A 57,671-nucleotide genomic window follows, 5' to 3' on the forward strand; every position below is an offset into this window, starting at 1 on the left:
TTCTTGCGGCGTTATTAGCGGTGATGGCTGCCGCCCCGCCGAGTTCTTCGCCGCTTCAGGCGCAGGGATGGTTTGGGATCAAAAAGATACTTCCGGTCACGGCGATTATCGACGGACAGCCAGACAAGGCAACAACCAATTTGAATTACCTGCACCACTTCGCTCCGACGTTGTACGACGCACCGGTTAACAATTACCGGATGCTGCTATCCCGTTACTATCCAGATTCGGATGGAGAACAGTGGGTAAATGTCTCGTTAGTTCGGTTAAATGCTTGGGCGGGAGGTCAATATTCTGCCGGAGACTTCGACACGCTCTACCTCAAGAAAGCTCGTGCGTTGTGTGGCGCATTGAATCATTGGGGACCTGGTGTGCTTGTCCTGACCCACGATCCGCAATTGGGCAAGCGGGTCGACAGTGCTTGCCCACGGGCCGACGGGATTGTGCAGGTTCGCCCATGAGGAGCAGCCACGATCTACGTCGGCCTCTGGCGAGCATCCTGTTGCTGGCCTTTGTGACACTTCTGGTGTGGGGGGTTACGTCAGGTCCGAAAATACCCAATGGTTTCATCCAGCATGACGAGGCATCAACCGACGCAGGCCTCTACAAGGCGATTGTCGAGCGGATGGACGATGGCCAGACTTATTACGCCGCTGTTGCAGCTGAGCAGCCGGTGCGCGGCTATCCGACTTCGCCGGTCGTGACGGTGCGTGAGCCGGTATTGGCATGGTCAATTGCAACGCTTGGCACTCGAGCGATGTATTACCTCTTGATCGGGCTCGCGGCGCTCTCGGTCCTTCTGGCAATTGCTAGGTTTGAACGCATTGCCGGGTCCCGTCTCGAATGGTATTTAGCCAGCCTTCTAACTGGATTGGGAATGGTGACTTCGGTCAGTGTTGAGAGTCTTTGGTCCCATGAAGCCTGGGCGGGCACGTTGGTGTTCGTCGGGTTAATCGGCCGGACTTCGCGTCATTACTTGCCGACTGCTGTTGCACTTACTGCGGCAGCGATCATCCGTGAACTGGCCGCGCCCGTGCTTGTAGTCATGCTGGTGATGTCGCTGTGGAAACGTCGGTATAGAGAGGCAATTGTCTATTCGGTCGGGCTCAGCGCTTTTTTGATCTTCTACGGATGGCACGTCGTCGAGGTGAACAGGAACGTCGGCGCTGTGGGCGGGCAATCGCCCGGATGGCTTGAGTTCGGTGGCTGGCCGTTCATTGTCAATGCGACCTGGTTCAGCACAGTCCTGACGGCCATGCCATTTGTCGTAGCGACAATTGTCGCACCTTGCGCGCTTCTTGGATGGCTCGTCCGCCGTGATGATCTGTCCCGAACCATCACAGCGACGCTGCTGGTCTACGTCTTGTGTTTTTCCATTTTTGGAAGGTTCAACAACCTCTACTGGGGTGCTTTATTCGCGCCATTGTTGCTGCCGGGGCTTGCATTTGCGCCTAGGGCGCTTCGCGATCTGCTTCGAAGGGTGTGTCTATCGCGGAGCAACGCCAAAAGCGATCTAGTCCTTTAGAACTATTTCTCTCAGATTCTTGTAAAACTGCTGTACGAACGCATAAAAGGCAGTATTTTACTGGCAGGGAGAGTCGCTATCTGGCGGCTGTACGAGATTAGAGGGAGAATATTATGTTCGTTCTTGCAACTATGATGTCGTTTGTCACTGGGCTGACGGAACGCCGTGATGAGCGCGGTGCCACCGCGGTTGAATATGGTCTGCTTGTTGCACTGATTGCTGCTGTGATCATCGCTGTGGTTGCCACCTTGGGCACAGACATCAAAGCTGCGTTTACTTCGATTAGCGACAAGTTCTAACCAGCGTTTACAAATTCAGTAACAATTGACTTGTCAGGCTTGGGCCAGTTCAGATTTATTGACGGCTCCAAGCTTGACAAGTTCATTTCGGCCTCGAGTGAATATGCCCTCGATGGTCTTGTGCACCACTTTCACATCTAAGGGAGAAGATAGTGAAAAGACAACTCATTGCATTGGGCGTCGCCGCGCTTCTGGCGCTCGTCGGCATAGTCATTCTTGTAAGCTATGCGAATCGCGCCAATGATCGGGCCTTTGATGGCACCAAACTGGTCAGCGTACTTCGGGCGACATCAGAAGCACCGGCAAAGACGCCTGCGAGTGAACTCGACAGCAAAGTCGAGATCGTAAAGATCCCGCAAGCCGCGGTCGTGCCGGGTGCATTGACGTCGTTGGACGGACTTGACGGGCTGGTCACCAAGTCGATCCTGGTGCCCGGCGATCAGCTGACCAAAGCTAAGTTCGCCAGCCCCGATTCGGTCAAGGGCGACACCGCCGTGCCGAAGGGTATGCAGGAACTGACGATCCCGGTATCGGGAGCGCGGCTTGTTGGCGGAACTGTCGTTGCCGGCGACAAAGTGGGCGTGTTCTCCAGCTATGACGGCTCAACTGCCAATCCGATCAACGACTTGTTGGTGCTTCGTGTCGACACACCACCTACCGACAACGGCAACTCGGCCGGAACGCTTGTCACCGTTGCCGTGGACACACTCAAGGCCGAAAAGCTCGTTCACATCATGGAATTCGGCAAGATCTGGATGACAAAACAGAATCCAGACACCGACACTAGCGGCGGGAAGACCATCACGAGCAAGGATGTGGCGCCGTGAGCATCACGCTGATCGTCGGTGGGAATGATGAGGCGGAGTCGCGCCTGAGCGCGGCGACCGGGCATCCAACGGTGTCTTTGACGCCGGAGTCAGTGAGCTCAGAGTCAGCTAGTTTGTTGCGCGGCCTTGATCCAAAGGATCTTCCGGAGGCCATTGTATTCGCGTCAACTCTGCCGCTGACGCGGTCTTTGGCCATGGCCGCTGAAGTCCATGCCGTGCGTCCGGACATCGACATGGTTCTAATCGCGGCGGCTGAGAAGCACATCATTCTGGATGCAATGCGAGCAGGCATCCGCGACATCGCACCGAGTCTTGAGGATGCATCTTTCCTAAATGGGCTACGAGCGACTCTTGATGCGAGAGCCGATCGGAGCAGACTCCAGGTTTCGTCGGCGCAGTTGTCGCCGTTGGTTGATTTCACCTCGCGCACCGTGACGGTGGTGTCGCCGAAGGGCGGTGTTGGCAAAACCAGCATCTCCAGCAATCTGGCGGTTGCCTTCGCGCAACGCTCGCCGATGGAGGTCGTCCTGGTCGACCTTGACCTCCAATTCGGTGACCTCTCCACTGTTCTCGACCTCAAACCAACTCATACGCTCGCCGATGTGTTTGCCTCAACCACCCGCGACAATCTGATGCTCAAGACCTATCTGACGCCGCACAGCGCCGGGTTCTACGTCCTGTGCGGGGCAGATTCGCCCGCGGCCAATGACAAGGTCACCGGCGCGCTGGTCACTCAGCTGATCCGGCAATTGCAGTCGCAGTTCCGCTACATCATTATCGACACCGCTGCGGGTCTTGACGATGCGGCACTTGCCGCGCTCGAATGTTCCGACGATGCAGTCGTTGTCTCCACGATGGATGTCGCCTGTCTGCGGGGTGTTCGCAAGGAAATTGAGCTGCTCAGCGAGTTGGGAATTCTGCCAGCTTCGCGACATGTCGTGCTCAACTTTGCCGACAAACAGTCCGGCCTCAAGGTCAAAGACGTCGAAGCATTGCTCGGCACACCAGTTGACTTCGCGCTGCCACGAAATCGGGATGTGACCGTTGCCGCGAATCGCGGCGTGCCGTTGTTGATTGACACCAAGGGCGGCGCCTTTGCCAAATCGCTGCGCGCATTGGCCAAGCGGATTTTCGACCGTGCGCGTGAGGCCGAGGAGAAGACTGGCCACCGACGTCTGGAAGTCGCATGAGACTCAGTGACCGCTTGGATGCAGCCCGCGATGCCCAACTGACCACGGCTACGGCGATTGCATCGGAGTCGGTTCCCGATCAGGACGAAGACTCGGTGGGGGCTGGCGATGCCTTCCGCGAAATCAAGGCCAGATGTATGGACTTGCTCTTCGAGCGGCTTGGCGCGCGAATCAATGACTCGACGCTCACCGAAGATCAGTTGCATCGCTTCGTTCGAGAAGAACTCACCTCAATCATCGGTTCTGAGCAGCAGTTGCTCTCGACTGAGGAACGCCAACGGCTTATCCGCGATCTTGAGGACGATGCCATCGGGCTTGGCCCGTTGGAGCGGATGCTGGACGATGACTCGATCACCGAAATCATGGTTAATCGTTTTGATCAGGTGTATGTCGAGCGTGCTGGTCGGCTCACACGGTCATCAGCACGGTTCCTTTCGGAGCAGCACTTGCGCCGTATCATCGAACGAATTGTTTCGAAGGTCGGCCGGCGCATCGATGAATCATCGCCATTGGTCGATGCGCGTCTCGCCGATGGGTCTCGTGTCAATGCGGTCATTCCGCCACTTGCCGTTGATGGCTCGTCGCTTACTATCCGTAAGTTCTCGCGTACGCCGCTTGGCATCACCGACTTGGTGAATCTGGGGACAGTAACTGAGCAGATGGCGGAACTTCTTAATGCCTGCGTCCAGGCTCGGCTCAACATCCTCATCAGCGGCGGCACGGGAACCGGTAAAACGACGCTCTTAAACGTATTGTCGGGCTTCATTCCGGCGACCGAACGCATTGTGACCATTGAAGACGCGGTTGAGCTGAATCTTCAGCAGCCGCACGTCGTCCGGCTGGAGAGTCGCCCGCCGAACATCGAAGGCAGCGGAGAGGTCCGCATCCGCGATCTGGTGCGCAACTCGCTTCGTATGCGGCCCGATCGCATCGTGGTCGGCGAGTGCCGTGGCGGCGAAGCGCTCGACATGCTGCAGGCAATGAACACCGGCCACGACGGTTCGCTGTCCACACTGCACGCCAACTCACCGCGCGATGCTATGTCGCGACTGGAAACATTAGTGCTCATGGCTGGCATGGATCTACCCTTGCGGGCGATCCGTGAACAGGCCGCTTCTGCAATTGACGTGGTCGTGCAGATCTCGCGAATGCGAGACGGCAGCCGCAAGATCACCCACGTCACCGAAGTGCTGGGTCTCGAAGGCGACACGATTGTCATGCAGGATGTGTTCTCCTTCAATTACGGCGAAGGTGTCGACAATTATGGACGTGTTCTCGGCTCCGCACAGCCGACCGGCATCAGGCCGCATTTTAGTGAACGTTTCCACGACATGGGCGTCACCTTCGATCTGGACAATCTGATTGCCCAGGGACGGAGGAACTGATCGTGGGACTTCTACTGCTTGGCTTGGTAAGTGTCCTTGCGGCATTTGGTGCGGTCGCATTCGCATTGGCGGGTGCTCCTGGTGCACGGGTTTCGAAGGAGCGACTGTCAGCTTTCCGAGTGGTCGAAGAAAAGTCGATCCTGACACGAACTGCTGATTCGCTGGTTGGACAGATTGACCAGTTGTTGAGCAAGCGTGGCTGGCGACCGTTCAGCGCAGCTGCATTGGAGTTGGCGGGGGTCAGAACGCCGATCGCGTCGCTCGTCCTGCTGGTCCTCTGCCTGTCCTTTGGTGGGTTTGCAGTTGGCTTCGTGTTATTTCAGAGCGCCGTTCTGGGCATCCTTATTGCCTTGGTTGTTCCTTTCTTTTTCAAGGCCTGGATCAGGCTCAAGGCGACCCGACGATGCAAAAAATTCGCCGATCAATTGCCAAGCATGCTGCAAATGACAGCTGCATCGTTGCGTGCCGGTCACAGCCTGGCTCGAGCCTTTGATGCAGTGTCCACAGAAGCAGATCCGCCGATGTCCGAAGAGTTGGCGCGGGCAGTTAATGAAAATCGTCTAGGTCGTGATTTCCCTGAAGCACTGGAGCGGGTCTCAGAGCGGATGAAATCCAAGGATTTCTATTGGGTTGCCGGCGCGATCAGCGCCCAGCGGGAGACGGGCGGCAATCTGAACGAGATCCTAGATCAGGTTGCTGAGACGATCCGCGAGCGCAACCACATCCGGCAACAGGTGTTCTCGCTCTCGGCCGAGGGGCGCATCTCGGCCTACATCCTGATGGCGCTGCCAGTCACTATCGGTGGCTACTATGCGTTGGTCAATCCCACTTTGATGGGTGCTTTCATCGACTCGGGCATCGGCAAACTGTTGCTCCTGGGCAGCCTGGTCATGTATGTGCTCGGCGGATTCTGGATGCGTTCAATCGTCCGGATCGAATTCTAGGAGATTGACATGATTTATCTCGCCGTCATTGTCCTCATCGGAGCGTTCATCGCCCTCGCGGCAGCACTGGGACTGATCTTCCTGCCCAGTAGAACAATTCGTCGAAGAGTGAAGCGGATCGCCGGCAGCGCGGAAGAGCCGGAGCAGAAGACTATTTCTGTGGACGATTTGTCGGCCAGTTGGTTAAGCCGACTCACTCCACTTGGTCTGATGACCCGGATCGAACGAAACATGGTGCTTGCCGGGCGACCAGATGGCTGGTCACGAGACCGCGTCATCGTCGCAAAGCCCCTGGGGCTGGCCTTCGGCCTGTTCTTTGCCGTTGTGATCATTGCGAAGACCAGTTCGCCCGTGTTGATGCTGTTTGCGATCGGCATGATCATCCTTGGCTACTTTGTCCCGGACCTGCTGATCTATAACCAGGCGATCAAACGCCAAGAGCAGATTCAGCGTGACCTTCCCGACACGCTCGACCAGATCGTGATCTCGATTGAGGCTGGTGTTGGATTTGAAGCCGCGTTGGCCCGGGCAGGGGATAAGGGCACTGGTCCGCTTGCTGACGAAATTGTCCGCTTGATTCAGGACATTGCCCTTGGGATGAGCCGCCGTGAAGCCTATTTCGCTCTGGCCGACCGGACTTCGGTCGAGGGACTGAAGACCTTCGCGAAGGCCATCGTCCAAGCCGAGGAGTTCGGCGTCTCGATCTCCTCGGTCGTACGAACGCAGGCGCAGGAGATGCGAATCGGTCGACGGGCTCGCGCCGAAGCCAAAGCGCAGCAAGTCCCGGTCAAGATTTTGTTGCCCTTGATGTCATGCATCCTGCCGGTGTTGTTCATCGTCGTGCTCGGACCGCCGGTGACGAACGCTTTCCGGATCAACTGACTCGGCACCATAGACGCCCGGCCGTTGGCGCTTTCTCCCGATTCGCGCCGACGGTCGGGTCTTTCACGCCGAAATGAATGTACACAACCCACCCTCTTGTCAGATCAGTGTACAAATAGTACCTTTATGTAAACCCCACCTCCCGGGGCAGACATGAGGAGCCGATATGGCATTTCAAGCAACAGTGGACGGACAGCCAGTCGTCTGGCGCGATTCGAAACGTTATCTGTGGATCATCGGCGCGATTGTGCCGCTCGTCCCGTTCGCCGGTTACGCACTTGTCCTGTGGACTGGCTGGACCGTCATGTGGTTCTTCGGACTGTTCTTCGTTTTCGTATTTATCCCACTCGTGGACATCCTCGTGGGCCTCGATCGGGAGAATCCGCCGGACGCGGTCCTCGATTCGCTGGAGAACGACAAGTACTACCGCTGGGTGACCTACGCATTCATCCCGCTGCAGATGCTGTCGTTCGTGTGGGCGGCCTATCTGCTCGGTGGCGGCACCATGTTTGGTCAAGCGCCACTGGACTGGGTCGACAAGATCGGCCTTGCCACGGGCATCGGCCTGGTCGCGGGCATCGGCATCAACACGGCGCACGAGCTTGGTCATAAAAAAGTCGAGTATGAGCGTTGGTTCGCTCGCATCGTGTTGGCGCAGACCTTCTACGGTCACTTCTTCATCGAGCACAATCGTGGCCACCACGTACGCGTTGCAACCCCGGAGGATCCGGCCAGTTCGCGACTTGGCGAAAACGTCTGGGAGTTCATGCCGCGCACGATGAGCGGCAGCCTCAAAAGCGCATGGGGCCTTGAGAAGAAGCGTTTCGCGCGCCTGAACAAGAGCCACTGGACGCTCAAAAACGATGTACTGAATGCTTGGGCGTTCTCGATCCTGCTCTGGGGCGCGCTGATGATCGCCTTCGGTTGGCAGATCTTCCCTTACCTCGTGCTCCAAGCCATCGTCGGCATCTGGCTGCTGGAGTCGGTCAACTACCTCGAGCACTACGGCATGCTGCGCGCCAAGTTGGCGTCGGGCCGCTTCGAGCGGGTTAATCCGGGTCACAGCTGGAACAGCAACAACATCGGCACCAACGTCCTGCTTTATCACCTGCAGCGACACAGCGATCACCACGCCAATCCGACCCGCCGCTATCAGGCGCTCCGTGACTTCAAGGAATCCCCGGTCCTACCGACGGGCTACGCGGGCATGATCGTCCTGAGTTGGGTCCCTGCAATCTGGCGCCGGGTGATGGATCGGAAAGTGATCGCGCATTACGACGGTGATGTCACACTGACTAACCTGCATCCGCGCAATCGGGACAAGTGGATCAAGAAGTATGGCGCGGGGGTTCGGAGCAGCACCGCTTACCAAGAAGAGGAGGTCGCATGAGCACGTATGTGTGCCCCAATTGTGAGTATGTCTATGACGAGACGGTTGGCGACCCGCGTGAGGGCTGGCCGGCCGGCACCAAATTCGAGGACATCGACGCTGACTGGTGCTGCCCCGACTGTGGAGTACGCGAACGACAAGATTTCACGGTGTCGGGCGAGACTGGGCTCGATGCCGACGGCAATCGCAGCGACAGCGACAGCGACAAGGCGGCCGAGGTCGCCAGGCAGGAGAATCATTCATGAAGGTCTGGAAATGCGAACAGTGTGGCTTTGAATACGACGAAGCCGAGGGCTGGGAAGAAGAAGGCTTCGCGGCGGGCACCAAGTGGGAAGACATCCCCGATGACTGGACCTGCCCCGACTGTGGTGCCTCCAAGGCTGACTTCACGATGGTGGAAGTGGCTGCCTGATGACTAGCTCGCGTGCGGTGATTGTTGGCGCCGGTATCGCCGGTGTCAGCGCCGCCGCGGGTATGCGCGCTGCTGGCTGGGACGGCGAGATCGTCCTGCTCGGCAGCGAACACGAGTTGCCCTATCGCCGCCCGCCGGTCTCCAAGGAGATTATCCGTGGCGAAAAGAGCGCTGATCAGATCCGCATCAAAGCCGAGGGCTGGTATGTGGACAACCAGATCACGCTACGCACCGGCAGCACCGTCAGCAGCATCGACAGTGCTGCCCGCACGGTCACCCTCGATGGGGGAGAGGTCATTGATTTTGACCTGCTCCTGTTAGCTACCGGCGGCACTGCGCGGACCCTGGGCGATGCCACCGGGATACGTACCCTTCGCTCGCTCGCCGATGTGCCAAGCCTGCAATCCGAACTGGGCGATGGCCAGCACGTAATTGTGGTGGGCGCCGGGCTGATCGGTTCCGAGATCGCGGCCAGTGCCTGCGGTCTGGGCTGCAAGGTCACCTTGCTGGAGACCGCAGCGCTGCCGTTGCCGCGCCTCTTGCCGCCGCTATTGGGGCAGATGTATTCCGAGCTGCACAAAGCTCACGGCACTGATCTGCATACCGACGTCACCGTCGAGAGCATCAATGACGAAGACGGGCAGACAGTCGTCCGTGCGTCCGACGGACGGTCTTGGACGGCGCCGATCGTTGTCGTCGCGGTCGGCATGTTGCCGGCAACCGCGCTGGCTGCCGCCGCAGGAATCGCGATCGCCTCACCCGCAGATGGCGACGGCATCGTCGTCGACAACCGTGGCCAAACCTCAGTACCAGGAATTTATGCCGCCGGTGATGTCGCCAACCAACCCAATACGATCCGCGGCGGCCGGCACCGTGTCGAGCATTGGCAGGGCGCGCAGAATCACGGCACCGCAGTTGGCAAATTTATGGCCGGCACCGAAGGCGAATTCGTCGAAGTGCCGTGGTGCTGGTCCGATCAATACGGCATCAACCTCCAAGTTGCTGGCTGGCCCCAAGCCGCCAACGACGTCCACATCCGCGGGTCAATCGACGAGCGTGACTTCTCTGCGTTCTTCCTCGACAACGCTGTGATCGTCGGCGCTGTCACCATCGGTCGGGCCAAAGACATCCGACTCGCCCGCAAATGGATCGCAACTCAGGAACGCCCCGACCCCCAGATCCTCACCGACGAAGCAGCTGCACTCGCCGATAGCGTGACGGTATGACTGCGACCAGCTTTCGCTCCGATGTGCGGTCGTTGCTTCGCGATCGGTTGTTGGATGCGGCGCAGGAAATCATGGTCTCCAAGAGCTGGAGCGACGTAACCATGGCGCGGATCGCGGAGCTTGGCGGGGTCAGCCGGCAGACGGTCTACAACGAGTTTGGCTCCAAACCCGAGCTTGCTGGGGAACTCGTTATGCGCGAGTTGGGTCGTTTCCTGGAAGCCGTACGTCTGCAGATCTTCACCCAAGACGATGTCATTGAGGGCATCCGAGGTGCTTGCACAGACGCGTTGACGATGGCCGAGACCAACCCGTTGCTGCGCGCGGTGATTTCGTCGGTTCATCAGCGCGAGAATGACCTGGTTCCGCTCCTGACAACCGAATCCCAGGGTGTCATAGACGCGGCCAAGCTGATCGTGTCCGGCGCGCTGCGCGAAAAACACCCTGATCTGACTATCCCCGATGAGCAGCTCGAATATGCAGTCGAAGCAGTCGTCCGGCTAGTACTCAGCCACGTCATGCGGCCGTCCTACACCCCGGCTGAGGCTGCCGACCAAATCACCTGGATCGCTAAGCACGTCCTGAACGGTTAAGGCCTTCCCCGCGCTTCGGACAGACGAACGATGAGGGATTCGGACCGCCTGACGACGTTTAACCCTCATCGTTCGTCTTCGCGGTCACGGGACGATGTTTGCTTTGCCGCTTGGCGTGGTCGGTTGATCGGGTGCCTCGGATCGGTCGTCGTCAACGCGTGAGGTTTGGTTGCGACCGAGTTGTTTCGCTCGATATAGTGCTGCGTCGACGGCGGAGATCGTCGCCGCCAGATCGGCGCCATGTGGCAGCCGGCCGATTCCGTAGCTGACGGTGGGAAACTGGATCCCGGTGGAACCGGACGCCGCCCGAAGCCGCACGTTTATCTCCGCAGTGATCTGCTCGGCGCGGTCGAGGTTGGTGCCGTGCAGCAACACGATGAATTCCTCGCCCCCATATCGTGCGACCAGATCGGTTGACCGGACTGTCCCGACGCATGCAGCGGCGAATTCCCGGAGCACCCGATCGCCGGTGGCATGACCGTAGCTGTCGTTGATGTTCTTGAAGTGGTCGAGGTCGGCAAGAATGAGTGCGGCGTCGGTGGAGGGTCGTTTTGGAGCGCGGGTCTCGAGGGCGGCGAGGCGGAGGAATTCGGTGCGATTGAGTAGTCCGGTCAGGCCGTCGCGAGTGGCGCGGGTCGTGAGTTCTTTGGTGGTTTGTTCGTGGCTGAGCTCGGACATGCTGTAGGACACCACGGTCAGAATTACCAAGTTCAGCAGGGTTGTCGTTACGGTCCCGAAATAGGTAGTGAATATTTCTCCCTTGGAACCTTCGACCACATACAGGATCCAGCGAGCGAAGTAGTAGCAGCTGACGAAACCTGCCGCGACAGCAAGCATCATCTGGACCTGGGTATGGGTGCGCTCCATCTGCCACAACTCGAATGCGGAGAGGCCAAACAGCACGCATACTGACAACAAAAACACGAATCCGCCGGACCAAGCATTGGCGTCTGGGTTGCCCTGAGCTGACGCGACGAGCGTGAGAGTCGGGGCCAGCAGTATCCGCCACATTTTTGGTCGTGGTGCGCGTAGAGTCCTAGCGCCCGCCCAGATGGCTGCCGCACCGAGGCTGATCATGAAATTGCCGCAGGGAATCGCCCAGTATTGTTGGGCCGTCCCTTCGAGCGTGTAGACGCTCGTTCCGGCCATGAACGCGGCGAGCGAGATGCACCACCAGCCACAATATGCTGAGCGGGTGGCACGGTATGTGACCCCATAAAACTGGATCAGCATCGCGAGCGCGAGGACGCCAAACGCTGCAAGCAAACTATTCGTGTCAAGTGTCATTTGACGTTGCCGCGCTGTTCGTCGAGCAGCGCGGATTCGCCATTGCGATCGGAGTGGGCGACGACGTCGCCCACCCGTGCGACACGATTGCGTCCGCGTTGTTTTGCTTGATACAGAGCGGCATCGACTGCTGCGATTGTCTCATCCAGTGGGGTTCCGACGGATGTGCTCCCCAACCCATAACTAACCGTCGGGGGCGGGGCGCCGTCGATTTCGGGCCTGTTCCGCAGCCGGCCGCTTATCGCTTCGGCCGTCTGCTCAGCGCGGTCGAGCGTCATGCCCGGAAGCAGCAGAATGAACTCTTCGCCGCCATACCGTCCGACCAGATCGGTCGAACGGACCGATTTCATGCATGCCGCCGCGAATGCTTGCAGCACATGGTCACCCGTGGAGTGGCCGTAGCTGTCGTTGATGTTCTTGAAATGGTCGAGGTCGGCGAGGATGAGCGCTGCGCCACGCGGTGAGCGTTTCGGACTCTCGGTCGCCAGGGTGGCGAGGCGGAGGAACTCTGCGCGATTGAATAGTCCGGTCAGCCCGTCGCGAGTGGCCCGCGTCGTGAGTTCAATGGTGGATTGTTCGTGACTCAGTTCCGCCATGCTGTAGGAAACAACGGCCAGCAGGATCAGATTCAACAGTGTTGTCGTCACCGATCCGAAATAGGTGGTGAATATTTCTCCTTTGGGGCCTTCAATCAGATAGACGATCCAGCGGACGAAGTAATAACCGCTGGTCAGGCCAGCGGTGATTGCGAGTATGAGTTGAACCCGCGTCTCGTTTCGTTCCATCCGCCACAATTCGACCGCAGACAAGCCGATTGTCACGCTCATCGCGAGCAGAAAGATATAGCCCCCGGACCAAATGTTCGAACCAGGATTGTCTAGACAGGACAAGATGAAGGTTAAAATCGGGGCAAAGCCCAGTTGCCATAGCGGCGGGCGAGCGGCTCGCAGCGTTGTGGCGCCTGCCCAGGTTGCGGCCCCACCCAACACCAGCAAAGCGTTGCCGGCTGGATTTGCCCAATACTGTTGCGTTGTTCCGTCCAGAAGAAAAGCGGCAGAACCACTCAGAAATAGTGCGAGTGCCACACACCACCACCCGCAAAAGGGTGCGCGCGTAGGACGGTAGGTCGCACAGTAGAACAGCACCAGCATGGTGAACGCTACGACGCCAAACGCCACACGAAGCGTCGCAGTGTCGAGCATCATGGGCGGTACCGGTTCCTTCGAGGTCTATTTGGCCGCGGCGGCGGCCTTCCGTAATTGGGCGTCGGTGAGCTGTATCCACGGGCTGGGGTCGGACCGGCTCGAGCGGGCTGCAGGAATATCGCCTTGCGTCCACCATTTTGCAATGAAAGCTGTTCCGTCGAACAGGACACGTTGGCCTTTGGTATAGACCGTGCTGTCCTTCCATTTAGGGTAGGTGTCAACTGGCAATTTTATTGCGGTTTCGGGCTTTTCACCGGGAAGGACTGGACCAACGAGCTCCCAAGGCGAAGAGGATTGATCGATGGTTGGGTCGTCGGGCACATCGCCCTGCGTCCACCATTTAGCCACATAGACGTTGTGGTGTTGGACAATCCGGGTGCCCGCGACGTATGTCTGGTCGCTCTGCCAGATTGGATAGGGGCTCGACGCAGGAGCGTCCGGGGCGAAGCTTGGTGGTATCGACGCGGTTGGCGCATCGGCTGGGCTGCCCTTGGGGATCTGGTTTCGCTGGTTGAATCCTTTGCGCAGAACGGTGGCAAATGTCAGACGGCCCTGATCGACGCCGCTGCACGAGTTGGAAACGACGCGGACATCGGGATAGTTGGCGCCACACGTGCGGTCCCGGTTGAGCGACCACATTGAAAGTCTCGCCAGCCCCTTAGCGCGGGCGAAATCATTGAGCGCGCGAGCATCGTTGAGGCTGAATATCTCGCCGGCCACGTCATTCTGTCCGATCATCGGGGTTGCCCCCAACTGCTTCCACATCCTGGCAGGGCCCGATGGCTTCCCGGCGGCCGAGTAGATATCACCCAACTGACTGTGGGTGGCCTTGAGCGCCGCTATCGAGGCGTCGGCCATTGATTGTCGTTTGGCTTTGCTCGCGCCGTAGTCCATCGTCATCACGTTGACGCCGCTCAGTTTCACTCCGCCTTTGAGCGTCGCCGCCACGGTCGAGCGGGCTTCTTCAGTGAGCCCACTGGGTGCCACCGGCAGCGTGAGCCAGATCTTTAGACTTTGATGCTTCGCGGCACGCTCCTGCTGCAGTGTTTTGAGTACACGAGCGCGTCGGGCGTCGGCGGCCGGATTGTTCAGCGCGGCGCCCTCGAGGTCGAAATCTATCGTCCGCACGTCGTAGCGGGTTACGACAGCACGGTAGGCGTTGAGCAGCGCAGTCTCGTCGCTGCACACCGTGGCGAGTTCGCTGTTGGCAGCTCCGCCGAAGGACACCGATATGTCACCCTTGTTCTGGCGCAACCTAGCGATACGGCGGTCTAAATCGAGATCTCTGGATGCATTATCGAGTGAGTAGTCCCGACCCCATGATGGCTTGCAAGCCGAGTCCGGCGTCGCGACGACGAAGGATAGAATGACATTGCGGGCTGCAACCGACACAGGCTTCTCAAATGCCAGCCGGGGAGTGACTGCCACATCCGCATAGGCGCTGAATGCTTCGGGGCTGTCGTCCGCCGCGCGCGCATCCTCGAACCAACGCCACCCCGACAGGCCGGTGAATACCACTGCGCACACCGCAGCCGCGAGAACAACGAGGCGCAACCACGACAGTCGTCGTCCCTCGAAACGTGACACCGAAACCCTCCCTGGTCACCGGACCTGATGTCAGGATAGCGCGCTGTCAGGTCAATTCGGTCAAATCGCCAACTCTGCTTCCAGTACGCTGAATTGACGATCCAGCACGATACCTAGGGAGTGGGTACGGAAATCCATGGCTACCACCAAAATCGTTGACGCGACGCCGCGACGCCAGTGGGGAGCCGAACGACGCTCTGAACCGATGTCGATAATGCATCCCCGACCGTCCAAGACCAAGATCACGTGGGGTCGTATCGGACTAACGGTCACGGTGCTTTCGTGGATCGGCTACGTCGTCGCCACGACCTTTCGACAATTTATCAACGTGCACACCACGTTCCGTTTTGCCACGGAGGCAATCTCCTACCTCGTTGTTGTCACCTTCCTGACGTTCTCTGCGCTGATGTATCTGTTAGCCAGGCAAGGTGCGTTGCACCGCTTCCGAAACCATGAGCGGATTCCCAGAGGACTCATCGATCGTCACTTCGCCGATGCGGTGAGCGAATCCTTAACAGTACTGATTCCCTCCTATGCCGAAGAACCCGAAGTTGTCCGACTTACGATGTGGAGTGCAGCGCTTCAGGAGTACCCGGACTTGCGCCTCGTGTTGTTGATCGACGATCCGCCGGCTCCCACCGATCCTGAAACACTGGCCACGTTGACCGCGACACGGAACCTCGCGGGTGATATTGCCACTGCTTTGAAAGAGCCAGCAGAACGGTTTGAGCAATCTTTTGAACGCGCTGCCTACGGCCACGAATCATCGGAACCAACCGCGAAACAGGTCCGTTATTTAGCTGCTGAGTATCGCGCAGCAGCAGATTGGCTCACCACGATGGCCGAGCATGAAGCGATCGTCGACCATGTGAGCGAATTCTTCGTCGACCAAGTCTTGATGGGGCTTGCAAGCGAATTGCGACTGACAATTTTAGCGCTGGAAGGCTCCCTCGATCAGCAGGCCTACCCCGATGCCGTGCGGCTGCGAGAACTCCATCGACGATTGGTGTGGATCTTCCGTGCCCGGCTGGAGAGTTTCGAGCGGAAAGCCTTCGCCTCGCTCTCGCACGAGGCCAACAAGGCGATGAACATCAACGCATACCTGGGCCTGATGGGACACACGTGGCGCGAAACTGCGACACCGGACGGGCCGATTCTCGACCGGGTCGATGTCGCGCAGCCCGGCGATCGGGTGTTTGAGGACTCGGGGTACGTGCTCACCCTCGACGCTGACTCCCAACTGCTGCGTGACTATTGCATCCGGCTCGTCTACTACCTTGAGCAGTCCGACAACAGCCACGTCGCGATCATTCAAACGCCGTATTCATCATTCCGTGGAGCGCCCACTCGGATTGAGCGCATCGCGGGCGCCACAACCGATCTGCAGCACATCCTCCACCAGGGCATGACCTACTACAACGCGACATTCTGGGTGGGCGCGAATGCGGTCATCCGCAAGCGGGCATTGGAGGATATCGTCGAGGTCGAGAACGTGGGCGGCTTCGATGTGTATACCTACATCCAGGATCGAACGGTCATTGAGGACACCGAGTCGAGTATCGACATCGGCACTGCTGGTTGGTCGCTGGTCAACTACCCCGAACGGCTCAGTTACAGCGCGACGCCGCCTGATTTTGGATCGTTGATCGTGCAGCGCCGCCGCTGGGCAAATGGCGGCCTGCTGATCTTGCCGAAACTATGGGGTCAGATCCGTTTGCGTCGACTGAAACGGGAGCGGATCTATTTTCGCGAAATCGCACTTCGGGTGAATTACATGGCCTCGATCGCTTGGGCCAGCGTTGGCTTGCTATTCCTGTTGTTCTATCCCTACGACAGTCGACTCTTGAGTCCGCTTGTGCTTGGCGCGGCGCTGCCTTACTTCATCGCAATGGGCAGCGACCTTCGTAGCTGTGGTCACCGGTTCAGCGATATTTTCCGCGTCTACGGCTTCAATCTAGTGCTCTTACCAGTCAACCTCGCCGGCGTGCTCAAATCTGTTCAGCAGGCATTCACCGGCGAGAAGATTCCGTTCGCCCGCACGCCGAAGGTGCGCAACCGGACTGCGGCACCCGGCTGGCATGTGTTCGTCCCGTTCCTGATTGTCGGATTTTCGCTGCTGACTGCCTGGCGAGACTACAACAATCAGAACTGGGGTAATTTCGCGTTCGCGGCCTTCAATGCGACCCTGGCCGCCGGTGCGATCCGCGCCTATATCGGTTTGAACGCTGCCACCCTCGACATGGGACTTGGCGTGCTCAACTGGCTGTATGTCGACAAACGCAAAGCCAAGGTGGCCGCAGCGCCAGCGCCAATCGACCAAGAAGTCAACTGGTCGGCGATCCTCTACCACGGTGATCGGCGGCTGGCACGCGATCTACGTATGCGCGACGACCGACGCCGCAGAATTGGTCGAAAGTCACGCTGATTTATCGAGCGGGCAGCAGACCCGTCCATGGATCATTATGTACTGTAATATTCCAGTCTATTCGCACCTTGTGATCTTGACGGACGAGAACCGCGATGCTGATATCGGCAACTTGGAACTTCCTGCGCAGCGGAAGTTTGCATCATCTGCACGCACCGAATTCGAGTAATTTCGTCCTATGACCCAGGAAGCGGAGCAACCTGTGAACGGTAACTCTCGTGCTTCGCGGTTCTATTCGGCCGCGATTATTTTGGTCGCGATGCTCGGCATCATTCGGCAACTGAATCACTGGCAATTCAGCGCGCCTGACCTCACGTGGCTATCAATTGCCGCGCTTCTGGCGACCCCTTTTGCGGCCCGTTATCAGGTGACAATCTCTGCTTCCCGGCCGGATCTCAGGCTTGGCATTTTGCCCGCGCTGCTGTTCTCCGCCAACCCTGCCCTCGATTCAACGATCCTTCCGATCTGGGCGATTCTGGTCGCGGTCGGCTACGGATTTGCGCAGCGTGACGGGATTAGCGTCTGGCTGCTTACTGCGTACCAAATCCTTGCGGGCTCCGCGTTGCTGGCGGTGAGTCGCCACATCGACCTTGGCTACCGTCCCTATGACCGTACTTTCTTAGCGTTAGCGACCTATTTTTTGGTGTTGGCGTCGTTGGAAGCAGTTAGGCGTTTCATCGCCGAGCCGATTGGCTCGCGGGGACTGCGGCTGAGGTGGACCTGGTGCCTGTTGATCATGCTGGGCGTTTTCTACGCATCGGCGACGGTATCGGTGCTGCGGCACATTGAACGTGGCATGGGGATTCCGGTGTACGCGACGGTGTTCGTCGCGATGGCAGGGGCTTTGCTTTTGGTAGTGGGTCTCCTGTTACGACAGTTCGAGTTGGTTCGGAGTCTGAAGTCCTTGACGGCCGGGGCAACTGAGATGCCTTGGGCTCGTGATCAAATCAGTAGCAACCTTCAACGCTGGATGACCGTCGGGCTCCGTGCGCGGCATGTCGACACGAGGGTGGCCGCTGACGAGCTGCCAGCGACCGGGCTGTCGGCATCGCTGGCCGACGGGAATTTCGTGGTTGCCAGCCGAGATCGCGGTGATCTGCCATTTTCGGAAATCGACCGGGAGACTTTTGCAGGCCTTGCGTCCATGGCGGTGATCTCACTTCATCGGGCCGATCAGCAAGAGCATCTCGAGCGTCAACTGATGACTGATTCGTTGACCAGATTGGCAACCTATTCATATTTTCGCGATCAACTGGACATACTCAATGTCGAGCGAGATCCCGGTGAGATGTTGGGGTTGATTTTTCTTGACCTCGATGAGTTCAAGGCGGTCAACGAAACCTTTGGCCACGGCGGCGGCGATCGCGTTATCCGCGAGATTGGGCTGCGATTGCGCGCTTTGGGCGACGGCGCGCTTATCGCCAGACACGCCGGCGACGAGTTTGCGTTCGCGCTGCGCCACGTCGAGGATCTGGCCGGTTTGCAGCGTATGGCCGCACGCATTGTGCGCCTCATCGGTGAACCCATCCAGTTTGAGTCAGGAGTGGCTCGCATACAGACCAGCGTTGGTCTGGCACTGTCGGCGGGGGTGGAAGCTTCGGTCGATGATTGGGTACGTGAGGCCGATCGCCAGCTGTATCGCCGCAAGCGCAGTTTGCACTCGAATGACGCTGACCCCGAAGTCAATCTTGATGATGTAGTGCGCCGCGCCATCATCGAAGAACGAATCAGAACGGCGTTTCAGCCGGTGGTGGACCCAGCGCTCGGAAAGATCGTCATGGTGGAAGCCTTGGTGCGACTGAACGATCCCGAGTTTGGCGCAATTGCTCCCGAAACGTTGGTATCGATCGCCATGCGGCTCAACTTGCTCGATGAGATGACGAGACAGCTGGCCGTCCAAACCTTCGAAACGATCGCGGCCGCCGAACGGTTGGGTAGCAAGCTCAACGGCGTGACGATAAATTTGGAGTTAGTGCAACTTGATGCGTGGTCACCGCTTCTTGACGATTTGGTGGAACTTGCCAGTCACAGCGCAGCCCATCTCATTTTGGAAATTTCCGAACGGTCCTTTATCACCTGGGACGATGCAAGACGCGGCGTTATTGAGCGCCTGATTGCGGCGGGTATTGGACTGGCAATAGATGATTTCGGCGTCGGGTATGCCTCGTTAGGTACCTTGCATGCCGCACCTGTGACCCTGGTCAAAATCGATAAGTCACTGGTCGACGACATCGGACTGGCGCGTCAGCAGACCGTCTTGGCGGGGATGCTGTCGCTGCTTCGCGAGCTCCACTTCGATGTCATCGTTGAAGGCATCGAGACCCGTGAATCAGCGGAAATCCTCCAGAGTATGGGCGTGCGGTGGGTCCAGGGCTGGTTATTCGGCAAGCCGCTCTTACAACAGGAATTTCTCGATCGACTTTCTGTCCATGGGGTTGCGGCAGTCATCGACTAAGTTTCGTGTCACGATTCCGCCTTAGCAACCCGACCCGCGCAAGATCGGCTCATCGCACTAGTCTCGGGACTGTGACCACCGATCGGCGCGATGTTCCCGAGAAGGATCGACAGGAGCGCATACTCGACGCGGTCATTAGCTTGCTCGCGCAGCACGGTATCTCCGGTGTGAGCATTCGTGCCGTGGCGAAAGAGGCCGGAGTCGCCTTGGGGCTGGTCAACTACTACTACGACGACAAGATTGGTCTCATCCGCGCGGCCCTTATCCAGATCGAGGGACAAGACCTTGCGTTGGTCGAACCGGATCCGGCTTTATCCCCCGAAGATCAATTACGTGCAGTTCTGCGTCGGATTGTTGCCCCGGAGTTTCTGACCACTCAGTACTTATCGCTGCGGCTTCAACTTTGGGCGCTCGCGCAGGCGCACGATGATTTCGCCGAGATCAATACGACCGCGCAGAAGCGGTATCGGGCAGGACTGGCCGGGTTGGTCCAGGCAGCCCGGCCGGACCTCATACCTGCGGAATGCAAGCGGCGAGCAGCCGATATTGACGTGGTTCAGAACGGGCTGTGGCTCACCGCTCTACTTGGGTTGGACCGGGCATCACTTCAACGGGCCGTTGTCCGCTGCGAGGAGATCGCGCTAGCGCCGTAAACGACGCGCTTTCGTCGTGCACCCATCAGCGAATGATGTTTGCGCACAATATGGGTTGAACGGATGTCCAGCAGCGGTCTATGGTTCCGCTATGACACAGACCAATCAGCAGCCGGGCTATCAATCGGTCAATCCGGTAAGTGGCGAGGTTCTCGTTCAGTACGATTTTGCCTCGAGCGAGATGGTTGAGGACAGTTTGAGCGCGGGTGCTGCCGCCTACGAGCAGTGGTCGGAAGTTTCGATTGAGCAGCGTGCTGAGATTGCACTCAAAGTTGCTGAACTGTTCGGCCAGCGTGCTGATGAACTCGCGCGCATCGCGACCACGGAGATGGGCAAACCACTGCACGAGGCGGTGGAAGAGGTGGAATTTTGCGAGTCGATCTTCCGCTACTACGGCGAGCGCGGCCCGGCGCTGGCCGCAGACCAGCCAATTGACACCTCTGCCGGCGACCAGGCGGTCATACAGAAGCGGCCGATCGGGCTCCTGCTCGGTGTCATGCCGTGGAACTACCCCTACTACCAAGTCGCCCGTTTTGTCGCGCCGAATCTGGTTCTCGGGAACACCATGTTGCTCAAGCATGCCGAGTCTGTGCCGCAGTGTGCCGAGGGTTTGGAAGAGCTCCTGCGCGACGCCGGCGTTCCCGCGGGGGTCTACCAGAATATATTTGCGACCCACGCGCAGATTGCGCAGATCATCGGCGATCAGCGTGTTCAGGGAGTGTCGCTGACCGGGTCCGAGCGGGCTGGCGCGGCGGTTGCTGAAGTCGCCGGGCGAAACCTCAAGAAGTGCGTATTGGAGCTTGGCGGCTCGGATGCATACATCGTGCTGGACAGCGACGATATTGCGAAGGAGGCCGAACAGGCATGGCAGACGAGGCTCTACACGACTGGCCAAGCCTGCACGTCTAATAAACGCATGATCGTCATGGACGACATCTATGATCGGTTCGTCGACGAGTTGACTCGGCTCGCCGGAACGATGAGACCGGGGGACCCGATGGATCTGGCGGCAGGCAGCTACCCACCGATGTCTTCGCGAGCAGCAGCCGAGAATCTTGCGGTCCTTGTCGACGATGCAGTGGCCAAAGGTGCGCGGCTGCATGCCGGCGGTGAATTGGGCCAATCACCTGGTGCGTACTACGCGCCAGGCGTTCTCACCGGCGTCACCCCGCAGATGCGTGCCTACCGCGAGGAACTGTTTGGTCCGGTGGCGGTGGTCTATGCGGTCTCCTCTGAGGACGAAGCGCTCCGTCTGGCCAACGACAGCGACTATGGCCTGGGCGGCGCGGTGTTCAGCACCGATCCGAAGCGTGCGCTGCGGGTGGCCTCCGCGTTGGAGGTCGGGATGGCCAACGTCAACACGCCTGCTGGCGAGGGCCCCGAGATCCCCTTCGGTGGGGTCAAGCGTAGTGGCTTTGGGCGTGAACTTGGACCGCTGGGGATGGATGAGTTCGTCAACAAGCGGTTGATGTATGTCAAACAGCTCGGTCCCGGAGCATGAGGCGCTGACCCATGGCCCGGAAAATCGCCATCGTGACCGGCGGAAGCCGCGGAATCGGACGGGCAATTGTCGACCGGCTCAGCGCGGATGGTGCTGACGTCCTAACGTGTGGGCGTAGTGCTCGGCCGGCGGGATTGCCTGCGGCCGTTGTATGGGTTCAGGCTGACGTAGCCGATCCGATCCAAGCGGCAGGGTTGGTGGATCGGGCGAATGAGACCTTCGGCGACGTGTCACTGCTGGTGAATAATGCCGGGGTGCAGGTGGAACACACGGTCGTCGACAGTTCCGATGCCGACTGGGATCTGGTGATGGGTATCAACTGTCGCGGGCTGTTCAACCTATGCCGTGTGGTCCTGCCACAGATGAGCGAACACGGTGGGGTCATCATCAACATCGGCTCAACTTCGGGAGTTGTCGCCGATCCTTCCATGGCTCTTTACAACGCTTCGAAAGCTTTTGTGCACGGGCTGACCCGCTCGATCGCGGTCGATCATGGCCCGAACGTCAGATGCAATGCGATCAGCCCCGGTTGGGTCGAGACCGCGATGGCGGCGGATGCGTTCGCGCTCGCACACGATGCTGGAAAGGCTGAGCGCGACGCGGTTGCGCGGCACCCGCTGGCGCGTCTCGGTGCGCCAGCCGACATCGCCAATGCCGTGGCATGGCTGGCCTCGCAGGAAGCTTCGTTTGTGACTGGACAGTGCATCGCGGTCGACGGCGGAATGACCGCTGCGTCGCCGCTGCGCCCGGACCTATTCTGAACCGCTCCAACGGCACGTCGGCGACGCCCAATTCGGGCGCCAGAAACTGCCGTCCGCGAAAGATTGAACGATCGTACAAAAATGAGTAGTCTGACGATTATGAACCAGATCACAGTTGAGGATGCACGGAATATTGCCGCCGGCTACGACGTCGAGCCGGGACGCTCGATGTCGCTTCGTTCCGAGGCGTATGTGGACCCCAAGTGGCTCGACGCCGAACTCAAAGGTGTCTTCGGACGTACCTGGCAGTGGGTTTGTCACGTCGAAAAATTGACCAAGCCGGGCAGTTATGTCGCGGCCACGGTTGCGGGCATGCCGATCGCGGTCGTGCGCGACCGCGCGGGAACCCTGCGCGCCTTTTATAACGTCTGCAAACATCGTGCCCACGAACTGCTCTCGGGTTCTGGGACCGTACGCAATATCGTCTGCCCGTATCACGCTTGGACCTATGACTTGAGCGGTGGGCTGAAGGCTGCCCGACGCTCCGACAATATGGAGTCGTTCGACAAGTCGGAGATCTGCCTTGACCAAATCCAGGTGGAAGAGTTCGGTGGCTTCGTATACGTCAACCTTGATCCTGCCGCGCAACCCTTGGCTGAACAGGCGCCAGATCTTGCTCAAGAGATCGCCCAATGGGCACCCGATATCACCGAACTCACGCACGCGAAACGGTTGACGTACGAGGTGAACACCAACTGGAAGAACGTCATTGACAACTTCTTGGAGTGCTACCACTGCCACATTGCACACAAGGAGTTCGTCGACCTGGTGGACATGGACACCTACGAAGTTCAGACCCACGGCATCTGGTCGAGCCATTTCGCTGAAGCCGGCAAACATGAGAACGCTGCCTACGACGTTTCGGGCGCAACGGTCAATCAACACGCGGTGTGGTGGCTGTGGCCCAACACCTGCCTTCTGCGCTACCCCGGGCGAAGCAACTTCATGGTGTTCCAGGTCTTGCCCGTGGGGCCCGATCGAACTTTGGAGACGTGGGATTTCTTCCTCGAGACGACCGACCTAACTGAGGCGGAAATGGAGTCCGTGCGTTATATCGACGAAGTACTTCAGCAGCAGGACATCGCAATTGTCGAGAGCGTTCAACGTGGGATGAATACCCCAGCGTTCAACCAGGGCCGCATCGTCTTCGATTCCGAGCGGTCCGGATCAGGACTGTCCGAGCACGGGGTGCACCATTTCCATGGTCTTCTCATCGAGGCCTATCAGCGGCTGGTCGGCCTGGAGAGCACCGTCCGCACGCCCGCCGAACCGATCAACAGCTAGAGCCAATCAACAGTTAGAAGAAGCCAGCATGCCCAAACCCATTATCGTGACCTGCGCGCCAACCGGCGGAATCCATACCCCGACGATGTCCGATCATCTGCCCATCACCCCCGCCGAAATTGTGGCCGCATCGGTTGAGGCTGCTGAGGCGGGCGCGGCAATCATCCACTTGCATGCGCGCAATCCGCAGACCGGCCAACCGGACCCGCGGCCAGAACTCTTTCAGGAGTTCATGCCGCAGATCGCAAACGGTTGCGATGCCGTGCTGAATGTTTCCACTGGCGGTGGCTTGGGCATGTCGCGCGAAGATCGGCTGCGCGCGGCTGTCGCCACGTCCCCGGAGATGGCTTCGCTTAACGTTGGATCGTTGAACTTCGGCATCTTCCCCATGCTGGAGAAATACTCCGAATGGAAGCACGACTGGGAACCAGAATTTTTGGAAATGACGCGGGATTTCGTCTTCAAGAACACCTTTGCCGATCTCGAGTACGTCGTGAAGGAACTCGGGCGCGGCCACGGTACGAAGTTCGAATTCGAATGCTACGACCTCGGCCATCTCTACAATTTGGCGTGGCTCATCGAACAGGGGTGGGTCGAGCCGCCGTTCTTCGTGCAGATGGTTTTCGGTGTGCTGGGCGGCGTAGGTGCAGACCTCGACAATCTGGTCCACATGCATACCATCGCCGAAAAACTTTTCGGCGGCAGCTACGAATGGTCGGTGCTGGCAGCGGGCAGACATCAAATGTCATTTGCCACTCAGGCCGCGATGCTTGGCGGCAATCTGCGCGTAGGCATGGAAGACAGCCTGTTTATCGGGCCGGGGGAGCTCACCCCATCCAATGCGGCCCAGGTCGGCAAAATCCGTGGCATCGTCGAGGCGCTCGGCTATGACGTAGCCACTCCCGCTCAGGCCCGTGAACGATTGGGTCTGAAGGGAGCCGAGAATGTCTCCTTCTAATAACGCTGGCGGTCGGGTAGCCGCGCTAGGTGGCGGTCTGATTGGCCGCAGCTGGACGGCGTTATTTCTTGCTGCCGGCAAATCTGTTGCCGTGTATGACCCAGATCCGGCGGCCCGTGATCGTGTCCAGCAGACGGTGGAAGAAGCCTGGCCGGTGCTCACCGAACTTGGCTTGGCAAAGATCGACGTGTCCGAGAAAGATCTGGTTATTTGTCACGACCCTCGCGAGGCGGTCGAAGCGGCCGACTTCGTTCAGGAGAGCATTCCTGAACAGGTGCGGCTCAAACATGAGCTCTATCGGATGATCGAGCCGGTTCTCGCCACCGATGCCATTGTCGCTTCGTCCGCATCCGGTCTCACTCTCAGCGAGATGCAAGGTGGTTGGTCGGACCCTGCCCGATTCGTACTTGGCCACCCGTTCAACCCGCCACACCTCATTCCGTTGGTCGAGGTCATGGGCAACGAGCGCACGACTGACGGCGTTGTTGCCGACGCGCGACGATTCTACGAATCGGTCGGCAAGGTGACGATTGAGGTCAAGCGGGAAGTCCCCGGCCACGTCGCCAACCGTCTGCAGGCCGCTCTCTGGCGTGAAGCCATTCATCTGGTCAACGAGGGGGTAGCGACCGTCAATGACATCGATACCGCGGTGTCATCTGGACCTGGGCTGCGGTGGGCCGTTATGGGGCCCACCATGTTGTTCCACCTTGGCGGCGATGCCGGCGGACTCAGCGCGTTCTACGAGCGATACGCCGACAGTTTCAATCGTTGGTGGGATGATTTGGGAACACCCCATCTGGACGACGTCACTGCGGCGCGCCTGGTCGAGGGACTCTCCTCATCGAGCGACGCGGAGAGTATCCAACAACTGGCGGCCAAACGCGACGAAATGCTGACCGCAGTCGTTGCGGCGACTCACCGTGACCGCCGCAATCCGGCCAAGGTCACGGCAGAGGAGACCAACGTATGACCGTCGAATTCGATATTGATCACACCTCATTCGCCGTTCACGATGCCTTAAGTTGGGCGGCGCGGTTGCGTCGAGAACTCGGCGCTGTGCCGATCGCCGGTGAAACGCTTGGCGAGTTCCGCTACCTGTTGCTCTACGTCGGTGACGCCGATAAGGGTGGCCGGCTGGAACTGTTGGAACCAACCGGTCCTGGCTTCCTCGAAAAGTTCCTTGCGACCCACGGAGAGGGTGCCCATCACCTCACGTTCACGGTGCCAGATCTGCGTGAGACTGTGCGTCGCGTCCGTGCGTTGGGCCTGACTGTGGTTGGTGAAAATTATGACAACAGTTCATGGCGCGAGGCTTTCATCCTGCCCGATTCCCTGCACCGGACGGTTATCCAACTCGCCCAGTCCGATCAGGTCTATCCAGAGCCCCGTGACCTGATTTCGACCGAAGTGCGCGATGTGCCGAACTTCCCGAGTTCCGAAGGCGCCACTGATCCGCTGTGGTGGACCAACATCTGGACGACGTCTGCAGAAGGTCAGGCACAGATGATTACAACGCGCTTGATCTCCACTGACCTGACGATGTCGCGGTGCTTGTTTGTAGACACACTGGGTGCCCAAGCCGATGGCAGCGACGGACCGTTGGATTTCAGCTGGCCAAGCGGATCCTTGCGGGTGCTGCCGGGCGACGCACCGGGCATCACCGCGGTGGACCTGATCGGTGGCCCGATCGAGGGCTTGACCATCGGCACCTGCGATTTGGGCCCCGCCGAGCGGCATTAGATCCAGCGGTTGAACCACATACGGTCGCGCCACTGGTCGTAGCTGATCAGCGTGTTGGTGTAGATCGGATGGAAGAACCAGAAGCAGATCACCACCGCTACTAAGAATGCCCCGACGATCAATCCCACGAGATAGCGAGATCTGGCGGTGTCCGCCGAGCGCCACACCCCGTCGATCACGAGGCAGATGGCGATGATGGTGAACGGCAGAATCGCCACGGCATAGAACAGAAAGATCGGCCGGTCGTCATACCTGAACCACGGCAGCCACGTTGCTGCGACGCCGAGGAGTGGGATGCTCCAACGCCAATCGCGGGTTCGCAGCCAGGCCACGATGCCGGCAAGCAGAGCTAATGCGCCGCTCCACCAGATGACTGGATTGCCCAGCAGGAGGACTTGCCGCATACAGGTTGAGGTTGCTGCGGCACCGCAGGATGTCGCCGGTAAATCATTCACGGACTCGACTGCGACGGGTCGCTCAAGCACCAGCCAACCAGCGGGGTTGGATTCATACGGATGAGTCTTGCCGGCCAGATAACTGCCGGTGTGGAAGTCATAAGTCATGACCTGGTAATGCCACAACGATCGAAATGCGTCGATAGTTTCGCCGAAAAAGCCGTGCGCCGGACGATCGACATATGAGCCCCAGGGCGCATTATCGCCGTATCCGTGGCCGAAGCGGGCTTCATACACTCCGTGATGGAGCAGGAAGCCGGTCCAGGTCGCGACGTAGACAAGCCCAGCGAGTCCGACAATCGTGATGAAGGCCGGGATACCCACGACGAGCAACGTTGTGATCCAACCCGGTTTGCGCCCCAGTTTAGGTTCGATCGTCTTCCAGCGCTTGCGGCGGGCGAACACCTCAAGGATCACGACGGTTAACCCGAACACCGCGAGCACGAACACACCGCTCCATTTGGTGCCGCAGGCCATACCAAAACAAATTCCGGCACCGATCTGCCACGGTCGGAACCAGCGAATGCGATCAAGTCGTGCGCTGATCCAATCGTGATCAGCGACCAGACAGGCCACCGCGCAGACCAGCCAGAAGGTCAAGAACACGTCGAGGAGCGCGAGCCGCGACAGGAGGAAATGCAATCCGTCGAAGCACAACAACAAGCCCGCGATGCAGCCGATGACTGTCGATCCGGTGAGTCGGCGGACAAGACGGGCAAGGATGAGCACGGTCAGCGCGCCGATGACCGCCGCCGAAATTCGCCAGCCGAAGGAATCGAGGCCGAACAACCACTCGCCGATCGCGATGATCCACTTGCCGCCGTCAGGATGGGCAATTTGGCTGGGCAGCCCGGTATGCAGATGGGCCAAATGGCCGCTGGCGATCATTGTGTTGGCGTTGTCGACGTAGTCCTGCGCATAACCGAATTTCGTTAGCGACCACGCATCTTTCGCGTAGTAGGTCTCGTCGAACAGGAGTTTGTCTGGATAACCCAGATTCCATACCCGAAGGGTGAAAGCAATTAATGCGACTGCCGTCGGCCAGATCCAGCCGTGCGCCTTCTCGCTCACCCTCACCCGATTAGCCTAGGCGACCTGTGATGATGAACCTATGCTGATCCTCGCTGGAACACCCATCGGTCAGGTCGGTGACGCGTCCCCTAGGCTCGCCGCGGCCCTTGCGAATGCCGATGTCGTGGCTGCGGAAGACACACGCCGGCTCAAACGGCTCGTTAGTGAACTCGGGATTGAGATCTCCGGCCGGATCGTGTCTTATTTCGAGGGCAACGAGGAGCACCGGACCACCGAATTGATCGAAGTGCTCAAGGGCGGTGGCACCGTTGTGGTTGCCACCGATGCCGGCATGCCGAGCGTGTCTGATCCGGGTTATCGACTGGTCCGTGCCGCGATCGACGCCGACATTCGGGTGACATCGGTCCCAGGGCCCTCCGCGGTGCTCACGGCATTGGCGGTTTCGGGGCTGCCGGTCGACCGATTCTGCTTTGAGGGCTTCTTGCCTCGCAAAGCGGGCGAACGTACCCGTCGACTTACCGAGACTTTGCACGAATCCCGGACGATGGTGTTCTTCGAGTCGCCACACCGTACCGAAGCATCGCTCCGTGCCATGGCTGATGTTTGGGGCCCGGATCGGGCGGCCGCGGTATGCCGCGAATTGACCAAGACGTACGAAGAGATCAAACGTGCGGGGCTGCTCGAACTCGCGGAATGGGCAGCCGCTCAGGAGCATGGCGTCCGCGGCGAAGTGACCATCGTCGTGGCCGGCGCTACTGAAGAACGACGGTCATACACCGCCGAAGAACTCAGGGCCTTTGTCGTGGAGCAGGAAGCCGACGGTGCATCCCGCCGCGATGCGATCGCGATGGTGGTCGATCTGACCGGCGCGAGAAAGAAGGACGTCTACGCCGCCGCCCATGGCAGCCGCGCATGAATCGACAACCCCAAGTGTCGCCCTTCGCCGAGTGGCGCAAAGATGACTTCCAGTGGCGCAGCGATGACCAATTTTCGACGGTAATCGGTCATCCTTGCGCCACTCGCGGGGGTTGGGTTCGGGCACCATAGGATTGGGCTCATGTCCGACTCAACGTTTTACGTCACAACGCCGATTTATTATGTGACGGCCGCGCCCTCGATCGGCTCGGCATATACGACTGTTGCGGCGGACGTGCTCGCCCGGTGGCATCGCCAGCGTGGCGAGAAGACTTGGTTCCTGACTGGCACCGACGAGCACGGTCAGAAAGTCATGCAGGCCGCCGAGGCAGCAGGTGCCACGCCCCAAGACTTCACCGATCGACTTGTCGCCGAGGAGTGGAAGCCGGTACTTGACGTCATCGATGCCTCCAACGATGATTTCATCCGTACGACCGATGCCAAGCACATCGAGCGGGTCCAGAAGTTCTGGCAGACCTTGCACGAATCGGGCGATGTCTACGAGGGCGACTTCGAGGGCCCTTACTGTGTCGCGTGCGAAGAGTTCAAGCTCGACAGCGAACTTCTCAATGGCGAAGACGGCGCCAAGCTCTGCCCGGTCCACAAGCGGCCGGTCGACACCGTCGCTGAACGCAACTATTTCTTCCCGTTATCGAAATACAAAGACAAACTTCTCGCGTTCTATGCGGCCAATCCAACCTTCGTGCAGCCCGAAAGCGCCCGCAACGAAGTCATTTCGTTTGTCTCTTCGGACCTGCACGATCTGTCCATTTCGCGTTCAACCTTTGACTGGGGGATCGAAGTCCCGTGGGACAAGGAGCAGGTCCTGTATGTCTGGATCGACGCGCTACTTAACTATGTGACGGCGGCCGGCTATGGCGCCGAACCCGGCTCCGAGGACGCCAAAACGTTCCAGGACCGTTGGCCCGCGAGTCTGCATCTGGTCGGTCGCGACATTCTGCGCTTCCATGCCGTCATTTGGCCAGCGATGCTGATGGCCGCTGGCGTTGCGCCGCCGCAGCAGGTGTTCGCGCACGGTTGGTTGTTGGTCGGTGGCGAGAAGATGAGCAAGTCCAAGGCAACCGCGATCCATCCCAGCCAAATTGTCGACACGTTCGGCTCCGATGCTTACCGCTACTACTTCATGAAGGCGATTTCCTTCGGCTCGGACGGCTCGTTCTCGTGGGAGCATCTGCATGCGGTCTACACGTCCGAACTCGCCAACGGGCTGGGCAATCTGGTCGCGCGTGTGACTGCGATGGTCAACAAATATTTCGATGGCGAACTGCCTGATCCGGCCGCCGCCGGCGATGCCGAAGCGGCGATCGCAGCCGCGCTGAAGAGTACGGCCGACACGGCCAATGATGCGATCGATCGAATCGCGATTCACGAAGCGATCCATGCCGTCGAGGATTTCGTCTCCGCCATCAACGGCTATGTCACGGAGCAAGCGCCGTGGAAGGTCGCGAAAGACGCCCTGCCGTCTGGTGGGGCGGCCCGCGACCGGCTGGCTGCGATTCTCTACACCGCGGCCGAGGCGTTGCGCGGCGTGGCCGTGTTGCATGCGGCGACAATGCCGAAGAGTTCGGTGGCGTTGTGGGACGCACTCGGTGCGTCTGCGCAGCTTGGACCGCTCGCCGAACAGAACGTCGACCACGCGGGGGACTGGGGTCAGTTGCGCCCCGGCGCACGGCTTACCAAGGGGGACTCGCTATTCCCGCGGATCGAAGACGAGGCCAAACAGTGACCGGACGTTTCGCGTGAAGAAGGAGCGACCGCCGGCGCCCGAGGCATTGCCGGCGCCGGTCGTCGACAATCACTGCCATCTGGACACATCACGCGAGTTTGGCGGTCCGGACGTGCGGACGGCGCTGGACGCCGCCATCGCGGTCAACGTGACGCGGATCGTCCAGGTCGGCTGCGACCTGGCCGGCTCACGGTTCGCTGTGGAGACCGCGAACAGCTTCGATGAGATCGTCGCTGCAGTGGCGATTCACCCCAATGAAGCGCCGGGCCTGGGTGATGGACTTGCTGATGCGCTCGCCGAGATTGAGCGGCTCGCCGCCACCGAGACTCGTGTACGCGCGGTTGGTGAGACCGGACTCGACTACTTCCGCACCGGTGTGGACGGCCGAGCCGCCCAACACGAGTCTTTTCGCGCACACATACGCATTGCCAAACGCCACAACAAGACGCTCGTGATCCACGATCGCGACGCTCACGAGGATGTCTTGGCGATTCTTGATGACGAGGGTGTCCCCGACCGCGTGGTCATGCATTGCTTCTCCGGAGATGGTGATTTTGCCCGCCGTTGCCTTGACCGGGGGGCATGGTTGTCATTCGCCGGAACCGTCACGTTTAAAAACGCAGAAAACCTTCGAGGTGCACTCGCGATCACTCCGCGGGACAAAATTTTGGTCGAGACCGATGCGCCCTTCCTCACACCGATGCCGCATCGTGGGGCACCCAATGCGTCCTATCTAATTCCGCTCACAGTGCGCTTTATGGCTGATTTTCTAGGGATTTCGACCGATGGTTTGTGTCGGGACATTAATCGCAACACCGATTGTGCATTTGGCGGCAGTTGGGGAAATTTAGTTTGACGGCGCCCAGCGAGTCGTTATCCTCGAAGAGTTGCATTCTCAACACATAGAAGGAGAGGCATGCGGCGTGTCAAACATTTAGGGCGCAAGCGGATTTCGATACTTGCGCTAAACCTAGCTATTCTGCTCGTTGTGGCTGGTGGCACGGCTGCGTTCGGTGTGATCAGTAAAACCGTCACGCTGTCCGTCGACGGCCAGTCGCAGACCGTTCGGACCTTCGGCGAGAGCGTGGACGACGTGCTTACGGCCAAAGGAATTTCGGTCGAGCCCGCCGACCGGGTCAGTCCTGCGTCGGGGGCAGTCGTCGCTGACGGTGGCACGATCAAGGTCGATTATGCGCGGCCAATGACGCTTTCGGTCGATGGCGTCACACAGACCCATCTGCTGTTTCACCCTTCGGTTAAGCGCGCCATGGCTAAATTCAAGGTTGACCCGAAGCCGGGCGCCTACATGTCCGCCAAAGCAGATCAAACGATTCCGCGCTCGGGCATGCATCTCGTGGTGAGCAATTCCAAGAAGATCAAGGTCGTTGCCGACGGCAAGACCAAGAAGATCACGACGAATGCGCCGACCGTCGGTGAAGTCCTCGATAACGCGGGCGTCAAGTTGACTCCCGAAGACGAGGTCAAGCCGGGCACAGACGCACTCGTCACCGACGACGCCGCACTCAAGGTCGTACGCATCAAGACCGAGACAAAAACCGAAACGGTGAAGGTCAAGTACCCGGTTGAGGTCCAGAAGGACGACTCGATGCTCAAGGGCAAGGTCAAGGTCGTCGATCCGGGCAAGGCTGGCGAGAAGCGGGAAAAAGTCACCGTAACCTACGCGAATGGCAAGGTACGTGACCGCAAGGTACTTACCAGTGAGGTCGTATCTGCGCCGGTCAAGCAGGTCGAGAAGCACGGCACTGCGGCGGCTCCTAAAGCTCCGAGCGTCAATTCCAACAGCGTCTGGGACAAGATCGCCAAGTGCGAGTCGGGCGGCAACTGGAGTATCAATACTGGCAATGGCTACTACGGTGGACTTCAATTCAGCGCCGCGACGTGGCACAGCGTCGGCGGGTCAGGTCTACCGAGCGACCATCCACGCGAAGAGCAGATCAAACGGGCCAAGATCCTTCAAGCCCGGTCGGGCTGGGGCCAGTGGGGCTGCGCACACGCGAGGTTCAACTGACGACTAGCCGGCTATTGGGGGCATCGGACGTCCGCAGGCTTGCGACGACATGTGGCATACGCCCTACCAAGCAACGCGGGCAGAACTTTGTCATCGACGGCAACACTGTGCGTCGCATCGTAAAGGCGTCGGGGGTCGGCCCTGAGGACACTGTCCTCGAGGTCGGCCCCGGTCTCGGTTCATTGACCCTCGGGCTGCTCGACGTCGCGGACCGGGTCATCGCGATCGAAATTGACGAGACGTTGGCTTCGGCCCTGCCGGCGACGATCGCTGAATTCGCGCCCGAGCGCGCCGATCGATTTGAGGTTGTGCTGGCAGACGCGATGCGGGTCACCGCAATCCCGGGCCCCGCGCCGACGGCGCTCGTCGCGAACCTGCCCTACAACGTTTCGGTGCCCGTGCTCCTGCACTTGTTCGAGTTGCTGCCGTCAGTGCAGACCGGGCTAGTCATGGTCCAGTCCGAGGTTGCGCACCGGCTGGCGGCCGTACCTGGTTCGAAGATCTACGGTATTCCGAGCATCAAAGCGGCGTGGTATGCCGATGTGTCGCTGGCTGGATCAGTGGGCCGACACGTCTTCTGGCCGGCACCGAATGTAGATTCTGCTCTTGTTGCGTGGACCCGGCGTGAACCGCCCAGCGCAACCGTTCCTCGCGAGCGGGTATTCGCAGTCGTTGATGCCGCCTTCGCCCAGCGGCGCAAGACCTTACGATCGACGCTGTCGGCGCTGGCGGGATCGGGCGCTGCGGCTGAAGCGGTACTTCTTTCGGCCGGCATCTCGCCACAGGCGCGCGGCGAGACACTGACGGTTCACGACTTCACCCAGATCGCCGCCTGCCTTGTCGCTCATTCACCGGCGACCAGTTAGATTCGTCTCGTGATCACCGTCCGCGTACCCGCCAAGATCAATCTCTGTTTGGGCGTGGGGCCGAAGCGTGACGACGGATTCCATCCGCTCGCCACGGTTTATCAGGCCGTCGACCTCCATGACGAGGTCCGTGCGACAGCGGTCGATGACGGTTCCTTGTCGGTGCGGGTTCATTTCGACGGCGACAGCCGTGCCGAGGACGCACCCGTTCCCGAGGATGACAGCAACCTCGCGATCCGCGCCGCGCTGCTCCTGCGCGAGCATGCTCAGATCGATGATGGGGCCGAACTGGCTATCCGTAAAGTCATTCCGGTGGCCGGCGGTATGGCCGGCGGTTCGGCTGATGCAGCCGCAGCGTTAACCGCCTGCAATGAACTTTGGCGAACCGGCCTGAGCCGTGCGGAGCTGGAAAAGCTTGCCGCTCAGCTAGGCAGCGACGTGCCATTTCTGCTGCACGGCGGGATCGCGATGGGTGGCGGTCGGGGCGAACTCGTCAGCCCGGTATTGGCACGCGGCAGTTATCACTGGGTGTTCGCGATCGCATCGCACGGGCTGTCTACTGCCGCGGTCTACGGCGAATTCGACCGGCTCAACGCCGACCGTGACGTTCCCCAACCGCTGGTTGCCGATGATTTGTTGGCTGCACTCCGCGCCGGGGATGCTGAAGCGCTCGGTGGCACGTTGTCCAATGACTTGACCGAGGCGGCACTGTCGCTGCGACCCGAGCTTGCCAACACGCTCGACGTCGGGATGGGATGCGATGCGCTTGGCGCACTCCTGTCCGGCTCCGGCCCGACGGCGATGTTCCTGGCCCGCGATGAAGCCCACGCGATGGACATCTCAGTGGCGCTGGCGAGCTCCTTGGTGTGTGCTGATGTCGTTCATGCCAGAGGGCCAGTGCCGGGCGCTCGCCTGATCTAGCCGAAGCTTCGCGACGCTCCAAGATTTGGCCGATCTTGTCCCATTTCCGAGCCCGAAAGGTCCAAAAACGGGATGATTTCGGCCAAATCTTGGGGACTGGCGCTATCGACGTCAGTTGAGTTTTTCGCTCAACTCGAGCCAGCGGAGTTCGAGCTCTTCGATATCGGCCTCGAGCTTCTTGACTTGCTGCGACATCGTCGACAAGCCTTCATAGTCACCCGAATCATGTTCGGCCATTTGGGTATGCAGGCTGTCGACCTTGAGCGTCATCTTCGTCATACGACGGTCGATCGAGGCGACCTCTTTCTTGGTCGTACGCAGCTCGGCGCTCGACAGGCCGGTAGGTTTTTTCGCGGCAGGCGTGGCCGCAGCAACCGGGTTGTTCTGCTCGTGACGAAGGCGCAAATATTGGTCGACGCCGCCGGGCAGGTGCCGGAAATGGCCGTCCATGATGGCGTATTGCTGATCGGTGATGCGTTCGATCAGATAGCGATCGTGCGAGACGACGAGCAGGGTGCCGGGCCACGAGTCGAGCAGATCCTCCATCGCTGCGAGCATGTCAGTGTCGAGGTCATTAGTCGGTTCGTCAAGAACCAGGACGTTCGGCTCGTCGAGCAGGATCAGCAAGAGCTGCAAGCGCCGCTTCTGCCCACCGGACAGATCGCGCACAGGGGTCGCCATCTGGGCGTTGGAGAAGCCCAACCGCTCTAATAACTGGCTGGGTGTCATCTCCTTGCCGCCCGCGACGTACGAGGTGCGCTGCCGACCGATCACGTCACTCACGCGATCATTGCCGACCTCTTTGAGCTCATTGAGCTCCTGGGTCAGCGTGACGACCTTGACGGTCTTGCCGCGCTTGACCCGGCCGCTGGTTGGCTGGAGGTCGCCGGTCACAAGTCCGAGCAGCGTCGACTTGCCCGCTCCGTTGGCGCCCAAGATGCCAGTGCGCTCGCCCGGTCCGATTCGCCATTCGAGATGTTTGAAGACTTCGTTGTCGCCGTAGGAAACGCCGGCATCGAGGATGTCCACGACGTCCTTGCCGAGCCGCGCGGTCGCCATCTGCTTGAGCTCGATCGGATTGCGCGGTGGCGGCTCGTTCTCGATCAGCTGATTGGCCGCGTCGATCCGGAACTTCGGCTTAGCGGTACGAGCCGGAGCGCCGCGGCGAAGCCAGGCGAGCTCCTTGCGCATGAGGTTTTGTCGTTTGGATTCGGTCGCGGAGGCCATCCGATCGCGTTCGACGCGCTGCAGGATGTAGGCCGCGTAGCCGCCCTCGAATGCCTCGACGATCCCGTCGTGGACTTCCCAGGTCATGTTGCAGACCTCATCGAGGAACCAACGGTCGTGGGTCACGACTAGTAGCCCACCGACGTTGTTGGCCCATCGCGTCTTGAGGTGGCCGGCGAGCCAGGTGATGCCTTCGACGTCCAGATGGTTGGTCGGCTCATCGAGGAACAGGATGTCGTCATCACCGACTAAGAGAGCGGCAAGTGCGACCCGGCGTCGCTGGCCGCCGCTGAGCGTCCCGACGATGTCATCCCAGCCGATATCGGCCACAAGCCCGGCGATGACGTCGCGGATCAACGAGTTGCTGGCCCATTCGTAATCTGCCGCATCGCCGACAATCGCGTGACCGACGGTTTGGGTCTGATCGAGCGTGTCAGTTTGATCGAGCATTCCGATTCGTACACCGCCGCGTGTCGTCACCCGGCCCGAATCGGGCTGCATCCGACCGGCCATGATCGAGAGCAGGCTGGATTTGCCGTCGCCGTTGCGGCCGACGATCCCTACTCGGTCCCCTTCATTGATCCCGATCGTGACCGATTCGAAGACGGTTTTGGTGGGAAAGTCGAGAGCGATTGATTCTGCGCCGAGAAGATGAGCCACTGCTTAAGTCTAGTGCGTGTCGAAAGGGAGCGAGAGGACACGTAGGGCATCCGCGAGGGACTCGGCGGCGGCGGGGGACAGGCCGGCGAGAAGATCGTGTTCGTGGTCGAGTAGCGCATCGAGTGCGCCGTCAACGGCCTTGCGGCCGGCGGTCGTCAAACGGACCTGTACGCCGCGTCGGTCCCCGGGGTCGGGCAGCCGCCCGACGAGTTCGCGGGTGACCAGTCGGTCGACTCGGTTAGTCATCGTGCCGCTGGTAACAAGGGTTTCGTGCACCAATTGTCCGGGCGAGAGTTGGTAGGGCTTCCCCGAACGGCGCAGCGCGGAGAGGACGTCAAACTCCCAGGCCTCAAGATGGTGGCTGGCAAATGCCTGCTTGCGGGCCTTGTCAAGATGGTGTGCCAATCTCGACACCCGGCTCAGGACATGCATTGGCGCAACATCTAACTCAGGTCGTTCGCGCCGCCAAGCGGCAATCAGTTGATCGACTTGGTCCTCGGCCATGTGCACAGCGTACGCTTTCAAGATTCTTGACATCAAGATGGTTGCGCGTTCGTCGGCTAGAGTCCGATCATGGAACCTTCTGACTTCGTTTCCGCTGGCCCTACCCGTCAGTCCGAGCTGCTGTCGTCGGGCGAATTGACGTCGCGCCGACTCGTTGAAGCCACGCTTGCCGCAATCGAGCGGGAGAATCCCGCGATCAATGCGACCGTCCGCGTGTATGCCGAGGTGGCACTCGCGGCGGCCGATGAATCCGATCTGCTGCGTGCTGGTGGCGACAGTCGCCCGCTGTTGGGTATACCGATCGTCGTCAAGGATGATCTTGACCTGGCCGATAGCGTGACCGGGCGCGGCAGCAACGCGATGGAGTTTATCGCGACCAAAGACAGCGATTTGATCGCCGCGATCCGGGCTGCTGGCATGGTTATTGTCGCCAAGTCCACGCTGCCTGAGCTCGCGATTTTCGGCTTCACTGAGTCTGACGCGACCGGCATCACCCGCAATCCGTGCAATCTCGCGCATACGCCCGGCGGCTCGTCCGGCGGCTCTGCGGCGCTCGTCGCTGCTGGCGCGGTGGGTGTCGCCACAGCGTCGGACGGGGCCGGCTCGATCCGCATACCCGCCGCTTGCTGCGGCTTGGTTGGTTTCAAGCCGACTCACGGCACGATGCCAAGCTCGGGTGGCTGGCACGGCTTATCGACGCAGGGTGGCCTAGCCGCGCGCGTTGCCGACAGCGCGCTGCTGCTGGACAGTTTCGGCAGTTTCGGGGAGTCACTGGTGGTTGCTGCCAGCACCGATCCGGCGCCGCTGCGGATCGGCCTCTCCTTCAGCGCTGCTGCGGCCACTAAGGCGCTCCCGCTTGACCCGAGAGTGCGGGCCGCATTGACCGATGCCGCCGCAGCATTCCGTGCCGCGGGTCATACCGTCACCGAGGTCGAGATCCCTTACGGGCTTGACTCGAAGGCACTCACGGTCCGTTATCTCGCAGGCATCTGCGAATCAGCCGACGGGACTGATGATCCGCGCCGGTTGGAACGACGAACTCAAGGCATCGTGCGGCTTGGTCGTCCATTCGGTCGCAGATCGGTCGACTGGGCCAAGCGCGCGGGCGAGAAGTTCGGCAGCGGCTTGCACGACAGGTTGGGTGTTGATGTGCTGCTGACGCCCGTCATGAGCGGACCGGCCGTTCCAGTAGAGCATTGGAAGGACAAGGGCGCGTTGGCCACGGTCCTGTCGATGAATGCGTTTTACCCGTATACGGCGCAGTGGAATCACGCGGGTGTTCCGGCGGTGTCTCTGCCCGCGGGTATTACGCCTGAGGAGGGTTTGCCGCTGGCGATCCAACTGATTGCGCGGCATGGCGACGATGCCCGTCTGATGGCATTAGCCGGCCAGTTCGAGCGGCTTTCGTCGTGACCGCCCCCGCATTACGTCATAGGAATTGAGGGTCGGGGACCACGATTCGTATGACGCAACGTTCAGACGGTAGTCTGTTCGCGGTTACATATTCCCCGGTTGGTCTGCCGGCAGGGCCCGCCGCACTTTGAATGCGGATTAGCGACGTAGGTTCGACTCCTACCCGGGGAGCTAGTTCTTCAGAGAGCTCGGCAATAAAAGGAGTCCCGTGAGCACGAATTTGCCTGGTGGGGACGTCACCGCCGTAATCCTTGCCGCCGGCGCCGGCACTCGAATGAAATCGCACAAGGCGAAGGTCTTGCACGAAATCGGTGGCCGGAGCATGCTGGCGCACTCGCTGGCGGCAGTCGCCGGGACGGGTGCCACGACAACGATCGCGGTCGTCGGTCACGATCGTGAACAGGTTGCGGCGCAGGTGATCGAGTTGGATCCGAGCATCGTGTTGGCGGTCCAGGACCAACGAAATGGCACCGGCCATGCGGTTCAGATTGCTCTGGCTGCGCTTCCTGAGGCGCCGACCGGAACTGTGCTCGTCACGTATGCCGACGTCCCGCTCCTCGAGCCGCAAACGCTCGTCAATTTCCTTGCGGCGCACAACGCATCGGGCTGTAAGGTCACAATTCTCAGCGCCGAGATCAGCGATCCCACCGGCTACGGCCGGATCATCCGCGATGCTTCGGGCGACGTCACGGCGATTCGTGAACACCGGGACGCGACGGACGCTGAGCGACAGATCCATGAGGTCAACAGCGGTATCTTGGCGCTCGATGCAGGGTTTTTGATTTCGGCGCTGGCCGAACTTCGGACCGATAACGCGCAGGGTGAGGTCTATCTGACCGATGTCATCGGTATCGCCGCGGCGCAGGGCCTGCCCGTCGGCGCGCACGTGCTCGAAGACGTCTGGCAAACCGAGGGCGTTAACGACCGGGCCGCGCTTGCACGGCTGGGCGCTGAGCTCAACCGGCGCATCGGCGCACACTGGATGGGCGAAGGCGTCACGATCGTGGACCCGGCAACCACCTGGATCGATAGTGCCGTCACGATCGAGAGCGATGTGACGTTGCTGCCCGGCGTTCAACTGCTCGGCGCCACCACGATTGCTACCGGCGCGACGGTCGGACCAGATTCGACACTGCGCAATGTCGTAGTTGGGGTCGACGCGACAGTCATACGTACCCACGGTTCTGATTCCGTGATCGGTGAGCGGGCAACGGTTGGCCCATTCGCTTATCTGCGGCCGGGCACGGAGCTCGGGGTCGGCGGCAAAATCGGTACGTTCGTTGAGACGAAGAACTCGGTCATCGGCGCGGGCGCCAAGGTGCCGCATCTGTCCTACATGGGCGACGCGACGATCGGCGATGGCACCAACGTCGGTGCGGGCTCGATCACGGCCAACTATGACGGCGTCAATAAGCACCGTACGACGATCGGCAAGCACGCGCGTACCGGCTCGGACAACGTATTCGTGGCGCCCCTTACGATCGGCGACGGCGCCTTCACCGGCGCGGGGACGACGGTCCGCAAGGACGTCCCGGCTGGGGCGCTTGCGGTCGGCAACTCCGAGCAGAGGAACATTGATGGCTGGGTCGCAGCGAAGCGACCCGGGACAGCTTCGGCCGACGCAGCCGCAGCAGCAACACCGGAGCGTTCAGGAGAAGCACGTTGAGCAGTATCAAGCGCACACCGACCAAGAGCCTCATGTTGTTCTCCGGTCGGGCCCACCCGAAGCTTGCCCGGGAGGTTGCCGATCTGCTTGAGATCGAGTTGGTTCCGACGACATCGTACGATTTCGCGAATGGCGAGATATACGTCCGCTTCGATGAGTCGGTGCGTGGCTGTGATGCCTTTGTGATCCAGAGCCATGCGGCGCCGATCAACGAAGCGATCATGGAGCAACTCATCATGATCGATGCGCTCAAGCGGGCTTCGGCCAAGCGCATCACGGTGATCCTGCCGTTCTACGGCTATGCGCGTCAGGACAAGAAACATCTCGGCCGCGAGCCGATCTCGGCCCGGTTGATGGCTGATCTGTTCCTCACCGCCGGTGCCGATCGATTAATGACAGTCGACCTGCACACAGCGCAGATCCAAGGCTTCTTCAACGGTCCGGTCGACCACCTGCTCGCGATGCCGATTCTGAGCCACTATGTGAAGAAGAAGTACGGCTCATTGCCGCTTGCGGTCGTCTCACCCGATGCGGGCCGCATCAAAGTCGCGGAAGCCTGGGCTAATGCCCTCGGCGGCGCCCCACTGGCGTTCATTCACAAGACCCGTGACATCTCGCGGCCCAATCAGACCAAGGCCAATCGGGTCGTGGGCGACGTCGAAGGTCGCGTATGCGTGATCGTTGACGACCTGATCGATACCGGTGGAACCATTGTCCAAGCCGGCGAAGCGCTGATGAACGACGGCGCCTCGGATGTCGTGATCGCTGCAACTCATGCGGTGTTCTCTGGTGATGCGGTTGAGCGGTTGAAAAACTCTTCGGCGTGTGAGGTTATCGTCACCAACACGCTGCCGATCACCGACGACAAACGCTTTGACAAGCTCAAGGTTCTTTCGATCGCGCCGCTACTGGCGCAGGCCACGGCGGCGGTGTTCGAGGAGGGCTCGGTCACCAGCCTGTTTAAGAACTAGGTAGTTCTTTCACGGCGATCGTTGTCGGTCTGAGTTCAGTAGGCAATTAGGGTGATGACCCCGAGCTGGGTGTTCATACCACTTGTTAGCGACACTGCGTCGTGGATGTCTTTGTAGGCGTAGGTCTGGCCGTTGATCGGTGAATACGGGCGAAGGGCGAGCGTGAGGCCGGTCGAACTTAGTACGGCGCCGCCGATGTCGAATTTACCAGCGATATCAGTTGTTGCTTGTGCCAACCAGCTGCCGTTGCGGTCGTATAAGATCGCGGTCACGCCAGCGAGTGGCCTAGAAGTTGCCGCGTCGACAACCGTGCCAATGGCATGGCCCACCCGCGACTAGCGCAATGGTTCCTGCGTTGGTGATAGTTCCATTGGTTAGCGATATTTCCGGGGTGCGGCTGGTCTCGTAGATCGTGTCGTTGATCGACGAATACGTTTGAACGACGAGCGTGAGTCCGGTCGAGCTCAGTGTCGTTCCGCCGAGATTGAATTTGCCGCTGGCTGTCGTCTCGCCTCGTGCCACCTCGGAGTTGTTGCGGTCCAATAAATACACTGCGACGCCGGCGAGGGGCCTAGATGTTGCTGCATCGACAACGGTGCCAACGACACGCCCTCCGCCGACTAAGGCGATGGTCCCGACGTGGGTGTTGGTGCCATTTCGCAGCGACAGGCCGGTTCGAGTTACCTTGGCGTACGACTGACCGTTGATCGGTGATTCGGCCTCGACTACTAGTTTGATTCCGGTCGAACTTAATATCGTGCCGCCGATGTTGAATTCACCGGTGGCAGTGGTTTTGCCCCGTGCCACCTTCGTGCCGTGGCTGTCGTACAACGACACTGACACGCCGGCGAGCGGCATTGATGTTGTGGCGTCGACAACTTTGCCAACGACATGGCCACCACCGACTAATGTGATGGTTCCGACATCGGTGTTGGTTCCGGTTCGCAGCGACAGGCCGGTTCGAGTTACCTTGGCGTACGACTGACCGTTGATCGGTGATTCGGACTCGACGACCAATGTGAGTCCGGTCGACGTCGGTGTGCTGCCGCCGATGCTAAATGTGCCGGTGGAAGTCGTCTTACCCCGGCCCACCTGGGTTCCGTAGCGGTCGTATAACGACACTGCCACGCCAGCTAGCGGCTTTTGTCCGTCGGCGTCGACAACGGTTCCGACAACACGTGCGCCGCGGACGTTGAGGTTGGCGAAGGCATCGGTTGTGCGCTTGGACTTGATGGTGCCGATATTCGCGATTGTCCGGCCGAGGTAACCGTCAGCACCGGGGACGCTGAGGCTGTATTTACCGGGAGCGAGCCCGCGCAGACTCGACAGGTCTCCCTTGGTAACTTTTTGTACCCAGAATTGTCCGGTGCTTTTGTTAACCGCAGTGACATACACCGTGCTGGTTAGTCGGCGGCCACCGGCGGTGAGTAAGCCGGCGAAGGCGCCGGCACGCGTTTTCATGGAAATTTTAATGTTTTTGGATGCGCCCGACCGTAGATTTGCGACGTAGACACTTCGTCCCGTGTACCGCTTTTTCGCGTCGTATGCGAAGACGCTGTAGTTCGCAGCGCTGAGTCCACCCAAGGCGAACTGGCCCTTGCTGTTGGCTTTGACCTCGTACGAGCCACCATATTGATTGACCGCGATGAGCTTGGCATTTTTTGCTTGTGACTTGCCCGCCTTGACGGTCCCGGTGATACTTGCGCCGCGCTGAAGTTTGACGTTTAACACCGTCGCGCTATCGGTTTGCTTCACAGTTACGGGTCGATCGGTGTCGAGATGGGCAGTTACGTCGTAGCGGGGGCGGGTGTCGATGAATTTGACATGGTAAGCGCCCAGCGGGAGCGCGCCGAACCAGTAGACGCCGCGCTTGTTGGCCGTGGTGGCGCGGAGGTATTGCCAATTTGACGTGAATACCTCAACCCGAATGCGGTCTAGCCCCTTGTGGGTCTTGGCATCGGTGACCTTGCCGGTGATCTGTCCCAGTGCCGCGGGTTCGGCCTGAACCGGCGAGCTGGCTAGCGACAATCCAATTGCCAAGAAGAGTCCGATGGAAAGGGTCAACAACCGGCGCGAAAGAGACTGATGCATCAAGGTGCTCTCTACTAGGTTGGCAGCAAATGCCGTCGCCGATGTGACAGAACTTAGTGTAGAAGACGGAGGGGGTCGTGCGCTGAATTTGGCAAGAAATTCATGGCCAGCGGGTCATGCCGCGACGGGTTATGCTTTCTTCATTGCAGCTTTGTCCCGCTATCTGTTCTGATCTCGCCCGCTTAGCGAGTCCTTCTTTTGTTTGGTGTCCATAACATGCGCCGTCGTCACAGTCGATTCATATTCATCGGGGTGCCGGTTTGCCTATTTGTTCTAGGCGTCTTGGCGGCTACGGCCCTTGGTGCAGGCACGTGGCTGAGCGATTCCAGCGCTTCACAGGAGCACAACCCGTTTCTCAAAACGCCAATGTTTGCCGCGCCGCATTCGGCGGCGGCGCAAGCCGCAACGACAGTGATGGGCAACGATCGCGCCGTACTCGAACGTCTGGCTGCTGTTCCGACAGGAATTTGGCTTCTGCCGGAGAAGCTTCCGGAGGGCAAAGTCGGGCCGTATGTTCGCAAACTGATTTCTACGGCCCAGGAGAAGTCACAGCTTCCGGTTTTTGTCATATATGGGATTCCCGACCGAGATTGCAGTGGCGGCTACTCCACAGGTGGGCTGTCGGCCCGAGAGTATCTCTCGTGGGTTCGCGAGATCGCCGCTGCTGCCAATGACACGGCAGTCGCGATATTGGAGCCGGACGCGTTGGCAACGGCTGCCGAGTGCGAGCAGACCGACGAGCGTGTCGCCCTCATCAAAGAGGCGGTGGAGATCTTACGCCGTGCCGGGCCCACCACCTACGTGGATGCCGGCCACGCCGATTGGATCGAGCCGCAACAGATGGCAGCACTCCTGGAGCGTGTAGGCATCGACAAGGTGCGAGGATTCGCCACGAATGTTGCCGGTTACGATGCAAGTCCCGATGAGCGTATGTATGCCGACGCAGTGAGCGGCGCGCTCCGGGGTGCGCACTATGTCATTGACAGTGGACGTAATGGTGCCGGCTCGACTGGGGAATGGTGCAATCCGCCCGGTAGCGCTTTGGGCGATGAACCAGGATTCGTTAATGATGGCAGCGCGCAGGATGCCTATTTGTGGGTCAAGCCGCCCGGCGAGAGCGATGGCGAATGCCAAGGCGGTCCGGCAGCGGGCACGTGGTGGACGACAAATGCCCTGGAACTGGCCGCAAACGCAGGTTGGTAGCCGCTAGCGTTGGTACTATTAGCCCATGCTTACCGAAGGCGACAAACTGCTTGCCGTGATAGTCGAGGATGACAGGGATGTTCGTAGCCTGATCGAATCGATCTTGACCCAAGCCGGCTTCGAGGTCATTGTGACCTCGAATGGTGCCGACGGTGTTGACGCGGTTCGCCGACACGACCCGGCTCTGACCACGCTGGATGTGTCGATGAGCGGGATGGATGGTTTCGCCGCGGCGAAAAATATTCGTGAGTTCAGTTCGACGTACCTCATCATGATCACCGCCCTCGGTGAGGAAATTGACGTCGTTCAGGGTCTTGATTCGGGCGCAGATGACTATTTGGTCAAACCATTTCGACCGCGCGAATTGCGCGCCCGTATTTCGAGCATGCTGCGGCGCCCGCGGGCAAGGACAACCTCCGGCGACCTGACCGAGGCCGCTCCGGCTGCTCCGTCGGCACCGAGTGCTGCTGGGGCTGCGACCATGACCAAAGCTTTAGTTGCCAGGACCGGCGTCATAGTCAAGTCCCACGATCATCGTGACCGCGACGAGAACGTGCACGATGTTCTCGTTGAGCCGGAGGTGCGAACCGATGGCGACAAATGGCTACGTTATAAAGGCATTGAGCTCAACCCGAGTACCCGGATTGTGCTGGTAGACGAACGCGGCGTCGACCTGACGCGGACTGAGTTCGATCTGATGCAAACCTTGATCTCCTCCGGCCGGAGAGTGCGTAGCAAGGCCGATCTGACCCTCGCGCTGCGTGGTGAGAGCTACGTGACTTCTTATCTTGTTACCGATGCCGACAAACGCGCCGTTGAGGTTCACGTCGCGAACCTGCGCCGCAAACTCGGCGACAACAGCTCGACGCCGCGCTGGATTGAAACGGTGCGTGGCGTCGGCTATCGGGTTGCCGCCGCTGATTGAAACGCCACTTCTGGTCTCCACTCAGTTCGCGTCGATCGGGATGGGTGAGACCTTGGTCGGCTTGGTGGACTTGAAAATCGTGATCGGCACTTCTTCGTGGATGGTCTCGGTGTCGTAGGTCTTTGATTTGTCGGTCTGCTGGATACTGACGGTCGCCTCGAAGGTCAGGGTCAGCCCTTGTGTATCGAGGGCCAGTTCGCCGATCTTTTGGTTGCGCAGTTCGAAAGCGCCTTTGGGCGACGTTATGAGCATTCCATAGCGCGACTTCACCGGCTGGGGATCGAAGGTGATCTTCGCAGCCGTCGAGCTGAGGGTGTAAGGCGTCTCCGCGACCCCTGACGCTGCGGTGGTCTTTGCCGCCACGCGGATGCGGCTCAGGTACACCTTGCGTTTGGTTTTGAATGGGTCGCGTAATCCGCGGTCAAGATCATAGGCGGTGAGGGTGAACGAGAAAAATTTGTTACCGAGTGGGTACCAATCATTGGTGCGCGGTGTCGATTTGGTTGGCCAAATGGTGAAAACGAAATCCACGCCATTGACGTCGATGTGCGATTGATAGGTGCCGTCTTCGGTGAACTGCGAATTGAAGACCGATTCAGTCGGTACTGATGGTGTTGATGTAGCCGCAGGAGTAGCGGGAGCGGGATCGCCAAAGTTGTCGAGTGCGCTGCAGGCCGACAGCGTCGTGAATGCCGCCAAGATAGCGATAAATTTTGCGGCCTTGTGGTGAATAGACACCGGAGTGCTCCTTGTAGATCGACGAGTTACGGTGCTGTGGTCGGTGTTCATCAGACTTGGTATCCCTTGTGTCGCCGCACGACCTTGAGCGCCATCCATACCGTTTGAAGGACGGTGATGACACCGAGCACGGGCCAGCCGAACGACAACATGGTTGACTGAATCGGCAGCGGGAACTGGGCCCAGACTGCCAAGAGGCCGATGGCCAAGATTGCGGCGACAGCGAGCGGCAGCAAATAGGCATGACCCGAGCCACGTTCTGCTTTTGCCTGGGCGGCCCAATTATCGGTCTGTGTGCGGCTGGCGAACTTTGTCCAAGCCCGAATGAAATGACCGATGCGTATCCACATGTACGCCTCAGCCGCAAAAAACGAGACAGCAAAGGCATGATCTTTTGCATTGGAGTTCTTCATCGAGTTGGACACTCGGTAGTTCAGCACTGTCGCAATCAGCGGTGGAATCAGCCACCATGCAATGAATCTGAACGCCCCGATCGACAGCGATGCAATGAGAAGAACAACGAAAAGTAGTCGGGTCAAGGCATTGGTCGCCATCGACAGGTGTTCGAACCATCGCAGCCGCAGATTGGGATGGAGCGGTTGCCCCTTGGTATCGCCGCGCTGGCCGGGCCACATTAGCTCGATTGCGCCAAAATTCCACTTGACCTGCTGAGCATCCAAAGCGCGCATCGTTTGCATGCCGCCGACATTGGCTCGGGCCATCGAGCTGATCTTTGTGAGGTAGCCGGCGTTCTTGATTTGTAACGACAGCAGCGAATCCTCGACTTCGCTGTCGCGTACCCAAGGATTGCGTTGATGGGTTTCGTCCATTACCCGTCGTAGCGCAGCGATGGAAAAGATCGAAAATTGGCCGCCGAGGACCGCCATGTTTCGACCACGGAGCAGGTTTTGCATATTGAAGGCAGCGAACTGTGCACGTTGCCCCGCAATCAGGAATGACGGGATGAGACCGTGAACATCGGAGTCGTCAATCGTATAGATCGCTGAGATGCCGCCGATCCGGTCGTCCGATTCCATCTCATTGACGAGGTGTTCGATCGCGTGCGGTTCGGCGGTCGTGTCGCCGTCCACTCCAAGTAGATAGTCGAAACCCTCAACGAGCGAAAAGCCGTAGTTGAGTGCGCCAACCTTTTTGTCGGGGTTCTCGCCGATGTCATGAACGAAGACCTCGGTAAACTCCTCGGTCCCGTTCTTTTCACGGGCATGAAGGCCGGCGTAGTGACTTGCAACTTCAACGGTCTCATCGGTGCTGTTGTTGACGATGATATGGATTGAGTTCGGCAGCGTGGTTTGGGCAAGAAGTGAATCGATGACGCCACCGATGGAGTCTTCCTCGTTGTAGGCCGGAATCACGCATCCGACCGTCGAACGGTAGGTGGGCAAGTCGTCCATCTGGACCAAGAAATGATCGGCATAGTCTTCGAATCCCGGATCGGTCTCCGGCTGGCGGCGGACATACTCGGAGTCGTCTCGGCTCGGTCTGATCGGCTGGCTGGCTTTGCCGTTCACGGATACTCCTGTGCGGGATTGACTTGATCACTCGCCTACGCGAGTGGTCGTAACAATGGCATTCTGCCCGGCCAATCTCAGGAATCGAGGTGGCGTTGCGCAATTTTTGCGCAATTTTTGCTCAAGTCTGCGAGCTGACCAAATTGTCGACCGCCACCTGCAGGAGATCTTCGTAGATGGCCGGATTGGCCCAGGTGTTGGCGCTGCCAAATGAAGCACCCAATCGGATTTCGGAGGCGGGTTTGACGTCGGTGTTCAGCAGCCCGGTGGTGATTGCCGAGACGATGTCGTGTGCATGTTCGGGTGCACGTGACATTGCCAGAACGGCAAACCGGCCACTTTCCAGATGTCCGATCAGTGCTTCTGCTGGCACCTTTGCTCGCAGCACATCGATGAAATGTGTGATTGCGGTGTCGCCGAACTCGTGGCCGAAAGCGGTGTTCAGCTCCTCGAGGTTGTTGATCTCCGCCACCACGAGGGTTGCGTACCCGCCGACGTGTGACATGCGGTTGAGCCGATCGGAGACGTCCCGCTTGAAGCGAGTCCCGTTGATGACGTCCAGCTCGCTTCGGAGCTCATCGAAAGCGCCGTCTCCAGACCGCCAGGCTCCGTGCCGTTCCGCCCGCAGTGCCGATAGGCAGATCGATGCCATGAGAAAGAGCGACAAGAAGAGCAAAGCGGTTACCGGTGCACTCAGGAAATCGCTGTTATAAATCCCTTGCAGGCGCAAACCAGTCAAAATTCCAGCCAACACGGTATAGACGACACCGTAGAGCCAGAGTGAAACACACAGCAGCCGGGAATTGAGGTTAGCGTTTAACGATCCGTTGTATAGCGTTGCTCCGGCCAACCCAGCAAATATCGCCAATAATAGGAAAGTCAAAAGACTGCCATCGCTCTGTGCGCCGGCTGAGTCGTCAAAGTACGCCACCACCCCGGTGACGGCCGCAGCCAGCAGTGAGAGCGATAACCAGGGGCGTTTGTTTTCCAGTGCACGAGCGCCGGACCAGATCAGCGCTAGTGCGTAAACCGAACTTGCCAATGTTGTCGAGGTCGTCAATGCTGGCGCTGCTGAGGCGGAGCCCCAGATACTCGGAATTGCCATTGCCGTTGAGGCCATAATGAAGCTGGCACACAGTATGCGGTTCGCTCGATCGTTGTGTCGCAATGCGGTGATCACGGCGTAGGCCGTCGCAACGACGATCAATGCCACTGTCGCAACGGAATGCAACGTGTTGAGGTCGAGCTCGCCATACGGTCCATTCGCGCTGTTTGGGAGTACAAGCTGAGGCGAGAATATGGCTGCTACCGCGATGATGGGAGGCATTCAGTTGGTGTCCTTGCTCGTTCGGGGAAGGCGAACAGACATGACGGTGCCACGGCCAGTCTCGCTCTGAACCGTGATGGAGCCGTGATGCAGCTCGATTATTTCTTTGCTGATATTGAGCCCCAGCCCGGTCCCATGAATTTTTGAGTTACGGACCGAATCAGCACGATAAAACTTCTGAAACAAGCCTCTTTGCTCTTCTTCGGTCATGCCTCTGCCGGTATCTGCGATCCGAAATTCAACCTCGGGCGCGCTGGTAGGGTCCATCACCTGTTTGAGTTCGACCATGATGCGGCCGCCGAAATCATTGTATTTCAGTGCATTGGAAAGCAAGTTGTCAATCACTTGACGGAGGCGAAGCGGGTCAGCATACAGCGTCGTCGGCGCCAACTGAGGAACTATCAGTTCGACCATACGATCGGCTGCCTGTGGACGGATGGACTCAACTGCAGCGGCCAGAATTTCGGCAATGTCGCAGTCAGCCGGTGCCAATGTGATAAGCGGAGCGGCATTACGAGAGCCGGCCTCTAACAACCGCGAGACGAGCGACAAGAGTCGGTCGGCGTTGTTGAATGCGACGTCGAGCATCGTGCGCACCTCCGGGCTGACCGTAGCGTCCTCGCGGGCAAGGTCGACGAATCCGAGGATCGAGGTCAATGGCGTGCGCAACTCGTGCGACACCGACGATACAAGATCATCCTGCGCAAGAATCGCGTCGGCGGCGAAGGTGATGTCGCGGGTAACCATCACGATGTTGCCTCGCGCGCCACCGGCACCGTGTAGTTGGCGGGTCGTAACGCTAATGCCGAGCCGCCGCTGGCCGGGGTGCCCCAGCCAGAAGATCTCATCAGTGATGAAATCGCCTTGCTGCGCACGAATGTGCGGCAACTCATGACGTTTGATTGGGGTGACTCGATCGGCCTGGTACATCGGAAGCTGGTCCAACCGCGTGTTGGGAGAAAGGCCCAGTGTTGTCATGAAGCCGATACTGGCCCGGTTGAACAAGGAAACAGTGCCGTTGGGGTTGATCTGGACAACACCGAAACTAACCGCATCGAGCAGTTGTCGTTCCGTCTGCTCTTGATCTTTCACCTCGTTCAGCGCGGTTTCAAGCAGCGTTGTTTGCCGACGCAGCAGTGCTCGTTCGGCAGCGTCCCGCCGGTCATAAAGCCCGATTGCGAGTGCAGTGGCACTCAACACGACCAGCAGGCTGAGAAACGCGCCCGCGTCAGTCGCCGATAAGCTCGCCGAACTGCCGTCCACATAATGTAAGGACGCCGCGCCGAACAGCGATATTGCGGCAAACATCGGCCCGGCGATGGTGCCGAACATCCCGAACGATGCCGCCATCCAGATGATGGGGACGATGAGGAGCACGGCGAGTCCGGTATATGGAGCCGAACTGCTCAACAGGACGATGGCGACGATGTCGATTAGGGGCAGGAGCAGCGTCCAGCGATGCCTGACTCGTTCCCAGCCGATCGTTGCTGAAGCTATCGTGGCCGAGACTGCGATGATAAGTCCCAAAAATTCCGGGGCACTGTCGAGGTGGCGATTCCCCACGGCGGAGGACAGACCGACTGCAGAGAAGATGATGACCGCACAAATCATCTGTGCTTGGAAGATGCGCCGGGACGTTTGATGCGGCGACAACACCCGATTGCGCGCCACTTGTTCCACGGTCATGGCACAGACATTAGCCGTAGGCGAGTCCACGGTCGGCCGAACTGGTGTATTGCTGATCTTGGTGGAATCTGACGGCAGCCTGATGGTTGGCTGATTTCGTCTGTGTGAGCGGCTGCGATAGACTACCGGAGTTGCCTCGGCGAGGGTCCATTCGCGGACCGTGATCGACAAGGCGCTCCACGGAGTGCTGTGTCGAGCGCCTTGCCAGGTGGCACACAACGTTGAAGAAATCCGATTCGAGGAGAAGTCCCCCGTGGCCGAAGTCAAGATCCAAGCCGAAGAACGCACCGAATTCGGCAAGGGCGCCGCGCGCCGTATCCGTCGTGCGGACAAAGTGCCTGCCGTGCTCTACGAACATGGCTCAATCCCGGTCCACGTAACGCTGCCCGGACATGCGCTTATGATGGCGCTCAAAAACGCCAATGCGCTGCTCTCGATCGAGATCGGCAAGGACAAGCACCTCGTGATCCCCAAGCAGATTCAGCGGGATCCGCTCAAGGGCTTCATTGAGCACGCCGATCTGCTCATGGTCAAGAAGGGCGAGAAGGTCACGATTGATATCGCCGTTCGCGTCGTCGGTGAACCTGTGCCGGGCTCGCTCATTCAGACCGAGGTCAACTCGATCGCGGTCGAGGCCGAAGCAACCAACATTCCCAACGGCGTCGAACTGTCGATCGAAGGCCTCGAAATCGGCCAGCAGATCCACGCCAAGGACCTCGTCCTTCCCGCAGGCAGCACGCTCGCGGTTGATGAGGATCAGCTCATCTTGCACGTCACCGCTGCGCCGACCGTTGAACAGGTCGAATCCGAACTCGAGGCCGCTGAGTCTGCTGCTGGCATCGAGCATGATGCTTCTGACGACGAGGTCGAAGCGCAGGAGAGCACCGAAGCGGAGTGACCTGGTTGATCGTCGGGCTCGGCAATCCGGGCCCGACGTACGCCAACACTCGACACAACGTCGGTTACATGGTGGGCGAAACGCTGGCCAACCGAATCGGCGGCGGCTGGAAAACACACAAGTCACGCCGGGCCGATATCGTTGAGGGCCATCTCGGCGACAAGAAAATAATCGTTGCACGCTCTCGCTCCTACATGAATGAGAGCGGCGGCCCGGTCAAACTGGTGGCTGATTATTATTCGGTTGAGCCGGCCAAGCTGATCGTGATCCATGACGAACTCGACATCGGATTCGGTGCCCTTCGGGTCAAGTTTGGCGGTGGCGACAATGGCCACAATGGTTTGAAGTCGATCCGCCAATCGGTCTCCACGGGCGATTATTCTCGGATCCGCGTCGGCATCGGCCGCCCGTCTGGGCGTCAAACGGTTCACGATTTCGTGCTCAACGGATTCAGTTCGACCGAGCGCCGCGAGTTGCCGGTTTACCTCGAAGAGGCAAGCGATGCGGTGGAGAGTCTGATGAGCGTCGGGCTCGAGGCGACCCAGAGCGCGTTCAACCGTTGAACGTCCGTTCCCACTGACCGGTAGATTGTTTCCGATATGACTTTGCAGCGCCTCGCGACCCTTGTCGCAACTGAACCAACCCTTGCCCAGGTGCTCAACGACCGGCAGGAGGGTCTTGACGAACTCGATCTTCAAGGCCCTGAGTCGCTCCGCCCGTTCCTGACCCAGGCATTGGCGACCCAGACGACGGTGCTCGCGGTCACGGCGACGCAGCGCGAGTCTGAGGATCTCGTTGGGGATCTCGGCGACATGATCGGTGCCGACAACGTCGTCTACTACCCCGCGTGGGAGACATTGCCGCACGAGCGACTCTCGCCGCGCTCTGACACGGTGGGCCGCCGGCTCGCGATCCTGCGTCGGCTCGTTCATCCCGGCGGCAACGCCGTGCCGATCCGGGTTATCGTCGCGCCGGTCCGTTCGATCCTGCAACCTCAGGTCAAGGGGCTAGCAGATCTCGCCCCGGTCGAGTTGCACAAAGGCGATGAAGTTCCACTCGATGAGGTCATACGTGATTTGGCTGGGGCGGCATATTCGCGCGTCGATTTAGTTGAACGGCGCGGTGAGTTCGCGGTCCGTGGCGGCATCGTTGATGTGTTCCCGCCGACCGAGGAACATCCGTTACGCATCGAGTTCTGGGGCGATCAGGTCGATGAGATTCGCCAATTTATGGTGGCTGATCAGCGTTCGCTTGGCGAGGTCGACACCGTATGGGCACCGCCGTGTCGCGAATTGTTGCTGACCGATCAGGTGCGTCGACGGGCTGCGGAACTTGCGCAGACGCATCCGAGCCTTGACGAAATCTTCACAAAACTCTCCGAGGGACATGCCGTTGAGGGCATGGAATCGCTTGCGCCGATCCTTGTCGATGACATGGAGTTGTTGGTCGATCTGCTGCCCGAGCGCTCCGCGATCCTCATCTGTGATCCTGAGCGTATTCGGGCCCGTGCCCATGACCTCGTCGCAACGTCAGAGGAATTTCTGCAGGCCTCATGGGCGGCTGCTGCATCCGGTGGTGAAGCCCCAATAGATTTGGGTTCGGCGTCGTTCAAGACGATCGAAGATGTTCGCGCGGAGACGTTCGCGGACGGACATACGTGGTTCTCGCTCTCACCGTTCGGCATGGATCTCGACACCTCGACCCGCGCCGTCGAGATGGACACGGCACCGACCTATCGCGGCGACACCGCCAAAGCGCTGGCCGACATCGCCAGCTGGCTGACGGCTGGACGCAAGGTCATGTTCATCGCACCGGCACCTGGTCAGGCACAACGCACCGTCGAATGGCTGGCTGAGCACGACATCGCGGCGGCCATCGACAGCGGCCAACCGTTCGGCAAAGGCGTCGTTCTGGTCGGTGTTGGCGAACTCGATCACGGCCTGATCTCCGAACCGCTCAACCTCGTGGTGATGACATACGACGATCTTGTTGGCGTACGGCCGGCCGAACGCAACGAACGCAAACTGCCGGCCCGGCGGCGCAAACAAGTCGATCCACTTGAGCTCAAGACTGGCGACTTCGTCGTCCACGACCAGCATGGTGTCGGTCGTTACATCGAAATGCTGCAACGTGTGGTGCAGGGCGCGGCGCGCGAATACCTGGTGGTTGAATACGGCGCCAGCAAAAAGGGGCAGCCCGCGGACCGACTGTTCGTTCCGATGGACCAGTTGGACCAGATCAGCCGCTACGTTGGCGGTGAATCGCCGAGCCTGGACCGTCTCGGCGGCGCCGATTGGACCAAACGTAAGAGTCGTGCGCGCAAGGCTGTGCGTCAGATCGCGGGCGAGTTGATCAAACTCTATGCGGCTCGACAGGCCACCAAAGGGTTTGCCTTTAGCAAGGACACGCCATGGCAGGCCGAGCTCGAGGATGCGTTTGCTTTCGTTGAGACACCTGATCAGATGTCGACGATCGAAGAGGTCAAGCGCGACATGGAGCGAGTCGTCCCGATGGACCGATTGGTCTGTGGCGACGTCGGCTATGGCAAGACTGAGATTGCCGTGCGGGCCGCTTTTAAGGCTATCCAGGATGGCAAACAGGTCATCTTGTTGGTGCCGACGACGCTCTTGGTCCAGCAGCACTATGCAACCTTCACCGAACGATTCGGCCAGTTCCCTGTCACGATCCGGCCGCTGTCGCGGTTCCAGTCGGCCAAAGAATCGAAGACCGTTCTCGAAGGATTGGCCGACGGCACGATCGACCTCGTGATCGGCACTCACCGGTTGTTGCAGCCGGGCGTACGTATCAAGGACCTCGGACTGGTTATCGTCGATGAGGAGCAACGCTTCGGCGTTGAGCACAAAGAAGCGCTCAAGATGCTCCGCGCGGCCGTCGACGTGCTCAGCATGTCGGCGACCCCGATTCCGCGCACCTTGGAGATGGCGATCACCGGGATTCGGGAGATGTCGACGATTGCGACGCCGCCGGAAGAGCGGCACCCGGTCTTGAGTTTCGTCGGTCCCTACGAGGACCGCCAGGTGACTGCCGCGATCCGCCGCGAACTGTTGCGTGAGGGACAAGCGTTTTTCATCCACAATCGGGTGCAATCGATCGATAAGGCCGTCGCCCGGCTCAAGGAACTTGTGCCGGAGGCGCGCGTCGCCGCGGCGCATGGCCAAATGGGGGAGCGCCAACTCGAACAGGTCATGCTCGATTTTTGGGAGAAACGTTTCGACGTGCTCGTCTGCACGACGATCGTCGAGTCCGGCTTGGACGTGTCGAACGCCAACACGATGATCATCGAACGTGCCGACACACTCGGGCTGTCCCAGCTCCATCAGCTGCGCGGTCGCGTCGGACGCAGCAGTGAACGGGCTTACGCCTACTTCCTCTATCCGCCCGAAAAGCCGCTGACCGAGACTGCACACGATCGCTTGTCGACAATTGCGCAGCATTCCGAGCTCGGTGGCGGCATGGCCGTGGCGATGAAGGATCTCGAGATCCGCGGCGCGGGCAATCTGCTCGGCGGTGAACAGTCCGGACACATCGCTGATGTGGGCTTCGATCTGTATGTTCGACTGGTCGGCGAAGCGGTAGCGGAGTTCCGCGGCGACGCCGAGCCGGAGCCCGAGGTCAAGATCGAGCTACCAATCGAGGCAAATCTGCCTTACGACTATGTCCCGAGTGAACGGTTGCGGCTTGAAATGTACAAGCGGCTCGCCGACTTGCGTAGCCTTGATGAGGTTGCCGAACTTCGGGCCGAACTTGTCGATCGTTATGGTGAGCCGCCGGTCTCGACCGAGAGCCTGCTCGAAGTGGCGCGGCTTCGCGTTCGTGTGCGCGCTGCGGGTCTCACCGAGGTCACCTCGGCGGGCGCCAATATTCGCTTCTCGCCGGTTAAGATCCCCGAGTCCGCACAACTTCGGTTGGCCCGGGTCTATCCCCAGAGCCGCTATAAGGCAACCGGCGAAGTGGCCCTCGTCCCGCGACCCAAGACCGCCGCGATCGGTGGCGAGCCATTGCGTGACAGTGCCTTGTTGGAATGGTGTCGCAAGGTTATCGACACTGTCATCGACCCACTGTGACCCCGATCCCTTGCGTCATAAAAAGCGAGCGCTATGACCCACGATCGTTATGACATAACGGACGGATAAAAGCCAACGAATCGCTGCGTTGTAGTCTGGGCAAACGGCCCCATTCGGGCGTAGCAGATCAAGAGAGGTTCACCGTCGTGAATTCCTTGCGCCCCCGCGCAGTTGTCCGGATTGTCGCGGTCGCCGGCGCCGCCATGTTGATGACCGCCTGCGGGACGATTCATACTGGCAGCGCTGCCGTTGTCGACGGCGACACGATCTCGATGAAGGCGGCCGATGTTGCCTCGACAGCCCATTGCGAACTCTCGCTGGTACTCGCGAAGCAGCAGGGTGGCCAGGACGCGAGTTCAGCTGATGCGCGCCGCCAAGCGGTGGTCAATCTCGTCGTCGACAAAGTTGCTCACGCTGCGGTCAAGCGGGATGGCGTGTTCGTCGACCCGGCGAAGGTCGTCCTGACCAGCAAGCAGGTTACGCAGGTGAAGGAGGCATTCCCCAAGCAGGAGCTCGGGCCGATCCGCACGGCGATCGAGCGCAGCCAATACATCTACTTGGCAATGGTGGCTCTGGGCGAGCAGGAGACGGGCATGACGATCTCCGCTCAAACTCAGGCGCAGGTTGAGAAAGCTGGACAGGCCGCCCTCAGCAAAGCGATCAAGGACAGCAAGATCAGCATTGATCCGCGCTTCGGACTCAATGACCTTACGGCGCAGATCGCGCAGACTGGCTCGCTGTCGGTCCCGCAGGCCAAAGCGGCAAGCAATCCAGCTAACCTTCCGCTGGCGCAACGCTGCGGCTGATGCAGATTCTCGTCCTCAGCCCTCGAGTTGCTCCTGGGTTGATGACATTGGCCGCGTGGGATGCGCTTCGCGCTGCAACGATTGTCCATGCCACAGATCTTGATGATGCTCACGTGGCCGCGATCATCACTGCGGGTATTGCGGTCTCGGAAGCGCCAGACCTGCCGGTGCATTCTGCGGACACGGTATGGATTGCGCCGATCGGCGATCTGGCCTGGGCCCAGTCGCTGGCCAGCGAACTGATTGAAGGCCAGGATCCCGAGGAAGCAGCGCACGTCGAGATTGTCTTCGGCTCGTACGACCAGCCCGGGGCCAAACTGCTCGACCTGGTTGAGGTCATGGATCAATTGCGTACGCAATGTCCTTGGACAAGCCAGCAGACGCACGCCTCGCTGAGTCATTATTTGCTTGAGGAAACCTATGAGGCGCTTGAAGCGCTTGATGAGGGGGATTCGGAGCATCTACTCGAAGAACTCGGCGACCTGTTGATGCAGGTGGTGTTTCATGCCCGCATCGCGGCCGAGAACGAGGGCTGGGATATCGATTCGTTGGCTGGCGGGATTGTCGAAAAGTTGATCTACCGCAATCCACACGTATTCGGCGATGCGACCGTGACTTCGGCCGCGGAGGTCGACGCCAACTGGCAGCGGCTCAAGGCTGCCGAGAAGCAGCGGTCGTCCGTGCTTGATGGCATACCGGCGGAGCTCCCGGCGCTTGTGCTGGCTGACAAAGTACTGGGACGGATCGGCACGATAGCCGCCGCGGGTGATGACTTCGGTACGCGCCTGCTTGTCCTCGTGCAGGCCGCACGTGCCGAAGGAATCGATGCCGAAACGGCATTGCGTACGTCGGTTCACGCGCTGCTGTAGCGCGAGGCGCCTAACGATTCGACGATGGCGAAGATAGGCTGTCGACAGCACAAACACCGATTAAGGAGCTGGCGTGGCAAGCATCGAAGCCGTAGGCGCACGGGAGATTTTAGACTCGCGTGGCAACCCGACCGTTGAAGTGGAGATTGCCCTCGACGATGGAACGATTGGCCGCGCCGCAGTTCCGTCGGGTGCCTCGACCGGCCAGTTCGAAGCGGTCGAACTTCGCGACGGTGGTGATCGCTATGGCGGCCTCGGCGTCCGGAACGCTGTCGCCGCAGTCAACACCAAGATCGGCCCGGCGCTCGTCGGCTTCGAAGCCGACGACCAGCGCGCAATCGACGATGCGATGATCGCTCTTGACGGCACCGACAACAAGGCCAATCTGGGTGCGAATTCGATTCTCGGCGTTTCCTTGGCGACTGCCCGGGCCGCGGCCGAGTCGTCCCGTCTGCCGCTGTTCCGTTATATCGGCGGTCCGAATGCGCACGTGCTACCCGTCCCGATGATGAATATCCTCAACGGTGGCTCGCATGCCGACACCGATGTGGACATCCAGGAGTTCATGATCGCCCCGATCGG

At 59.7% G+C, this 57,671-nt stretch carries 51 protein-coding genes and 1 tRNA gene (2 of these 52 only partly in view); 40 read left to right on the plus strand and 12 right to left on the minus strand.

All coding sequences use genetic code 11. From position 1 onward, the window contains the following. The 13 genes from AC2YB9_RS04070 to AC2YB9_RS04130 all read left to right on the plus strand — a co-directional run. Window positions 1-461 carry the end of a hypothetical protein gene (locus AC2YB9_RS04070; RefSeq protein WP_487267481.1) on the plus strand. 1,246 nt of this gene lie to the left of the window's left edge, so 461 of the gene's 1,707 nt are visible here — the last part of the coding sequence; its start codon lies beyond the left edge, outside the window; it ends in the stop codon at window positions 459-461. Continuing rightward, window positions 458-1,525: a hypothetical protein gene (locus AC2YB9_RS04075; protein WP_487267482.1), complete on the plus strand. Its 1,068-nt coding sequence runs from the start codon at window positions 458-460 to the stop codon at window positions 1,523-1,525. Before AC2YB9_RS04070 ends, AC2YB9_RS04075 begins: the two co-directional genes overlap by 4 nt. Window positions 1,526-1,638: 113 nt before the next feature. Beyond that, window positions 1,639-1,824, plus strand: coding sequence for a Flp family type IVb pilin (locus AC2YB9_RS04080; RefSeq protein WP_487267483.1), 186 nt, complete (start codon window positions 1,639-1,641; stop codon window positions 1,822-1,824). 152 nt (window positions 1,825-1,976) lie between these two features. Next, the gene (gene cpaB / locus AC2YB9_RS04085; protein ID WP_487267484.1) at window positions 1,977-2,651 is read left to right on the plus strand and encodes a Flp pilus assembly protein CpaB; all 675 of its coding nucleotides are present in this window, start codon (window positions 1,977-1,979) and stop codon (window positions 2,649-2,651) included. Then, window positions 2,648-3,841, plus strand: a complete 1,194-nt coding sequence (locus tag AC2YB9_RS04090; protein ID WP_487267485.1) for a CpaE/TadZ family protein — start codon at window positions 2,648-2,650, stop codon at window positions 3,839-3,841. The genes cpaB and AC2YB9_RS04090 overlap by 4 nt, the downstream gene beginning before the upstream one ends. Then, window positions 3,838-5,226, plus strand: coding sequence for a TadA family conjugal transfer-associated ATPase (locus tag AC2YB9_RS04095; RefSeq protein WP_487267486.1), 1,389 nt, complete (start codon window positions 3,838-3,840; stop codon window positions 5,224-5,226). The genes AC2YB9_RS04090 and AC2YB9_RS04095 overlap by 4 nt, the downstream gene beginning before the upstream one ends. A gap of 2 nt (window positions 5,227-5,228) precedes the next feature. Continuing rightward, entirely contained in the window at window positions 5,229-6,170 is a 942-nt protein-coding gene (locus AC2YB9_RS04100) for a type II secretion system F family protein (protein ID WP_487267487.1), read from the plus strand. A 9-nt stretch (window positions 6,171-6,179) separates the two neighbouring features. Beyond that, window positions 6,180-7,052 carry a type II secretion system F family protein gene (locus AC2YB9_RS04105; RefSeq protein WP_487267488.1) on the plus strand — a complete coding sequence of 291 codons (873 nt, stop codon included), beginning with the start codon at window positions 6,180-6,182 and terminating at the stop codon, window positions 7,050-7,052. Between the two features lie 166 nt (window positions 7,053-7,218). Next, window positions 7,219-8,442, plus strand: coding sequence for an alkane 1-monooxygenase (locus AC2YB9_RS04110; RefSeq protein ID WP_487267489.1), 1,224 nt, complete (start codon window positions 7,219-7,221; stop codon window positions 8,440-8,442). Next, window positions 8,439-8,687, plus strand: coding sequence for a rubredoxin (locus AC2YB9_RS04115; protein WP_487267490.1), 249 nt, complete (start codon window positions 8,439-8,441; stop codon window positions 8,685-8,687). Before AC2YB9_RS04110 ends, AC2YB9_RS04115 begins: the two co-directional genes overlap by 4 nt. Next, window positions 8,684-8,854: a rubredoxin gene (locus AC2YB9_RS04120; protein WP_487267491.1), complete on the plus strand. Its 171-nt coding sequence runs from the start codon at window positions 8,684-8,686 to the stop codon at window positions 8,852-8,854. The genes AC2YB9_RS04115 and AC2YB9_RS04120 overlap by 4 nt, the downstream gene beginning before the upstream one ends. Further along, window positions 8,854-10,080 (plus strand): NAD(P)/FAD-dependent oxidoreductase, encoded by a 1,227-nt coding sequence (locus AC2YB9_RS04125; protein WP_487267492.1) that lies wholly within the window; start codon window positions 8,854-8,856, stop codon window positions 10,078-10,080. The genes AC2YB9_RS04120 and AC2YB9_RS04125 overlap by 1 nt, the downstream gene beginning before the upstream one ends. Then, window positions 10,077-10,670 carry a TetR/AcrR family transcriptional regulator gene (locus AC2YB9_RS04130; protein ID WP_487267493.1) on the plus strand — a complete coding sequence of 198 codons (594 nt, stop codon included), beginning with the start codon at window positions 10,077-10,079 and terminating at the stop codon, window positions 10,668-10,670. The genes AC2YB9_RS04125 and AC2YB9_RS04130 overlap by 4 nt, the downstream gene beginning before the upstream one ends. Before the next feature lie 84 nt (window positions 10,671-10,754). Here AC2YB9_RS04130 and AC2YB9_RS04135 read toward each other — a convergent pair whose 3' ends face one another. From AC2YB9_RS04135 to AC2YB9_RS04145, 3 genes are read right to left on the minus strand one after another with little or no spacing between them, the layout of a single operon-like run. Further along, window positions 10,755-11,957 carry a GGDEF domain-containing protein gene (locus tag AC2YB9_RS04135; RefSeq protein ID WP_487267494.1) on the minus strand — a complete coding sequence of 401 codons (1,203 nt, stop codon included), beginning with the start codon at window positions 11,955-11,957 and terminating at the stop codon, window positions 10,755-10,757. Further along, on the minus strand, window positions 11,954-13,162 hold the full coding sequence (locus AC2YB9_RS04140; RefSeq protein ID WP_487267495.1) for a GGDEF domain-containing protein: 1,209 nt from the start codon (window positions 13,160-13,162) through the stop codon (window positions 11,954-11,956). Before AC2YB9_RS04140 ends, AC2YB9_RS04135 begins: the two co-directional genes overlap by 4 nt. Before the next feature lie 24 nt (window positions 13,163-13,186). Further along, entirely contained in the window at window positions 13,187-14,749 is a 1,563-nt protein-coding gene (locus tag AC2YB9_RS04145) for a chitinase (protein ID WP_487267496.1), read from the minus strand. 136 nt (window positions 14,750-14,885) lie between these two features. Here AC2YB9_RS04145 and AC2YB9_RS04150 point away from each other — a divergent pair, with 136 nt between their 5' ends. The 9 genes from AC2YB9_RS04150 (at window position 14,886) to AC2YB9_RS04190 (ending at window position 26,526) form a co-directional block, all read left to right on the plus strand. After that, window positions 14,886-17,174 carry a glycosyltransferase family 2 protein gene (locus AC2YB9_RS04150; RefSeq protein WP_487267497.1) on the plus strand — a complete coding sequence of 763 codons (2,289 nt, stop codon included), beginning with the start codon at window positions 14,886-14,888 and terminating at the stop codon, window positions 17,172-17,174. A 202-nt stretch (window positions 17,175-17,376) separates the two neighbouring features. Further along, window positions 17,377-19,629 carry an EAL domain-containing protein gene (locus tag AC2YB9_RS04155; protein ID WP_487267498.1) on the plus strand — a complete coding sequence of 751 codons (2,253 nt, stop codon included), beginning with the start codon at window positions 17,377-17,379 and terminating at the stop codon, window positions 19,627-19,629. A 71-nt stretch (window positions 19,630-19,700) separates the two neighbouring features. Then, entirely contained in the window at window positions 19,701-20,282 is a 582-nt protein-coding gene (locus tag AC2YB9_RS04160; protein WP_487267499.1) for a TetR/AcrR family transcriptional regulator, read from the plus strand. 91 nt (window positions 20,283-20,373) lie between these two features. Beyond that, on the plus strand, window positions 20,374-21,783 hold the full coding sequence (locus tag AC2YB9_RS04165; protein WP_487267500.1) for an NAD-dependent succinate-semialdehyde dehydrogenase: 1,410 nt from the start codon (window positions 20,374-20,376) through the stop codon (window positions 21,781-21,783). 11 nt (window positions 21,784-21,794) lie between these two features. After that, the gene (locus tag AC2YB9_RS04170) at window positions 21,795-22,544 is read left to right on the plus strand and encodes an SDR family NAD(P)-dependent oxidoreductase (RefSeq protein WP_487267501.1); all 750 of its coding nucleotides are present in this window, start codon (window positions 21,795-21,797) and stop codon (window positions 22,542-22,544) included. 99 nt (window positions 22,545-22,643) lie between these two features. After that, the gene (locus AC2YB9_RS04175) at window positions 22,644-23,828 is read left to right on the plus strand and encodes an aromatic ring-hydroxylating oxygenase subunit alpha (RefSeq protein WP_487267502.1); all 1,185 of its coding nucleotides are present in this window, start codon (window positions 22,644-22,646) and stop codon (window positions 23,826-23,828) included. Between the two features lie 28 nt (window positions 23,829-23,856). Beyond that, the gene (gene kce, locus AC2YB9_RS04180) at window positions 23,857-24,786 is read left to right on the plus strand and encodes a 3,5-dioxohexanoate:acetyl-CoA acetone transferase (RefSeq protein WP_487267503.1); all 930 of its coding nucleotides are present in this window, start codon (window positions 23,857-23,859) and stop codon (window positions 24,784-24,786) included. Then, window positions 24,773-25,756 carry a 3-hydroxyacyl-CoA dehydrogenase NAD-binding domain-containing protein gene (locus AC2YB9_RS04185; RefSeq protein ID WP_487267504.1) on the plus strand — a complete coding sequence of 328 codons (984 nt, stop codon included), beginning with the start codon at window positions 24,773-24,775 and terminating at the stop codon, window positions 25,754-25,756. Before kce ends, AC2YB9_RS04185 begins: the two co-directional genes overlap by 14 nt. Beyond that, window positions 25,753-26,526: a VOC family protein gene (locus AC2YB9_RS04190; RefSeq protein ID WP_487267505.1), complete on the plus strand. Its 774-nt coding sequence runs from the start codon at window positions 25,753-25,755 to the stop codon at window positions 26,524-26,526. Before AC2YB9_RS04185 ends, AC2YB9_RS04190 begins: the two co-directional genes overlap by 4 nt. Here AC2YB9_RS04190 and AC2YB9_RS04195 read toward each other — a convergent pair. Continuing rightward, window positions 26,523-28,058 carry a dolichyl-phosphate-mannose--protein mannosyltransferase gene (locus tag AC2YB9_RS04195; RefSeq protein ID WP_487267506.1) on the minus strand — a complete coding sequence of 512 codons (1,536 nt, stop codon included), beginning with the start codon at window positions 28,056-28,058 and terminating at the stop codon, window positions 26,523-26,525. The genes AC2YB9_RS04190 and AC2YB9_RS04195 overlap by 4 nt on opposite strands. 34 nt (window positions 28,059-28,092) lie before the next feature. Between AC2YB9_RS04195 and rsmI the strand changes: the two genes are divergently transcribed. From rsmI to AC2YB9_RS04225, 6 genes are all read left to right on the plus strand, one after another. After that, window positions 28,093-28,929, plus strand: coding sequence for a 16S rRNA (cytidine(1402)-2'-O)-methyltransferase (rsmI, locus tag AC2YB9_RS04200; protein ID WP_487267507.1), 837 nt, complete (start codon window positions 28,093-28,095; stop codon window positions 28,927-28,929). A 141-nt stretch (window positions 28,930-29,070) separates the two neighbouring features. Continuing rightward, window positions 29,071-30,675 carry a methionine--tRNA ligase gene (gene metG / locus AC2YB9_RS04205; RefSeq protein ID WP_487267508.1) on the plus strand — a complete coding sequence of 535 codons (1,605 nt, stop codon included), beginning with the start codon at window positions 29,071-29,073 and terminating at the stop codon, window positions 30,673-30,675. Between the two features lie 13 nt (window positions 30,676-30,688). After that, entirely contained in the window at window positions 30,689-31,531 is an 843-nt protein-coding gene (locus AC2YB9_RS04210) for a TatD family hydrolase (RefSeq protein WP_487267509.1), read from the plus strand. Between the two features lie 60 nt (window positions 31,532-31,591). Then, window positions 31,592-32,704, plus strand: coding sequence for a resuscitation-promoting factor (locus tag AC2YB9_RS04215; RefSeq protein ID WP_487267510.1), 1,113 nt, complete (start codon window positions 31,592-31,594; stop codon window positions 32,702-32,704). Next, window positions 32,701-33,570 (plus strand): 16S rRNA (adenine(1518)-N(6)/adenine(1519)-N(6))-dimethyltransferase RsmA, encoded by an 870-nt coding sequence (gene rsmA, locus AC2YB9_RS04220; protein ID WP_487268560.1) that lies wholly within the window; start codon window positions 32,701-32,703, stop codon window positions 33,568-33,570. Before AC2YB9_RS04215 ends, rsmA begins: the two co-directional genes overlap by 4 nt. After that, complete coding sequence (locus AC2YB9_RS04225) at window positions 33,571-34,491, plus strand: 4-(cytidine 5'-diphospho)-2-C-methyl-D-erythritol kinase (protein ID WP_487268561.1); 921 nt, start codon at window positions 33,571-33,573, stop codon at window positions 34,489-34,491. Window positions 34,492-34,602: 111 nt separating this feature from the next. On the opposite strand, the gene AC2YB9_RS04230 is transcribed toward AC2YB9_RS04225, so the two are convergent. Both AC2YB9_RS04230 and AC2YB9_RS04235 read right to left on the minus strand, forming a co-directional pair. After that, window positions 34,603-36,378, minus strand: coding sequence for an ABC-F family ATP-binding cassette domain-containing protein (locus AC2YB9_RS04230; protein WP_487267511.1), 1,776 nt, complete (start codon window positions 36,376-36,378; stop codon window positions 34,603-34,605). 9 nt (window positions 36,379-36,387) lie between these two features. After that, entirely contained in the window at window positions 36,388-36,882 is a 495-nt protein-coding gene (locus AC2YB9_RS04235; RefSeq protein ID WP_487267512.1) for a MarR family winged helix-turn-helix transcriptional regulator, read from the minus strand. 69 nt (window positions 36,883-36,951) lie between these two features. On the opposite strand from AC2YB9_RS04235, the gene AC2YB9_RS04240 reads away from it, so the two are divergent. The 4 genes from AC2YB9_RS04240 (at window position 36,952) to AC2YB9_RS04255 (ending at window position 40,932) form a co-directional block, all read left to right on the plus strand. Next, window positions 36,952-38,295: an amidase gene (locus tag AC2YB9_RS04240; protein ID WP_487267513.1), complete on the plus strand. Its 1,344-nt coding sequence runs from the start codon at window positions 36,952-36,954 to the stop codon at window positions 38,293-38,295. A gap of 92 nt (window positions 38,296-38,387) precedes the next feature. After that, window positions 38,388-38,466 (plus strand) — tRNA-Gln (locus AC2YB9_RS04245). 37 nt (window positions 38,467-38,503) lie between these two features. Next, complete coding sequence (gene glmU / locus AC2YB9_RS04250) at window positions 38,504-39,961, plus strand: bifunctional UDP-N-acetylglucosamine diphosphorylase/glucosamine-1-phosphate N-acetyltransferase GlmU (RefSeq protein WP_487267514.1); 1,458 nt, start codon at window positions 38,504-38,506, stop codon at window positions 39,959-39,961. Next, a complete protein-coding gene (locus tag AC2YB9_RS04255; protein WP_487267515.1) occupies window positions 39,958-40,932 on the plus strand; it encodes a ribose-phosphate diphosphokinase in 975 nt (324 codons plus the stop codon). Before glmU ends, AC2YB9_RS04255 begins: the two co-directional genes overlap by 4 nt. A 35-nt stretch (window positions 40,933-40,967) precedes the next feature. Here AC2YB9_RS04255 and AC2YB9_RS04260 read toward each other — a convergent pair whose 3' ends face one another. Then, window positions 40,968-41,204 carry a hypothetical protein gene (locus tag AC2YB9_RS04260; protein WP_487267516.1) on the minus strand — a complete coding sequence of 79 codons (237 nt, stop codon included), beginning with the start codon at window positions 41,202-41,204 and terminating at the stop codon, window positions 40,968-40,970. Window positions 41,205-41,217: 13 nt separating this feature from the next. Next, on the minus strand, window positions 41,218-43,023 hold the full coding sequence (locus AC2YB9_RS04265) for an MSCRAMM family protein (RefSeq protein ID WP_487267517.1): 1,806 nt from the start codon (window positions 43,021-43,023) through the stop codon (window positions 41,218-41,220). A 282-nt stretch (window positions 43,024-43,305) separates the two neighbouring features. Here AC2YB9_RS04265 and AC2YB9_RS04270 point away from each other — a divergent pair, with 282 nt between their 5' ends. After that, the gene (locus tag AC2YB9_RS04270; protein WP_487267518.1) at window positions 43,306-44,226 is read left to right on the plus strand and encodes a glycoside hydrolase family 6 protein; all 921 of its coding nucleotides are present in this window, start codon (window positions 43,306-43,308) and stop codon (window positions 44,224-44,226) included. A 25-nt stretch (window positions 44,227-44,251) separates the two neighbouring features. Continuing rightward, on the plus strand, window positions 44,252-45,151 hold the full coding sequence (locus AC2YB9_RS04275; protein WP_487267519.1) for a response regulator transcription factor: 900 nt from the start codon (window positions 44,252-44,254) through the stop codon (window positions 45,149-45,151). A gap of 21 nt (window positions 45,152-45,172) precedes the next feature. Here AC2YB9_RS04275 and AC2YB9_RS04280 read toward each other — a convergent pair whose 3' ends face one another. The 4 genes from AC2YB9_RS04280 to AC2YB9_RS04295 all read right to left on the minus strand — a co-directional run bounded on the left by AC2YB9_RS04280 (window position 45,173) and on the right by AC2YB9_RS04295 (window position 50,431). Then, window positions 45,173-45,889 carry a hypothetical protein gene (locus AC2YB9_RS04280; protein WP_487267520.1) on the minus strand — a complete coding sequence of 239 codons (717 nt, stop codon included), beginning with the start codon at window positions 45,887-45,889 and terminating at the stop codon, window positions 45,173-45,175. A gap of 50 nt (window positions 45,890-45,939) precedes the next feature. After that, a complete protein-coding gene (locus AC2YB9_RS04285; RefSeq protein ID WP_487267521.1) occupies window positions 45,940-47,418 on the minus strand; it encodes a glycosyltransferase family 2 protein in 1,479 nt (492 codons plus the stop codon). 121 nt (window positions 47,419-47,539) lie between these two features. After that, window positions 47,540-48,745 carry a GGDEF domain-containing protein gene (locus AC2YB9_RS04290; protein WP_487267522.1) on the minus strand — a complete coding sequence of 402 codons (1,206 nt, stop codon included), beginning with the start codon at window positions 48,743-48,745 and terminating at the stop codon, window positions 47,540-47,542. Continuing rightward, entirely contained in the window at window positions 48,746-50,431 is a 1,686-nt protein-coding gene (locus AC2YB9_RS04295; RefSeq protein WP_487267523.1) for a sensor histidine kinase, read from the minus strand. A 253-nt stretch (window positions 50,432-50,684) separates the two neighbouring features. Between AC2YB9_RS04295 and AC2YB9_RS04300 the strand changes: the two genes are divergently transcribed. From AC2YB9_RS04300 to eno, 6 genes are all read left to right on the plus strand, one after another. Beyond that, window positions 50,685-51,329: a 50S ribosomal protein L25/general stress protein Ctc gene (locus tag AC2YB9_RS04300; protein WP_487268562.1), complete on the plus strand. Its 645-nt coding sequence runs from the start codon at window positions 50,685-50,687 to the stop codon at window positions 51,327-51,329. After that, the gene (gene pth / locus AC2YB9_RS04305) at window positions 51,326-51,892 is read left to right on the plus strand and encodes an aminoacyl-tRNA hydrolase (protein ID WP_487267524.1); all 567 of its coding nucleotides are present in this window, start codon (window positions 51,326-51,328) and stop codon (window positions 51,890-51,892) included. The genes AC2YB9_RS04300 and pth overlap by 4 nt, the downstream gene beginning before the upstream one ends. 36 nt (window positions 51,893-51,928) lie before the next feature. After that, complete coding sequence (mfd, locus tag AC2YB9_RS04310; protein WP_487267525.1) at window positions 51,929-55,414, plus strand: transcription-repair coupling factor; 3,486 nt, start codon at window positions 51,929-51,931, stop codon at window positions 55,412-55,414. A 146-nt stretch (window positions 55,415-55,560) separates the two neighbouring features. Then, window positions 55,561-56,220, plus strand: coding sequence for a hypothetical protein (locus AC2YB9_RS04315; protein WP_487267526.1), 660 nt, complete (start codon window positions 55,561-55,563; stop codon window positions 56,218-56,220). Next, window positions 56,220-57,089: a nucleoside triphosphate pyrophosphohydrolase gene (locus AC2YB9_RS04320; RefSeq protein WP_487267527.1), complete on the plus strand. Its 870-nt coding sequence runs from the start codon at window positions 56,220-56,222 to the stop codon at window positions 57,087-57,089. Before AC2YB9_RS04315 ends, AC2YB9_RS04320 begins: the two co-directional genes overlap by 1 nt. 73 nt (window positions 57,090-57,162) lie before the next feature. Next, a protein-coding gene (gene eno / locus AC2YB9_RS04325; RefSeq protein WP_487267528.1) for a phosphopyruvate hydratase crosses the window boundary here: on the plus strand, window positions 57,163-57,671 show its start. It continues 778 nt past the right edge of the window; 509 of the gene's 1,287 nt are visible here — the first part of the coding sequence; its start codon is at window positions 57,163-57,165; its stop codon lies off the right edge, out of view.

The organism is Aeromicrobium changchenzhani, from assembly GCF_057586615.1.

What these genes read in the sequence shown, in the direction of transcription:
- AC2YB9_RS04185 (WP_487267504.1), top strand. Translation starts at nt 24,773, where the DNA reads ATGTCTCCTTCTAATAACGCTGGCGGTCGGGTAGCCGCGCTAGGTGGC.
- AC2YB9_RS04115 (WP_487267490.1), top strand. Translation starts at nt 8,439, where the DNA reads ATGAGCACGTATGTGTGCCCCAATTGTGAGTATGTCTATGACGAGACG.
- AC2YB9_RS04240 (WP_487267513.1), top strand. Translation starts at nt 36,952, where the DNA reads ATGGAACCTTCTGACTTCGTTTCCGCTGGCCCTACCCGTCAGTCCGAG.
- AC2YB9_RS04170 (WP_487267501.1), top strand. Translation starts at nt 21,795, where the DNA reads ATGGCCCGGAAAATCGCCATCGTGACCGGCGGAAGCCGCGGAATCGGA.
- AC2YB9_RS04235 (WP_487267512.1), bottom strand. Translation starts at nt 36,882, where the DNA reads ATGGCCGAGGACCAAGTCGATCAACTGATTGCCGCTTGGCGGCGCGAA.
- AC2YB9_RS04120 (WP_487267491.1), top strand. Translation starts at nt 8,684, where the DNA reads ATGAAGGTCTGGAAATGCGAACAGTGTGGCTTTGAATACGACGAAGCC.
- AC2YB9_RS04095 (WP_487267486.1), top strand. Translation starts at nt 3,838, where the DNA reads ATGAGACTCAGTGACCGCTTGGATGCAGCCCGCGATGCCCAACTGACC.
- AC2YB9_RS04110 (WP_487267489.1), top strand. Translation starts at nt 7,219, where the DNA reads ATGGCATTTCAAGCAACAGTGGACGGACAGCCAGTCGTCTGGCGCGAT.
- AC2YB9_RS04290 (WP_487267522.1), bottom strand. Translation starts at nt 48,745, where the DNA reads ATGCCTCCCATCATCGCGGTAGCAGCCATATTCTCGCCTCAGCTTGTA.
- AC2YB9_RS04265 (WP_487267517.1), bottom strand. Translation starts at nt 43,023, where the DNA reads ATGCATCAGTCTCTTTCGCGCCGGTTGTTGACCCTTTCCATCGGACTC.
- AC2YB9_RS04165 (WP_487267500.1), top strand. Translation starts at nt 20,374, where the DNA reads ATGACACAGACCAATCAGCAGCCGGGCTATCAATCGGTCAATCCGGTA.
- AC2YB9_RS04190 (WP_487267505.1), top strand. Translation starts at nt 25,753, where the DNA reads ATGACCGTCGAATTCGATATTGATCACACCTCATTCGCCGTTCACGAT.
- AC2YB9_RS04175 (WP_487267502.1), top strand. Translation starts at nt 22,644, where the DNA reads ATGAACCAGATCACAGTTGAGGATGCACGGAATATTGCCGCCGGCTAC.
- kce (WP_487267503.1), top strand. Translation starts at nt 23,857, where the DNA reads ATGCCCAAACCCATTATCGTGACCTGCGCGCCAACCGGCGGAATCCAT.
- AC2YB9_RS04130 (WP_487267493.1), top strand. Translation starts at nt 10,077, where the DNA reads ATGACTGCGACCAGCTTTCGCTCCGATGTGCGGTCGTTGCTTCGCGAT.
- AC2YB9_RS04135 (WP_487267494.1), bottom strand. Translation starts at nt 11,957, where the DNA reads ATGACACTTGACACGAATAGTTTGCTTGCAGCGTTTGGCGTCCTCGCG.
- AC2YB9_RS04125 (WP_487267492.1), top strand. Translation starts at nt 8,854, where the DNA reads ATGACTAGCTCGCGTGCGGTGATTGTTGGCGCCGGTATCGCCGGTGTC.
- AC2YB9_RS04075 (WP_487267482.1), top strand. Translation starts at nt 458, where the DNA reads ATGAGGAGCAGCCACGATCTACGTCGGCCTCTGGCGAGCATCCTGTTG.
- metG (WP_487267508.1), top strand. Translation starts at nt 29,071, where the DNA reads ATGTCCGACTCAACGTTTTACGTCACAACGCCGATTTATTATGTGACG.
- AC2YB9_RS04295 (WP_487267523.1), bottom strand. Translation starts at nt 50,431, where the DNA reads ATGACCGTGGAACAAGTGGCGCGCAATCGGGTGTTGTCGCCGCATCAA.
- AC2YB9_RS04320 (WP_487267527.1), top strand. Translation starts at nt 56,220, where the DNA reads ATGCAGATTCTCGTCCTCAGCCCTCGAGTTGCTCCTGGGTTGATGACA.
- AC2YB9_RS04140 (WP_487267495.1), bottom strand. Translation starts at nt 13,162, where the DNA reads ATGATGCTCGACACTGCGACGCTTCGTGTGGCGTTTGGCGTCGTAGCG.
- AC2YB9_RS04105 (WP_487267488.1), top strand. Translation starts at nt 6,180, where the DNA reads ATGATTTATCTCGCCGTCATTGTCCTCATCGGAGCGTTCATCGCCCTC.
- mfd (WP_487267525.1), top strand. Translation starts at nt 51,929, where the DNA reads ATGACTTTGCAGCGCCTCGCGACCCTTGTCGCAACTGAACCAACCCTT.
- AC2YB9_RS04275 (WP_487267519.1), top strand. Translation starts at nt 44,252, where the DNA reads ATGCTTACCGAAGGCGACAAACTGCTTGCCGTGATAGTCGAGGATGAC.
- AC2YB9_RS04080 (WP_487267483.1), top strand. Translation starts at nt 1,639, where the DNA reads ATGTTCGTTCTTGCAACTATGATGTCGTTTGTCACTGGGCTGACGGAA.
- rsmI (WP_487267507.1), top strand. Translation starts at nt 28,093, where the DNA reads ATGCTGATCCTCGCTGGAACACCCATCGGTCAGGTCGGTGACGCGTCC.
- AC2YB9_RS04215 (WP_487267510.1), top strand. Translation starts at nt 31,592, where the DNA reads ATGCGGCGTGTCAAACATTTAGGGCGCAAGCGGATTTCGATACTTGCG.
- AC2YB9_RS04150 (WP_487267497.1), top strand. Translation starts at nt 14,886, where the DNA reads ATGGCTACCACCAAAATCGTTGACGCGACGCCGCGACGCCAGTGGGGA.